Annotated in this window: 36 protein-coding genes and 1 pseudogene; 13 read left to right on the forward strand and 24 right to left on the reverse strand. The window is 71.0% G+C overall.

What is annotated here, in order from left to right; genetic code table 11:
- Positions 1 to 23 precede the first annotated feature (23 nt).
- Together purH and purN are read right to left on the reverse strand one after the other, a co-directional pair.
- Complete coding sequence (purH, locus tag IF22_RS0130640; protein ID WP_030337826.1) at positions 24 to 1,595, reverse strand: bifunctional phosphoribosylaminoimidazolecarboxamide formyltransferase/IMP cyclohydrolase; 1,572 nt, start codon at positions 1,593 to 1,595, stop codon at positions 24 to 26.
- Positions 1,592 to 2,212 (reverse strand): phosphoribosylglycinamide formyltransferase, encoded by a 621-nt coding sequence (gene purN, locus IF22_RS0130645; protein ID WP_030337827.1) that lies wholly within the window; start codon positions 2,210 to 2,212, stop codon positions 1,592 to 1,594. Before purN ends, purH begins: the two co-directional genes overlap by 4 nt.
- A gap of 290 nt (positions 2,213 to 2,502) precedes the next feature.
- Between purN and IF22_RS0130650 the strand changes: the two genes are divergently transcribed.
- Entirely contained in the window at positions 2,503 to 3,057 is a 555-nt protein-coding gene (locus tag IF22_RS0130650; protein WP_030337828.1) for a DUF4190 domain-containing protein, read from the forward strand.
- Between the two features lie 54 nt (positions 3,058 to 3,111).
- Here the strand turns inward: IF22_RS0130650 and IF22_RS0130655 are convergent, their stop codons facing one another.
- Positions 3,112 to 4,401 carry a cell division protein PerM gene (locus IF22_RS0130655; protein WP_030337829.1) on the reverse strand — a complete coding sequence of 430 codons (1,290 nt, stop codon included), beginning with the start codon at positions 4,399 to 4,401 and terminating at the stop codon, positions 3,112 to 3,114.
- 200 nt (positions 4,402 to 4,601) lie between these two features.
- On the opposite strand from IF22_RS0130655, the gene IF22_RS0130660 reads away from it, so the two are divergent.
- Positions 4,602 to 4,868: a hypothetical protein gene (locus IF22_RS0130660; protein WP_030337830.1), complete on the forward strand. Its 267-nt coding sequence runs from the start codon at positions 4,602 to 4,604 to the stop codon at positions 4,866 to 4,868.
- Between the two features lie 73 nt (positions 4,869 to 4,941).
- Here the strand turns inward: IF22_RS0130660 and sucD are convergent, their stop codons facing one another.
- From sucD to icmB, 3 genes are all read right to left on the reverse strand, one after another.
- Complete coding sequence (gene sucD, locus IF22_RS0130665; RefSeq protein ID WP_030337831.1) at positions 4,942 to 5,829, reverse strand: succinate--CoA ligase subunit alpha; 888 nt, start codon at positions 5,827 to 5,829, stop codon at positions 4,942 to 4,944.
- A gap of 2 nt (positions 5,830 to 5,831) precedes the next feature.
- Complete coding sequence (gene sucC / locus IF22_RS0130670; protein WP_030337832.1) at positions 5,832 to 7,010, reverse strand: ADP-forming succinate--CoA ligase subunit beta; 1,179 nt, start codon at positions 7,008 to 7,010, stop codon at positions 5,832 to 5,834.
- 425 nt (positions 7,011 to 7,435) lie between these two features.
- Positions 7,436 to 7,840: a coenzyme B12-dependent isobutyryl CoA mutase small subunit gene (gene icmB / locus IF22_RS0130675; RefSeq protein ID WP_030337833.1), complete on the reverse strand. Its 405-nt coding sequence runs from the start codon at positions 7,838 to 7,840 to the stop codon at positions 7,436 to 7,438.
- A gap of 472 nt (positions 7,841 to 8,312) precedes the next feature.
- Between icmB and IF22_RS0130680 the strand changes: the two genes are divergently transcribed.
- Both IF22_RS0130680 and IF22_RS0130685 read left to right on the forward strand, forming a co-directional pair.
- Complete coding sequence (locus IF22_RS0130680) at positions 8,313 to 9,020, forward strand: M23 family metallopeptidase (protein ID WP_030337834.1); 708 nt, start codon at positions 8,313 to 8,315, stop codon at positions 9,018 to 9,020.
- A 273-nt stretch (positions 9,021 to 9,293) separates the two neighbouring features.
- Complete coding sequence (locus tag IF22_RS0130685) at positions 9,294 to 10,064, forward strand: M23 family metallopeptidase (protein WP_030337835.1); 771 nt, start codon at positions 9,294 to 9,296, stop codon at positions 10,062 to 10,064.
- 98 nt (positions 10,065 to 10,162) lie between these two features.
- On the opposite strand, the gene pcrA is transcribed toward IF22_RS0130685, so the two are convergent.
- The gene (pcrA, locus tag IF22_RS0130690; RefSeq protein WP_030337836.1) at positions 10,163 to 12,568 is read right to left on the reverse strand and encodes a DNA helicase PcrA; all 2,406 of its coding nucleotides are present in this window, start codon (positions 12,566 to 12,568) and stop codon (positions 10,163 to 10,165) included.
- Between the two features lie 326 nt (positions 12,569 to 12,894).
- Here pcrA and IF22_RS0130695 point away from each other — a divergent pair, with 326 nt between their 5' ends.
- On the forward strand, positions 12,895 to 13,284 hold the full coding sequence (locus IF22_RS0130695) for a chorismate mutase (protein WP_030337837.1): 390 nt from the start codon (positions 12,895 to 12,897) through the stop codon (positions 13,282 to 13,284).
- Between the two features lie 126 nt (positions 13,285 to 13,410).
- Here the strand turns inward: IF22_RS0130695 and IF22_RS0130700 are convergent, their stop codons facing one another.
- From IF22_RS0130700 to IF22_RS0130730, 7 genes are all read right to left on the reverse strand, one after another.
- Positions 13,411 to 14,424, reverse strand: coding sequence for an ABC transporter ATP-binding protein (locus IF22_RS0130700; protein WP_030337838.1), 1,014 nt, complete (start codon positions 14,422 to 14,424; stop codon positions 13,411 to 13,413).
- Positions 14,417 to 15,445: an ABC transporter ATP-binding protein gene (locus tag IF22_RS0130705; protein ID WP_030337839.1), complete on the reverse strand. Its 1,029-nt coding sequence runs from the start codon at positions 15,443 to 15,445 to the stop codon at positions 14,417 to 14,419. The genes IF22_RS0130700 and IF22_RS0130705 overlap by 8 nt, the downstream gene beginning before the upstream one ends.
- A gap of 26 nt (positions 15,446 to 15,471) precedes the next feature.
- The gene (locus IF22_RS0130710) at positions 15,472 to 16,440 is read right to left on the reverse strand and encodes an ABC transporter permease (protein WP_030337840.1); all 969 of its coding nucleotides are present in this window, start codon (positions 16,438 to 16,440) and stop codon (positions 15,472 to 15,474) included.
- The gene (locus IF22_RS0130715) at positions 16,433 to 17,359 is read right to left on the reverse strand and encodes an ABC transporter permease (RefSeq protein ID WP_030337841.1); all 927 of its coding nucleotides are present in this window, start codon (positions 17,357 to 17,359) and stop codon (positions 16,433 to 16,435) included. Before IF22_RS0130715 ends, IF22_RS0130710 begins: the two co-directional genes overlap by 8 nt.
- Before the next feature lie 148 nt (positions 17,360 to 17,507).
- Complete coding sequence (locus IF22_RS0130720) at positions 17,508 to 19,145, reverse strand: peptide ABC transporter substrate-binding protein (protein ID WP_030337842.1); 1,638 nt, start codon at positions 19,143 to 19,145, stop codon at positions 17,508 to 17,510.
- 578 nt (positions 19,146 to 19,723) lie between these two features.
- Entirely contained in the window at positions 19,724 to 20,410 is a 687-nt protein-coding gene (locus tag IF22_RS0130725) for a response regulator (RefSeq protein ID WP_030337843.1), read from the reverse strand.
- Positions 20,411 to 20,412: 2 nt separating this feature from the next.
- On the reverse strand, positions 20,413 to 21,681 hold the full coding sequence (locus IF22_RS0130730; RefSeq protein WP_030337844.1) for an ATP-binding protein: 1,269 nt from the start codon (positions 21,679 to 21,681) through the stop codon (positions 20,413 to 20,415).
- Between the two features lie 155 nt (positions 21,682 to 21,836).
- Here IF22_RS0130730 and IF22_RS0130735 point away from each other — a divergent pair, with 155 nt between their 5' ends.
- From IF22_RS0130735 to IF22_RS0130745, 3 genes and pseudogenes are all read left to right on the forward strand, one after another.
- Entirely contained in the window at positions 21,837 to 23,633 is a 1,797-nt protein-coding gene (locus tag IF22_RS0130735; RefSeq protein WP_030337845.1) for a PspC domain-containing protein, read from the forward strand.
- A pseudogene (locus IF22_RS33475) lies at positions 23,630 to 23,813 on the forward strand (hypothetical protein); the annotation flags it as partial. The gene IF22_RS0130735 and the pseudogene IF22_RS33475, both read left to right, overlap by 4 nt.
- Positions 23,814 to 24,525: 712 nt before the next feature.
- Positions 24,526 to 25,779, forward strand: coding sequence for a phosphatidylserine decarboxylase (locus IF22_RS0130745; RefSeq protein WP_030337847.1), 1,254 nt, complete (start codon positions 24,526 to 24,528; stop codon positions 25,777 to 25,779).
- Between the two features lie 64 nt (positions 25,780 to 25,843).
- Here IF22_RS0130745 and IF22_RS0130750 read toward each other — a convergent pair whose 3' ends face one another.
- From IF22_RS0130750 to IF22_RS0130760, 3 genes are all read right to left on the reverse strand, one after another.
- Entirely contained in the window at positions 25,844 to 26,794 is a 951-nt protein-coding gene (locus tag IF22_RS0130750; protein WP_030337848.1) for a CDP-alcohol phosphatidyltransferase family protein, read from the reverse strand.
- 344 nt (positions 26,795 to 27,138) lie between these two features.
- Positions 27,139 to 28,104: an NUDIX hydrolase gene (locus IF22_RS0130755; RefSeq protein ID WP_156058008.1), complete on the reverse strand. Its 966-nt coding sequence runs from the start codon at positions 28,102 to 28,104 to the stop codon at positions 27,139 to 27,141.
- A gap of 364 nt (positions 28,105 to 28,468) precedes the next feature.
- Complete coding sequence (locus IF22_RS0130760) at positions 28,469 to 29,419, reverse strand: NUDIX hydrolase (RefSeq protein ID WP_030337850.1); 951 nt, start codon at positions 29,417 to 29,419, stop codon at positions 28,469 to 28,471.
- Positions 29,420 to 29,562: 143 nt separating this feature from the next.
- Between IF22_RS0130760 and IF22_RS0130765 the strand changes: the two genes are divergently transcribed.
- The gene (locus IF22_RS0130765; RefSeq protein WP_030337851.1) at positions 29,563 to 29,931 is read left to right on the forward strand and encodes a PspC domain-containing protein; all 369 of its coding nucleotides are present in this window, start codon (positions 29,563 to 29,565) and stop codon (positions 29,929 to 29,931) included.
- Positions 29,932 to 29,938: 7 nt separating this feature from the next.
- Here IF22_RS0130765 and guaA read toward each other — a convergent pair whose 3' ends face one another.
- Both guaA and IF22_RS0130775 read right to left on the reverse strand, forming a co-directional pair.
- The gene (gene guaA, locus IF22_RS0130770; protein ID WP_030337852.1) at positions 29,939 to 31,495 is read right to left on the reverse strand and encodes a glutamine-hydrolyzing GMP synthase; all 1,557 of its coding nucleotides are present in this window, start codon (positions 31,493 to 31,495) and stop codon (positions 29,939 to 29,941) included.
- 154 nt (positions 31,496 to 31,649) lie between these two features.
- Complete coding sequence (locus IF22_RS0130775) at positions 31,650 to 33,344, reverse strand: FAD-dependent oxidoreductase (protein WP_030337853.1); 1,695 nt, start codon at positions 33,342 to 33,344, stop codon at positions 31,650 to 31,652.
- A 143-nt stretch (positions 33,345 to 33,487) separates the two neighbouring features.
- Here IF22_RS0130775 and IF22_RS0130780 point away from each other — a divergent pair, with 143 nt between their 5' ends.
- The gene (locus IF22_RS0130780) at positions 33,488 to 34,606 is read left to right on the forward strand and encodes an LCP family protein (RefSeq protein WP_030337854.1); all 1,119 of its coding nucleotides are present in this window, start codon (positions 33,488 to 33,490) and stop codon (positions 34,604 to 34,606) included.
- A gap of 7 nt (positions 34,607 to 34,613) precedes the next feature.
- Here the strand turns inward: IF22_RS0130780 and IF22_RS0130785 are convergent, their stop codons facing one another.
- A complete protein-coding gene (locus tag IF22_RS0130785; protein WP_030337855.1) occupies positions 34,614 to 36,071 on the reverse strand; it encodes a M1 family metallopeptidase in 1,458 nt (485 codons plus the stop codon).
- Positions 36,072 to 36,181: 110 nt separating this feature from the next.
- Entirely contained in the window at positions 36,182 to 37,588 is a 1,407-nt protein-coding gene (locus IF22_RS0130790; RefSeq protein ID WP_030337856.1) for a M1 family metallopeptidase, read from the reverse strand.
- Between the two features lie 185 nt (positions 37,589 to 37,773).
- On the opposite strand from IF22_RS0130790, the gene IF22_RS0130795 reads away from it, so the two are divergent.
- Positions 37,774 to 38,883, forward strand: a complete 1,110-nt coding sequence (locus IF22_RS0130795) for a sugar phosphate isomerase/epimerase family protein (RefSeq protein WP_030337857.1) — start codon at positions 37,774 to 37,776, stop codon at positions 38,881 to 38,883.
- A 61-nt stretch (positions 38,884 to 38,944) separates the two neighbouring features.
- Here IF22_RS0130795 and IF22_RS0130800 read toward each other — a convergent pair whose 3' ends face one another.
- Together IF22_RS0130800 and guaB are read right to left on the reverse strand one after the other, a co-directional pair.
- The gene (locus IF22_RS0130800) at positions 38,945 to 40,063 is read right to left on the reverse strand and encodes a GuaB3 family IMP dehydrogenase-related protein (RefSeq protein ID WP_030337858.1); all 1,119 of its coding nucleotides are present in this window, start codon (positions 40,061 to 40,063) and stop codon (positions 38,945 to 38,947) included.
- Positions 40,064 to 40,093: 30 nt separating this feature from the next.
- Positions 40,094 to 41,656, reverse strand: coding sequence for an IMP dehydrogenase (gene guaB / locus IF22_RS0130805; protein ID WP_030337859.1), 1,563 nt, complete (start codon positions 41,654 to 41,656; stop codon positions 40,094 to 40,096).
- 186 nt (positions 41,657 to 41,842) lie between these two features.
- On the opposite strand from guaB, the gene IF22_RS0130810 reads away from it, so the two are divergent.
- A complete protein-coding gene (locus IF22_RS0130810) occupies positions 41,843 to 42,262 on the forward strand; it encodes a DUF5319 domain-containing protein (RefSeq protein ID WP_030337860.1) in 420 nt (139 codons plus the stop codon).
- A gap of 93 nt (positions 42,263 to 42,355) precedes the next feature.
- Here IF22_RS0130810 and IF22_RS0130815 read toward each other — a convergent pair whose 3' ends face one another.
- On the reverse strand, positions 42,356 to 43,171 hold the full coding sequence (locus tag IF22_RS0130815; RefSeq protein WP_030337861.1) for a helix-turn-helix transcriptional regulator: 816 nt from the start codon (positions 43,169 to 43,171) through the stop codon (positions 42,356 to 42,358).
- A 253-nt stretch (positions 43,172 to 43,424) separates the two neighbouring features.
- On the opposite strand from IF22_RS0130815, the gene IF22_RS0130820 reads away from it, so the two are divergent.
- Positions 43,425 to 43,808 carry a WhiB family transcriptional regulator gene (locus IF22_RS0130820; protein WP_030337862.1) on the forward strand — a complete coding sequence of 128 codons (384 nt, stop codon included), beginning with the start codon at positions 43,425 to 43,427 and terminating at the stop codon, positions 43,806 to 43,808.
- The last annotated feature ends 849 nt before the right edge of the window (positions 43,809 to 44,657 follow it).

The following is a 44,657-nucleotide window of genomic DNA, read 5'->3' on the forward strand; positions in this document are numbered from 1 at the left end:
GGCGGGGGGCAGGGGGCGGGGGGTTAGTGGAAGAAGTGGCGGGTTCCCGTTAGGTACATGGTTACGTTGGCCTTCTTGGCCGCCTCGATGACCTCTTCGTCGCGGATCGAGCCGCCCGGCTGGACGATGGCACGGACGCCGGCGTCGATGAGGATCTGCGGCCCGTCGGCGAACGGGAAGAACGCGTCCGAGGCGGCGACCGAGCCGCGGGCCCGGTCGGCACCGGCACGGGTGACCGCCAGCTGCGCCGAGTCGACCCGGTTGACCTGACCCATGCCGACCCCGACGGTGGCGCCGTCCTTGGCGAGCAGGATCGCGTTGCTCTTCACCGCGCGGACCGCCCGCCAGGCGAACGCGAGGTCCCGCAGCAACTCCTCGTCGGCGGCCTCACCGGTCACCAACCGCCAGTTGGCCGGATCGTCACCGGGGGCGTCCACCCGGTCGGCGACCTGGGCCAGCACGCCACCGGTCACCTGCCGCACCTCCACCCGGGCCGGCGTCCAGGCCGGCGCCCGCAGCAGCCGAATGTTCTTCTTGCCCTGCAACACCTCGACCGCGCCCTCGTCGAAACCGGGGGCGACCACCACCTCGGTGAAGATCTCGGCGACCTGCCGGGCCAGCTCGACCGAGACCGGCCGGTTGACAGCGATGACGCCACCGAACGCCGACACCGGGTCGCAGGCGTGCGCCAGGCGGTGCGCCTCGGCGACGTCAGCGCCGATGGCGATGCCGCACGGGTTGGCGTGCTTGATGATCGCCACCGCCGGCTGGTCGGCGAAGTCGTTCGCGGCCCGCCAGGCGGCGTCCGCGTCGACGTAGTTGTTGTACGACATCTCCTTGCCGTGCAGCTGCTCCGCCTGGGCCAGCCCCGCCGGGGCGTCCGGGTCGACGTAGAGCGCTGCCGGCTGGTGCGGGTTCTCGCCGTAGCGCAGCACCGCCGACTTACGCAGCGCCGAACCGGTGAACGTCGGCCAGGAGTCGTCGGCCGGCGCCAACTCCCGGGCGCACCACTGCGCGACGGCCACGTCGTACTCGGCGATGTCGGCGAACGCCCGCGCCGCCAGCGCACGACGCTGGGCCAGTGTGAAGCCACCCTCGCTGAGCGCGTCGACCAGCGCCGGGTAACCGGCCGGGTCGGTGAGCACGGCGACCGAGGCGTGGTTCTTGGCGGCGGCCCGCACCATCGCGGGGCCACCGATGTCGATCTGCTCCACGCACTCCTCGACGCCGGCGCCGGAGGCGACTGTCGCCTGGAACGGGTAGAGGTTGGAGACCAGCAGGTCGAACGCCGCCACGCCCAACTCGTCGAGCTGCGTGACGTGCGTGTCCTTGCGCAGGTCCGCGAGGAGACCCGCGTGCACCTTCGGGTGCAGGGTCTTCACCCGGCCGTCGAGCACCTCGGGAAACCCGGTCACCGTCTCCACCGGCGTCACCGGCACCCCGGCGGCGGCGATGGTGCCCGCGGTGCTGCCGGTGGAGACGATCTCCACGCCGGCCGCGTGCAGGGCCTGAGCCAGCTCGACCAGCCCGGTCTTGTCGTAGACGCTGACCAGCGCCCGCCTGATCGGGCGGCGCCCGTCCTGAGTGGGACTCACGGAACCGTGACCTTCCTTCCGGTGATGGTCCAGCCTTCGCGGACCAGGCGACCGACCTGCTCGACGAGCTGGCGCCGCTCGGCTTCCTTGATGCGCTCGGTGAGCGTGTCCACGTCGTCGTCGTCCAGCACCGGCACCGCGACCTGCGCGACGATCGGCCCGGTGTCCATGCCGGCGTCGACGAAGAAGAGGGTGGCCCCGGTGAGCTTCACGCCGTAGGCGAGGGCGTCACGCGGGCCGTGGATGCCGGGAAACGCCGGCAGCAGCGTGTTGTGGGTGTTCAGGTAGCGGTCGCCGAAGGCGGCGAGAAAGTGCGGCCCGACCAACTTCAGGAAACCGGCCGAGATGACCAGGTCGGGTTGGTGCTTCGCGACGTGCGCGGTGAGCGCACGGTCCCAGGCCTCCCGGGTGTCGTGGTCGCGGACCCGCTCCACGAACGTCGGCACCCCCGCCGCCTCGGCCCGGTCCAGGCCCGCGATGCCGTCGCGGTCCGCGCCGACCGCGACGACCTGCGCGCCGTACGCGGGGTCGGCGGCGGCATCCAGCAGCGACTGAAGGTTGCTCCCGGAGCCGGAGATGAGGACGACGATGCGGGCGACAGACGCGGGCTCGGTCACCGGGTCACCCTATCGGCAGGTCAGGGATGCCCATCGGCTGGGCGGCGCGCCGTCATCACCAGCGACCACGTGCCTCGACCCGGTACGCTGCCGCTCGCTCGGGCTGAACGCCGCACCGGCCCACACACCGCCCCTGATCCGGCACAACGAAGCGGCCGACAAGGGCTGTTCACGTGCTTTGGGAAAGAATGTCCTCCGGCCGCATCACTGGGCATTGGGAGGACTGACCGCGATCATGGATGGAAACAAAGAGCACCAACTGACGGAACCCAGTTCAAGGAGCTTCTCGAATGCAGCCCGGTAACCCCGGTCAGGACCCGTACGGCCAGCAGCCCAACCAGGACCCGACCGCTCCCCAGCCGCCGGCCGCCCCGTACGGCCAGCAGCCCACCTCGGGACAGCCGTACGGCCAGCAGCCCAACCAGGACCCGTACGCCGCACCGCAGGCACCGTACGGTCAGCAGCCCACCTCGGGGCAGCCGTACGGCCAGCAGCCGCCGTACCAGGACCCGTACGCCCAGCAGCAGCCCCCGTACGGCGCCCCGACGTACCCGAACGCCGGGTACCCGCAGGCGCAGGGGCAGAACAACACCCTCGGCCTGGTGTCGATGATCCTCGGTATCGCGTCGATCCCGCTGGTCTGCTGCCTGTACCTGGGCATCCCGGTCGGCATCGCGGGCATCGTGACCGGTTATCTCGCCAAGCAGAAGGTGGCGCAGGGCCAGGCCAACAACGCCGGCCAGGCGAAGGCCGGTCTGATCTGCGGCGCGGTCGGCGTCGGGCTGGGCATCCTGCTGCTCATCCTGAGCGTCGTGGCGCAGGTCAACCTGCCCACCCAGCCCTGACGGGCTCGGATTCGACGGGGCGTTCCGGGTTCGCCCGGGGCGCCCCGCGCTCGTCTACTGTGCCGGCCTGCGGGTCAGCACGCGGGTGGCGGCGGCGCCCAGGAGCGCGCCGGCCGCGATGACACCGGCCGCCACCGCCCCGACCTGCCAACCCACCGGCCCGACCTGGGCCAGCCGACCGGCGCCGAGCGGCCCACCGGAGACCGCGGCGGCCGCACCGAGCACCACCCCGGCCACCGGCCCGGCCAACGCCGCCGGCGCCAGCAACTGGGCCCAGCGTCCGGCGGCCCGCTCCGGCCCGGCGAGTCGAGCCACCCGACGGGCGAGCAGCCAGCCGGCGACCATCCCGGCCAGCACCGGCACCGCGAGCAGCAGCGCGCCGAAGCCGTCCACCGGGCCGCGCGGCAGGCCAGCGAGCAGCGGCACGGCCGGCAGCGCGCCGACCGACACCTCGCTGGTGCGCACCGCGGTGTCGGTCCCGACCGCGAAGCCCGGCCCCAGCAGGTAACTGGTCGACCAGACCGCCGCGTTGGGCGCGTAGGCGACGCTGACCAGTGTGATGCCGGCCTGCCCGGCGACCCCGGTCCGGTACGCCCCGATCATGTCGGCCGCGTCGCCGCCGCCGGTGGCCACCGCCAGGCCGGCCGCGCCAGCGCCCGCGCCGAGCAGCAGCAGCCCGGCCACCAGACCGGTGCGCACACCGTCGCGCACCGGGCCGGGCAGCCCTGCGACGAGCAGCCGGGTCACGGCGGTGATCCGGACCGCGCCGACCAGCGCGGCGAGTGTGCCGACCACCGCGAACGTGGCGCCCGCCCGGATCAGCGACACCTCCGGCCCGCCGGTGCCGACCAGCACCGCCGCGAGCGCGCCGAGCAGCGCGTACGCGATGCCGACCGCAGCCGCGGCGAGCAGTGCCCGACGGGGCGAGCGGGTGTCGCGGGCGCCGATCGCCCGACTGACGTGCACGCCGGCACGGGTCAGCCGCCAGAGCGCGAGCACTGTCAGCGCGAGCGGGGCGAGCCCGAGCGGGCCGGACTCGGTGCGCAGGGGCACACCGTGCCCGAGCAGCCAGCCGGCCAGCGCGGTGCGCAGGGTGCCGGTCAGCGTGGTGGAGTCCGTGCCGAGCTGCACCAGGCCGAGCACGATGGCGACCGGCAGGTAGGACGTGAGCGCGGCCCAACAGGCGGCCACCCCGGCGGCGACGGGCAACGGCGCACGCCCGCGCGGCGACCCACCCGCGCGGGGCGCGGGCACCCGCCGGGCCGACGCGGCACGGTCGACCGGCCGGTCGTCGGCGCTCACACCGCCGGGACGGCTGGGACGATCAGGGGTGACGGGGGACATCAGCTCTACTCTGGCACGTCGCGCGGGCGGTGGCAGTCCGTTAACCCCTCCTAAGGACCGCGAGTTCACCGAACCGGCGTCCTGCCCACCCGGGCCGGTCTAGCCTCGGCCCAGAGGGGGCGCGAGTCGCCGCCACCCGGGACGGGTCCGCCGGCCGGCGTCCGGGCCGGCACGTCGCCCATGAGCGTTCGGAGGAAGTTGTGACGACGCCATACCCGCCTCCCCCGCCACCACCGGCGCAGGGACGCGACCGGACCACCCTCTGGGGCGTGCTGGGCATCGTGCTGGGGCTGATCTGCTGCGGCATCCTCGGCATCATCTTCGGCTACCTGTCCATCCGCGACGCCCGGCGGTACGGGCAGTCGCCGTTGCTCGGTTACCTCGCCATCGCGTTCGGCGTGATCAACATCATCGGCGGCGCGATCCTGCGGGCGACCGGCAACTACCCGTTCTGGAACAACGACTGACCGGCGGCGAGCACAGGTACGCCGAAGGGGGCCGACCGCGACCGGTCGACCCCCTTCGTGTTGCCTGACCGGCTCAGCTGCCGGACATGATCTCCCGCATCAGCTTCGCCGTCTCGGTCGGCGTCTTGCCGACCTTGACGCCGACCGCCTCCAGCGCCGCCTGCTTCGCCTCGGCGGTGCCGGCCGAGCCGGAGATGATCGCCCCGGCGTGACCCATGGTCTTGCCGGGAGGCGCGGTGAAGCCGGCGATGTAGCCGACCACCGGCTTGGTGACGTTCGCCTTGATGAACTCGGCGGCCCGCTCCTCGGCGTCGCCACCGATCTCACCGATCATGACGATGGCGTCCGTCTCCGGGTCGGCCTCGAACGCCGCGAGGGCGTCGATGTGGGTGGTCCCGATGATCGGGTCGCCGCCGATGCCGACGCAGGTGGAGAAGCCGATGTCGCGCAGCTCGTACATCATCTGGTAGGTCAGCGTGCCGCTCTTGCTGACCAGACCGATCCGGCCGGAGCCGGTGATGTCGGCCGGGATGATGCCGGCGTTGGACGCGCCCGGCGAGGCGATGCCCGGGCAGTTCGGCCCGATGATCCGGGTCCGCTCGCCCTGCGCCACGTTGTACGCCCAGAACGACGCGGTGTCGTGCACCGGGACGCCCTCGGTGATCACGACCGCCAACGGGATCGCGGCGTCGATCGCCTCGACCACGGCGGCCTTGGTGAACTGCGGCGGCACGAAGATGACGGTGACGTCGGCCCCGGTCTCGGCCATCGCGTCCGCCACGGACGCGAAGACCGGCAGCTCGGTGCCGTCGAAGTCGACAGTCTGGCCCGCCTTGCGCGGGTTGACGCCGCCCACCACGTTGGTGCCGGCGGCCAGCATCCGCCGGGTGTGCTTGGAACCCTCGGAACCGGTCATCCCCTGGACGATGACCTTCGAGTCCTTGGTCAGCCAGATAGCCATGATCAGACCCCCGCAGCTGCCAGCTCGGCGGCCCGCTCGGCCGCACCATCCATGGTGTCCACCCGCTGCACGAGCGGGTTGTTCGCGCTGTCCAGGATCGCCCGGCCAGCCTCGGCGTTGTTGCCGTCGAGCCGGACGACGAGCGGCTTGGTGACCCGCTCGCCGCGCTGCTCCAGCAGGGCCAGCGCCTGGATGATGCCGTTGGCGACCTCGTCGCAGGCGGTGATGCCGCCGAAGACGTTGACGAAGACGCTCTTCACGGCCGGGTCGGAGAGCACGATCTCCAGCCCGTTCGCCATCACCGCGGCGCTCGCGCCGCCGCCGATGTCGAGGAAGTTGGCCGGCTTGACGTTGCCGTGCCGCTCACCGGCGTACGCGACCACGTCGAGGGTCGACATGACCAGACCCGCACCGTTGCCGATGATGCCGACCTCGCCGTCGAGCTTGACGTAGTTGAGGTCCTTGGCCTTGGCGGCCTGCTCCAGCGGGTCCACAGCGGCCTGGTCGACCAGGGCCTCGTGGTCCGGGTGCCGGAACGCCGCGTTCTCGTCCAGGCTGATCTTGGCGTCGAGCAGCAGCATCCGACCGTCGCCGTTCTTGGCGAGCGGGTTGACCTCGACCAGGGTGGCGTCCTCGGCGACGAACGCCTGCCACAGGCCGACGGCGATCTCGACCACCTGGTCGGCGACAGCGGTCGGGAAGCCGGCAGCGGTCACGATCTCGCGGGCCTTGGCCTCGTCCACGCCCTTCACGGCGTCGATCGGGGCCTTCACGACCTTGTCGGGGGTGTCGGCGGCGACCTGCTCGATGTCCATGCCGCCGGCGACGCTGGCGATGCAGAGGAAGGTGCGGTTCGCCCGGTCGAGCAGGTACGAGAAGTAGTACTCCTCGGCCACGTCCGCGGTCACGGTGATCATGACCTTGTGGACGGTGTGACCCTTGATGTCCATGCCGAGGATGTCGGTGGCCCGAGCCACCGCCTCATCCGGGCCCTCGGCCAGCTTGACGCCGCCGGCCTTACCTCGGCCGCCGACCTTTACCTGCGCCTTGACGACCACACGGCCGCCGAGGCGTTCGGCGATCGCGCGGGCCTCTTCCGGGGTAGTGGCGACGCCGCCGGCCAGCACGGGCAAGCCGTGCCGCTCGAACAGGTCCCGCCCCTGGTACTCGTACAGGTCCACGATTGCGCGTCCCGTCCCGTCTCCGCGGCGCGCCGTCGCGCCGCCACCAGCGTTCAGAAAACAGTTTGACGCCTGTCATCAGTTGAAACAGGCCATTGGCCGCAGCCTAGCGAGGTCGGCACCGCCGGCAACCGAGCGGGTGCACGGTGTGCGGTAATGCACAACCGGACATCAGGTGTGGCCGGTTTCCGGTCATCACCCGGGTGACATCCACCGTCCGAGCGATGTTGTCCGGCTTGCGTAACCCTGCCGTGGGGGCGTCGTTGAGTCAGATGTCGGAGCGCTGAACAGCGCAATGACGGGAGACGGCCGATGCCCTGTCGGTCGAGGGGTGGCGGCGGGGCATCGTGCATAGAGGGGCCGGACGTGTGAGGGGTGCGTCCGGCCCCTCCCCCGTGCCCAGATCCGGTCGCCTGGCGTGTTTCTCAGGAAACCGGCTGGGCCACGTTCTGCCGGACCCAGTCGACAATCGCCTGAGTGGTGGCGCCCGGCGTGAAGATCTTCGCCACGCCCAGCTTCTCCAACTCGGGAATGTCGCCGTTCGGAATGATGCCGCCGCCGAACACGACGATGTCGCGGGCGTCCCGCTCAGCGAGCAGTTCCAGCACCCGCCGGAAGAGCGTCATGTGCGCGCCGGAGAGCACGGACAGGCCGACCGCGTCGGCGTCCTCCTGGATGGCGGTTTCCACGATCTGCTCGGGAGTCTGGTGCAGGCCGGTGTAGACGACCTCCATCCCGGCGTCCCGCAGGGCGCGCGCGACGACCTTCGCGCCTCGGTCGTGGCCGTCCAGGCCAGGCTTCGCGACGACGACCCGGATACGAGAGCTCATCAGCGCACACCTTTCACCGGCTTGACCGCCTTCACCTTAACGAACGGTAACCCGGCGGGCCCGGCCCGGGAAATCCGGGCTCCGTCACCGGCCGTTACCCGGCGCAGCCGCCCGGCAACCCCGGGTGCTCAGGCCGCGAACCTCCCGCCACCTCCTGGACAGTGCCGTCGACACGATCCCGGCGCGGTGCGGAGTCAAGCCGGACGAGTCCGCCGGAACGGTCACGCTCGGCGACGAACGGGCAGCGACGGGGGCACCGTTCGGCGTCGCGATGCATGACAATCATGGACGCAAACGGACAGATCGACACGCCAATTTCTCGCTCTAGCTTGTGACTCGCCTGGCGAATGGCTAACGTGTCCACGGTTGTCATCAGGTCCATGGACGGGTGACGACGCGGTCAGCGGACGTTCACTGGAACTTCAGAGGACGCCCACCGGCCGCTTCGGAACCCCGACAACGGAGGGTGTGCGTGCGCCAGCGCCTGTCGTCTGAGCCCGATCGATATCGCGGTCGCCGCCGCGTACCCACCCCACCCCGCAGCCGTTACGCCGCTGTCGTCACCACCGCGTTCGTCGGTGCCGGCATCGTGGCCCTCGGCGCAAGCGCCCTGCCGGACGCCAAGGACGTCAGCCCGTCGGTCCTCGACGAGCTCAAGCAGGCGTCGGTCACCAGCCAGGATGCCGCTGCCCGTTCGGAGAACGCCGACCGCGCCTCCCGGGACAGCCGCAAGGAGGACAGCGCCGAGCCCGAGGTCTGGCTGCTGCCGCTGCAGGGCTACGACTTCAACTCCCCGTACGGGATGCGCTGGGGCAAGCTGCACACCGGCGTCGACCTGGTCGCCGCCGAGGGCACTCCCTATGTGGCGATCCACGATGGCCTGGTCACCAAGGCCGGCTGGTTCGGCGGGTACGGCAACGCGGTGATCGTCCAGCACGCCGACGGCAGCGAGGCCATCTACGGCCACTCCTCCGCGGTCAGCGTGAAGGAAGGCCAGCAGGTCAAGGCGGGCGACCAGCTCGGCCTGGTGGGTCAGACCGGCCACGCGTACGGCACCCACCTGCACCTGGAGATCCATGTCAAGGGGCAGCCGAAGGACCCGGTGCCGTTCCTCCAGGAGCGTGGAGTGGACATCAAGCTGCAAGTCGAGGCAATTTACAGCGAGGTAGCCGCCTCCTGACGCTTCGTCACGACCGTTGACCGCCCGGATCTGTCGATCCGGGCGGTTTTTCGTGCGGCGGCTCTGGCTGATGTATCCCGGGTCACAGCGGCGATTGTGACCGACAACACGGGCAAACATGATCACTTTTCCGGAAGTAGCGCACCAGAGCGGGTCATATCCGGGCAGCCGGCCGTCCGTTGGTGCTCCGACCGTTCGGTCCCCGCGCCTGCCGCAACTCGGCCCGACACCAGTATTTCGAGGTCAAGTGCCCCTCGACTGTGAAGGTCCGCCGTGCAGGAAGACAGCCCCGTCCAGAACGAGAACACCCCCGACACCAGCCAGACCGCGCAGCCGCGGCGCACCGGCCGACGGAACCGCCTCATCGTGCTCGGGGCCGCCGCCCTGGTAGCCCTCGGCCTCGGTGGGGTCGCCGTCGCCACCAGCGGCACCGACCACCCGGCACCCGCCGCCGTCTCCCTCGACACCCAGTCCCGGGCCGAGGCCGCGGGCCGGGCCGACCGCTCGGTACGCGAGTCGAGCGCGCCGGCCACCCCCTCGATCAGCCCGACGCCGAGCCCGTCCGCGGTCAGCGCCAGCCCGACCCCCACCAGGACGGCCGTCGCGAAGGCCAAGCCGAAGCCGAAGAAGACCACCAAGCCCGCGCCTGCCTGGGTCAACCCGATGCCGGGAGCAGCCGTCACCTCCTGCTACGGGCAGCGCTGGGGCACCCTGCACGCCGGTATCGACCTGGCGCTGCCCTCCGGTACGCCGATCCGCGCCGCCGCCGCGGGCACCGTGACCCAGGCCGGCGACGCCTCCGACGGGTACGGCAACTCCGTCTTCGTCGACCACGGCAACGGCTACCTGACCCACTACGCCCACCAGAGCCGCATCGCGGTCACGGTCGGGCAGGCGGTCAAGGCCGGCCAGGTCATCGGCTACGAGGGCGCCACCGGCGACGCCACCGGCCCGCACCTGCACTTCGAGGTGCACCAGGGCATGTGGAACCAGATCGATCCGGCCCCGTTCATGCGGGCGCGCGGCGTCGACCTGGGCTGCTGACGCCTGCACGTCTCCGGAACAACATCAGGGAAAGAGTGGCCTCAGACAGCGCTGAGACCACTCTTTCCCTGATCTGGTGCGATCTCCGGCGTGCCGGGTCAGAGCTTGTCGACCGGGGCGTGCCGAAGCACCAGCCACATGGTCTGGTCGCCGAAGTCGATCTGCGCGCGGGCACCCGGGCCGTGGCCCTCGACGGCGAGCACCCGGCCCAGCCCGTACCGCTGGTGATTGACCCGGTCGCCCGCTGACACCTTCGGCCCCTGCGGCAGCTCGCTGGCCGTGGTCAGCCGGCTGGCGTCCACGCCGAGCCGCTGGGCCAGCTGCGCCGCCTTCGGCGTGCCACCGGTGAAGGTGCCACGGCCGCCGGGCGCGCGGTCCGCACGGCCGCCGACGCCGCCGCCCCCGCCGGCCCACGAGGTGTACGACCCCTCGGTGCGCTCCCAGTGCACCAACTCGGTCGGCAACTCCTCCAGGAAGCGCGACGGCGGGTTGTAGGACGGCTGCCCCCAGGCCGAGCGGGTCACCGCCCGGGAGAGGTAGAGCCGCTGCCGAGCGCGGGTGATGCCGACGTACGCCAGCCGGCGCTCCTCCTCCAGCTCGCGGGTGTCGCCGAGCGAGCGCAGGTGCGGGAAGACGCCGTCCTCCAACCCGGTCAGGAAGACCACCGGGAACTCGAGCCCCTTGGCGGTGTGCAACGTCATCAGGGTGACCACGCCCTGGTGGTCGGGGTCGTCGGAGGGGATCTGGTCGGCGTCGGCGACCAGCGCCACCTGCTCCAGGAAGCCGGCCAGGGTGGCCCGCTCCCCGTCGGCGCCGAGCGCCTCGATCCGCTCGGTGTACTCGCGGGCGACGCTGACCAGTTCCTGGAGGTTGTCCACCCGACCGGCGTCCTGCGGGTCCAGGCTCTCCTCCAGCTCGGTGAGGTAACCGGAGCGGGTCAGCAGCGCCTCCAGCACCTCCTCGGGGGTGCCGGTCTCGGCCAGCTCACGGGCGCCGTCGAGCAGCGCCACGAAGTCGGCGATGCCGTTCGCCGCCCGGCTGGAGATGCCCGGCGCCTCCCGGGCCCGGCGCAGGGCCGCGCCGAAGGAGATCCGATCACGGCTGGAGAGCGCCTCGACACACGCCTCGGCCCGGTCGCCGATCCCCCGGCGCGGGGTGTTGAGCACCCGCCGCAGGCTCACCGTGTCGTCGTCGTTGACCACCGAACGCAGGTACGCCAGGGCGTCGCGGACCTCCTTGCGCTCGTAGAAGCGCACCCCGCCGACCACCTTGTAGGGCAGGCCGACGCGGATGAACACCTCCTCGAAGACGCGGGACTGGGCGTTGGTGCGGTAGAAGACCGCCACGTCGCCGGGGCGGGTCTCGTCGGCGTCGACCAACCGGTCGATCTCGCGGGCCACCCAGTCGGCCTCGGCGTGCTCGGTGTCGGCCACGTACCCGACGATCTGCTCGCCGGCGCCGGCCTCGCTCCACAGCCGTTTGGGTTTGCGGGAGGTGTTGCGGTCGATCACCGCGTTGGCCGCGTTGAGAATCGTCTGGGTGGAGCGGTAGTTCTGCTCCAGCAGGATCGTCCGGGCGTCGGTGAAGTCCCGTTCGAACTCCAGGATGTTGCGGATCGTCGCACCCCGGAACGCGTAGATCGACTGGTCGGCGTCGCCGACCACGCACAGCTCGGCGGGCGCCAACCCGTCGGTGCCGGAGACCAGCTCCTTGATCAGGACGTACTGGGCGTGGTTGGTGTCCTGGTACTCGTCCACCAGCACGTGCCGGAACCGCCGCCGGTAGCTCTCCGCGACGTGCGGGTGGGACTGGAGCAGGTGCACCGTGGTCATGATCAGGTCGTCGAAGTCCAGGGCGTGCGCCTCACGCAACCGGCGCTGGTAGAGCGTGTACGCCTCGGCCAGTGCCCGCTCGTTGGGGCCGGTGGCCCGCGCCGCGAACTGCTCCGGGTCGACCAGCTCGTTCTTGAGGTTGGAGACCTGGGCGGCGAGCCCTCGCGCCGGGTAGCGCTTCGGGTCGAGATCCAGCTCGCGGGTCACCAACTGCATCAGCCGGCGGGAGTCGTCCGCGTCGTAGATCGAGAACGTCGACTTGAGGCCGGCGTGCTCGTGCTCGGCGCGCAGGATCCGCACGCAGGCCGAGTGGAACGTCGACACCCACATCAGGCGGGCCCGGGGGCCCACCAGCGCGGCGACGCGCTCCTTCATCTCGCCGGCGGCCTTGTTGGTGAAGGTGATCGCGATGATCTCACCGGGGTGCACGTCCCGAGCGGCGAGCAGGTAGGCGATCCGGTGCGTGAGCACCCGGGTCTTGCCGGACCCGGCGCCGGCCACGATCAGCAGCGGCGAGCCGGCATGACTGACGGCGTCGCGCTGCGGCCCGTTCAGCCCGTCGAGGAGCTGCTGCGGATCGAGACGCGCGGCGGCCGCCCCGGGTCGGTGCGGGCGGGCCGGCGCGGACTCCGGCGCAGGCGGGGACGCGGGGATGTCGAAGAGAGGATGCATCGCCCGACAAGTCTATGCCGCCGGCCCGACACTGTGCCTTCGGCGCTCAGCGGCTCGTGCCCGACACCGCGCACCACCACCGGGTGCGCCCACCGTCGGGAAAGCTGCCCTTCTCGACCCGGATTGCTTGCGCACCGGGCAACGACGTGGGCATACTCGACGGCGTGATCGCTGCGCGCTACTACTTTTACTATGGCACCGGGAGTCCGGCTGTCGTAGGTCGCGCCTGATCGATTCAGACCTGTTAAAGCCCCGGGCTCCTGGAGTCCGGGGCTTTTTCCGTCCCAGGTTCCGGGCACCGGGCACCACACTGCGAGAGGTACCCGATGATGACAGACGTGATGGAGCAGAGCGGCGGCCCGACCCGACCGGGGCAGCCCGCAGCGCAGGGCGCTGGGCCGGTGGCGGCCACACCGCCGACGGGTGGGCACACCGAGCCGGCCGAGCAGCAGACCGGCACCGAGGAGCCGTCCGCCTCCGCGCGGATCGTGCAGATCAGGGAACGGATCGACGAGATCGACAACGCGTTGATCACGCTCTGGCAGGAGCGGGCCGCGTTGTCCCAGGAGGTCGGGGCGACCCGGATGGCGTCCGGCGGGACCCGCCTGGTGCTCTCCCGGGAACGGGAGATCCTGGAGCGGTTCCGGGTCGCGCTCGGTGCCGACGGCACCCAGCTGGCTCTGCTGCTGCTCCGCGCCGGCCGCGGCCCGCTGTGAGCCGCACCGGCCGGCGGTCGGGTCAGCCGACGCACTGACGGCCGCGTGCAGCACTCGTCCAGGGGTCACTGACAGACGAAACCGCCTGCCGTCGTCGCGGTGACGGCGGCAGGCGGTTTCGGTGACTCACACCTCGTGGGTGGCGACGATCTCGCGCTTCTCGGCGAAGTGGCAGGCGCTCGGGTGGTCCGAGCCCGACCGGGTCTCCAGCAGCGGGACCTGCTCGGCGCAGACGTCCTGCGCCTTCCAGCAGCGGGTCCGGAACCGGCAGCCCGAGGGCGGGCTGATCGGCGACGGCACGTCACCCGTGAGCCGGATGATCGTCTTGTTGTGCCGCTGCGTCGGGTCCGGCACCGGCACCGCGGAGAGCAGAGCCTGGGTGTACGGGTGGGTCGGCCGCTCGTAGATCTCGTCCTCGGTGCCGATCTCCACGATCTTGCCGAGGTACATCACCGCGACCCGGTCCGAGAGGTGGCGGACCACCGACAGGTCGTGCGCGATGAAGACGTACGACAGCCCGAACTCGCCCTGCAGCTGCTCCAGCAGGTTCATGACCTGGGCCTGGATGGAGACGTCGAGCGCCGACACCGGCTCGTCGCAGACGATGATCTCGGGCCGCAGCGCGAGCGCACGGGCGATGCCGATGCGCTGACGCTGACCGCCGGAGAACTGGTGCGGGTACCGGTTGATGTGCTCGGGGTTGAGCCCGACCAGGTCGAGCAGCTCCCTGACCTTGGCCCGGCGGCTGCCCTTCGGCGCCACCTCCGGGTGGATCTCGAACGGCTCACCGAGCAGGTCACCGACGGTCATCCGCGGGTTCAGCGAGGTGTACGGGTCCTGCATGACCAGCTGGATCTGCCGGCGCAGGCGCCGCAGCGCACCACCGGAGAGCTTGGAGATGTCCTGACCCTTGTAGAGGACGCTGCCTTCGGTCGGCTTCTCCAGGTTCATCAGCACCCGGGCGAGCGTCGACTTGCCGCAGCCGGACTCGCCGACCACGCCGAGCGTCTCGCCGGCGCGCAGATCGAAGGAGACCCCGTCGACCGCCTTGACCTGACCGACGGTCTTCTTGAACACCACACCCTGCGTCACGGGGTAGTGCTTGACCAGGTCACGGACCTCGAGGATGTTCTCAGACACGGTTCACCAGCTCCTCGGCGAAGTGGCAGGCGCTGGCCCGGGCATTGCCCACCTGCAGCAGCGGCGGGACCTTTTCCCGACACACCGGCTGAGCCATGGGGCAGCGCGGGTTGAACGGGCAGCCCGGCGGGATGTTCATCAGGTTCGGCGGGAGGCCCTTGATCGTCCGGAGCTGCTGCCCCTTCTCGTCCATCCGCGGGATCGAGTCGATCAGACCCATCGTGTACGGGTGCGCCGGCTTGGCGTACAGGTCGTACACGTCCGCTTCCTCGACGATCCGGCCCGCGTACATGACCGCGATCCGGTCCGCGACGTCGGCGACCACGCCGAGGTCGTGGGTGATCAGGATCATGCCCATCTGCCGCTCACGCTGGAGCTCGGCCAGCAGGTCCATGATCTGGGCCTGCACGGTCACGTCGAGAGCGGTGGTCGGCTCGTCCGCGATCAGCACCTCCGGGTCGAGCGCCAGCGACATCGCGATCATCGCGCGCTGCCGCATACCGCCGGAGAACTGGTGCGGGTAGTTGTTGAACCGACCCTTGGCGTTCGGGATCTTGACCTGGTCGAGCATGTCGATCGCGCGCTTCTTGGCCTCCGCGCGACCCATGCCCCGCCGGACCCGGAACTGCTCGGCGATCTGGAACCCGACGGTGAAGACGGGGTTCAGCGCGGAGAGCGCGTCCTGGAAGATCATCGCGATGCCCTCGCCGCGGATGCGGCGGCGCTCCTCGTCGGACATGCGCAGCATGTCCTTGCCGTGGAAGCGGACCTGCCCACCGGTCACGAAGCCCGGCGGCGTGTCGAGGATGCCCATGATGGTCTGCGCCGTGACGCTCTTACCGGAGCCGGACTCGCCGAGCACGGCGAGGGTCTCCCCCGCGTCGACGTGGTACGTGACCCCGTTGATGACCTTTGCGACGCCGTCCCGGGTACGGAACTCCACCCGCAGGTCGTCGACCTCGAGCAGCCGGCCGGAGGGACGCCCGGAGCCGCCGGATCCCGGCGCTGACTGCTCGGACACGAGAATGTCGGACAACTGGATCTCCCCTAGCGGAGTTTCGGATCGAGGGCCTCGCGGACCGACTCACCGAGCATCACGAAGCTCAGCACTGCGGTGACGAGGAACGCGGCGGGGAAGAACACCAGCCCCGGCGCGACCCGGACGAACTGCTGCCCATCACTGATCATGATGCCCCAGGACACCACCGGCGACTTCAGACCGACGCCCAGGAACGACAGCGTGGCCTCGGCGCCGATGAACGAGCCGACCATGATCGTGCCGTAGACCAGCAGCGGGGCCAGGCAGTTCGGCAGCAGGTGCTTGAGGATGATCCGGCCGGTGCCGGCACCCAGTGCGCGGGCCGCCACGATGTAGTCGGCCTCCTTGGTGGCGAGCACCGAGGAGCGCATCAGCCGCATCACGACCGGCCAGCTCAGCACGATCAGCGACGCGATCACCAGGCCCATGATCTGGGCCTTGCTGTTGCCGGAGCCCGACCCGTTGAACGTGGTCAGGATGACGATCGCGCCGAGCACGAAGGGCAGACCGAAGAAGACGTCGGCGATCCGGCTCAGCAGCGCGTCCACCCAACCACCGCGGTAGCCGGAGATGATGCCCATCGTTCCGCCGATGAGCAGGGTGCCCAGCACGGAGAGCACGGCGACCACGACGGAAGCCCGTGCGCCGTAGATGACCCGGGCGTAGACGTCACGGCCCTGCACGTCGTAGCCGAACCAGCCATTGGCGGACGGCTTGTCGAGGCTGCGGGACAGCGAACCGTTGACCGCGTCGCCCGGGGCGAAGAGCGCCGGGAAGGCCGCCATCAGCAGGAAGATCAGGATCAGCGTGGCCGAGATCCAGAACAGCGGCTTGCGCCGCAGGTCACGCCAGGCGTCGGCGAGCAGGCCGCGCGGCTTCTCGTTGCTCTGCGGCTGACCCGCGGTGGCGGGGGCGGCGGAGTCGGTCGGGTGTGCGCCAGGGGTGCTGACGATCGATGCGGTACTCGGGTCACTCATAACGGATCCTCGGGTCCAGGGCGGCGTAGAGCAGGTCAACCAGCAGGTTCATCACGAGATAGACCAGCACCAGGACGACCACGATTCCTACCACCGTGGCGCTTTCCTTGGTGATGATCGCCCGGAAGACCTGGCGGCCGATTCCGTTGATGCCGAAGATTCCCTCGGTGACGATCGCGCCACCCATCAGGGCACCGAGGTCGGTGCCGAGCAGGGTCACCACCGGGATGAGCGAGTTGCGCAGCAGGTGCACGCCCACCACTCGGCGCATCGGAAGGCCCTTGGCGATCGCGGTACGCACGTAGTCCGCGCGACGGTTCTCCGCGATGCTCGTTCGAGCCACCCGGGCGATGTACGCCACCGACGCGCTACCGAGCACGAAGCCCGGCACGATCAGCTCGGACCACCGCATCTCCGAGGAGACGGTCGGCTTGATGATGCCCCACTGCACACCCAGCAGCCACTGCAGCACGAAGCCGACCACGAAGACCGGCAGCGCGATCAGGAAGAGGGTGGAGACCAGGACCAGGTTGTCCAGGAAGCCGTTACGCCGCAGGCCGCTCAGCACGCCGGCACCGAGGCCGATGATCGCCTCGATGGCGAGCGCCACGAGCGCCAGCTTCAGCGTGTTCGGGTACGAGGTCATGATGATGTCGCTGATCTCGCGCTGCGAGAAGGTCTGACCGAAATCGCCCTGGAGCAGGTTCTTCATGTAGCTGCCGTACTGCACGAAGACGTTCTGGTCGAGGTGGTACTTCTCGGTCATGAAGGCGATGTACTGGTCCGGGCAGCGGCGCTCACCGCACTTGCCGGCGAACGGGTCACCGGGGACGGCCCAGACGAGCCAGTAGATCAGGAACGTCGTACCGATGAAGACCGGCACGAGTTGGAGCAGCCGTCTCAACAGATAACGGCCCATGGGGTGGTCCTCCAGACAGGGGGCGCGTCGGACGGCCGACACGGTGGTGACAACGTGCGAGTGGAGCGTTGTAACACCCACTCGCGGAACGGCCCCGGGTCGGGCTCACCGGATGTGGCGAGCCCGACCCGGGGTCAGACCGTTCGGATCAGAGCTCGACCGAGGTGATGTCGATCTCGCCGACGTTGTTCAGCTCGAGCTTCTTGATCTTCTCCGAGTGGCCGGACTGCTGGCCGTAGAAGTAGACCGGGATGCTCGGGACGTCCTGGTCGACCTTCTCGACGGCCTTGGCGAACGCCTCGTGCGAGGCCTCCAGGCTCGGCGCGCCGCTGGCCTGCTTGGCCAGCGCGTCGACCTCGGGGTTGCTGTACAGACCGTCGTTGGAGGAGCCGTTGGTGACGAACAGGGGGTTCACCCAGTTCTCCACGTCCGGGTAGTCCTGCTGCCAGGCAGCGCGGTACGGGCCCTTCATGGTGTGGGCGTTGATGTTCTGGCGGAAGACCGCGAAGGTCGGCACGCCCTCAGCCCGAGCGTTGATGTTGAGGTTGGTCTTGATCTGCTGCGCGACGGCGTCCATCCAGTCCTTGTGGGCGGAGTCCGCGTTGTAGTAGAAGACCATCTCACCGGTGAAGCCACCGGCCTCGGCGAGCAGCGTCTTGGCCGTCTCCGGGTCGAACTTGCAGGCGGTGCAGTTGCCCGGCTTGGCGCCCGGGGTCAGCGGGTTCGCCCAGCTGTCGGCCGGCTTGCGGGTGCCGAAGAAGATCTTGTCCGAGATCTCCTGCCGGTTGACCGCCAGCGACACGGCACGACGCAGCTTCGGGTTCTGGAAGCGCTTGTCGTAGATCGGGAACGCGATGAACGCGGTCGACGGCGTGACGGTCGAGCGGCCCCGGTCACCGAGGTCGGTCTTCCACTTGTCACCGGCGAGCGCCGAGGTGGGGACAACCTCCATGAAGTCGAGGTTGTTCGCCAGCAGGTCGGCGTAGGCGGCGTTGTCGTCCTGGTACAGCTTGACGTCGACGTCCTTGATCTTCATCTTGTCGCGAAGATTGTAGTCGTCGAAGCGCGTCAGCTTGATGAGGGAGTTGTCCTCCCACGACACGAACTTCACCGGGCCGTTGGCGATCGGCTTGCGGCCGAACTCCTCGGGCTTCATGGTGAAGAACACGTCCGGCAGCGGCATGAAGGCGCTGTAGCCGAGCTTGGTCGGGAAGACCGCGGTCGGCGCCGACAGCGTGACCTCGAAGGTCTGCTCGTCGATGACCTTCAGGCCGGACATCTTGTCGGTCGACGGCGTCGGAGCCTTCTTCGGGCCGTCCGGGCCGTCCGGGTCCGTGGTGTAGGTCTGGTCGAAGCCCGCGATGTCGGCGAAGAAGGTGCCGTTCTGCGCGCCGTTCGGCGAGTAGGCGGCCCAGTTCCAGGCGTCGACGAAGTTCTTCGCCTTGACCTCGGTACCGTCGTGGAACTTGGTACCGGCCTTGATCTTGATCGTGAAGACCTTGGAGTCCGTGGTGTTGATGGACTCCGCCAGCGCGTTACGCGGGGCCCCACCGTCGTTCGGGTACTCGACCAGGCCGGTCCACAGCCAGTCGACGATCTTCCCGCCGCCGGTCTCCGTGGTGTTCGACGGGACCAGCGGGTTCTCCGGCTGGACGCCGTGCACAACGATCGAGCCGTCCGCGCTGGCGGCAGTATCGCCGTCGCCGCCGCTCGAGCAACCGCTCGCGACAAGCGCGGCAGCCGCGCTGAGCGCGATGGCGCTCGTCGCCCGCTTCGAGACTCTCATTCCGAGGGGCCTCCTCTTTCTAACCAGGTTCCGTCGTGGGTTTCACGCACGTTTGGGGGTGACACCGCCCGACCACCCCGGGGCGCGGGTCGCCGGGACCACAGGGAAGTTGGGGACACCCCTGATGTTCCGATCCGCCGGGCTCCCTCACCAACGAGGCGCGACACGACGCAACCGACACAGCCACGGGCCGCCGTGATCGGCAGATTCGTGGTCGTGGGGCGTACGGAGTGCCACACACCGATGGTGAGGTGCTGCCACTGTGACACCCACTGGCCGCTTCCGTGAAGGTGCCGTTATCAAGCCGTTAGTTGCCCGCCACGTTGCCGATACTTGAAAAATGATCATAAAACGGTCGCCGCAGGCAGCGTTGAGCAGGAAATACGTTGCGCCGCCCGAACACGAGGCCTCAGCCCGTGCGCGTCCCCGAGGTCACCCGGGCCCGGTGGGACGTCCGTCACCACTCACGTTTCGAGCCATCCGGATGAGGGTGCCCAGGACTACCCGGCCACGATCACCGGCTGGGTGGACGAGGGTGCGCCGGACGTTTCTCTGATCCTCGCCGCTGGCGACCCACGTCAGACGAGCCGGCGATCCGCCGCCCACCGGGAGAGCTCGTAACGGTTGGACATCTGGAGCTTGCGCAGCACGTTGGACACGTGCGTCTCCACCGTCTTGATGGAGATGAACAGCTCCTTGGCGATCTCCTTGTACGCGTACCCCCGGGCCAGCAGCCGCAGCACCTCCCGCTCACGGTTGGTGAGCTGGTCCAGCTCCGGGTCGGCCACCGGGGCGTCCGGCCGGGCCGCGAAGGCATCCAGCACGAACCCGGCCAGCCGTGGGCTGAACACCGCGTCGCCGTCGGCCACCCGACGGATCGCGGCAGCCAACTCGTCCGGGGAGATGGTCTTGGTGACGTACCCCCGGGCACCGGCACGGATCAGCCCGATCACGTCCTCCGCCGCGTCGGAGACGCTCAACGCCAGGAACTTGACCTGCGGATGGGTACGCCGCATCGCCTCCAGCACCGCGCGACCGCCACCGTCGGGCATGTGCACGTCGAGCAGGACCACGTCCGGGCCGACGGCGGCGATCCGGGTGACCGCCTCGGCCACCGTGCTCGCCTCGCCCACCACCTCGACGTGGGCGCCCAACTCCGCGCGCACCCCGGCCCGGAACATGGCGTGATCGTCCACCAGGAACACCCGCAGCCGCTCGGGGCGGGCATCCGCCGGGTCGAGGTGCTCGGTCGACTGCTCGGCCATGGTCATCTGTTCCTTTCCGCTGCGGACGAGTCCCGGGAGATCGGCAGGATCAACCGGACCTCGGTCCCCTCCCCCGGGCCGGACCGGATTTCGGCCCGTCCGCCGTGCCGCTTCATCCGCCCGATGATCGAGCCGCGTACGCCGTGCCGGTGGTCCTCCACGGTATCCGGATCGAAGCCCTTCCCCCGGTCCCGAACGAAGACGCTGACCTGATCCGGCTCCACCTCGGCGTAGAGCGACACGGTCTGCACGCCGGCGTGCCGGGCCGCGTTCACCAGAGCCTCGCGGGCGGCAGCCACCAGTGCCCCGACCTTCTCGTCGGTCTCCCGATCGCCGACCACCACCGTCTCCACGCTGATCGCGAAGGTGTCCTCGACCTCGGCCGCGGCCTGCTCCAGGGCGGCGGCGAAGCGCTCGCTCGGCGAGGCGGTGGGCTTGTAGAGCCAGTTGCGCAGCGAACGCTCCTGCCCTCGGGCCAGCCGCTGCACGGTCTTCACGTCACCGGCGTTGCGCTGGATCAGGGCCAACGTGTGCAGCACCTGGTCGTGCACCATGGCGGCCAACTCGGCCCGCTCCTGCTCGCGGATGCGCCCCTCGCGCTCCGAGCGGAGCTGGCTGTACGTCCGCCAGAGCACCGGCGCGGCGACCACGCCGACGCCCGCCAACCCGACCAGCGCGAAGATCACGCCGTTGATCACCGCGTCGAAGTTCTGTGCCGGCGAGTAGACGGCCGCGACACCGATGATGCCGACCGCGACCAGCACTCCACCGCCGATGAACCGGAGCACGAAGGCCCGGCGGTCGCTCTCCTCGACGACCGCGCCGAGCCAGGGCACCGGCATCGCGTCGCCCCACTGCCGCCGCCGCTCGGGCGCGGACTGGTGCCAGATGACGCCGGCGCCGACCGCGATGATCGCCACCAACCAGCCGGCGGTGCCCGCCGCGCCCACCGAGTCGAAGACCATCACCTGGATCAGCAGGACACCGAGCCCGATCCCCACGAACGGCAGGAGTTGGGCGACATCCCGCCGGGGCGGCACCGCTGTGTCACCGGGACGCAGCGGCACCACCGCCCAGAAGGCCGCGTAGAGCAGCAGACCGAGCCCGCTCAGCCCGAGCAGGACCATGAACGCGACGCGCACCCGCAACACCGAGATGCCGAGGTGGTCGGCGATACCGGCGGCGACGCCGGCGGCCATCCGGTGCTCGGGGGCGCGGTAGAGCCGCGGGGGTGGGGTCACGGTGCTGCTGATCGGAGGCTCCCTGGTCACGGTGGCGGACAGGTCGAGGTCGGTGACTCGATCGTCACACGCTGCGGCGTCGGTGACCACGGGGACGCCCCCGACATTCCGGCCGCCGGATCTCAGGGTGGGGTCAGGGTCGGGTCCTGAGGTCGTTCGGGTGCGCCGGGCAGCAGGATCGAAGCATGACCGAGGAAGCTGCCCCGCCGCCCCGATCGGGGTCGGCACAGTCGGGCGGTTCAGCACCGCCCCCGCCCGCCACCACGCCCACCGAATGGACCGAGCCCCGCACGTTCGGTCCGCACGCTGGCACCGACGCGCCCGCCGACACCGCACCCGGCGATCCGGCCGACGGCTACGCGCCGCCCGCTGCGGGCTACGGCCCAGGCCCGGGGTTCGCGGCGGGCACCGGCTACGGTCCGGGCGGCACGCCACCCGGTGGTCCCGGACCGTCCGCACCGCCACCGCCGCTGGGCGGCACCAGCTTCACCTCACGGTACGGGCTGGTCCGACCGCGCGACGGGCGGTATCTGGCCGGGGTCTGCGCGGCCATCGGGCGCGCCACCAACACCGATCCGGTGCTCTGGCGGGTGCTGCTCGCGGTGCTCGGCTTCTTCGGGGGCATCGGCATTCTGGTGTACGTCGCCGCCTGGCTGATCATCCCGAACGAGGGCGACACCGCGTCCCCTGTCGAATCCATGCTCGGCCGCGGTCGCTCCAGCATGTCGCCGGTGACCGTGATCGTCCTGGGCATCCTGGTCGCGGCCAGCTTCGCGTACATCGTCACCGACGCCTTCCGCGCGGTGCTGCTCGGCGCGGCCATCCTGGTCGCCGGCGCGCTCCTGCTCAACCGGGACGGCCGCAACCCACGGCCCGGCACCCCGGGCGGTCCGCCACCGGCCGGCAACCCGGCCGGCCCGGTCGTCCCACCGGTGGCCTGGCCCGCACCGTCGTACGGCGCGGCGTCGTCGACCGGCCCGGCGGTGACGCCGCCGATGTTCGGCACCGGTCCGGGGTACGCCACCGCGACCACGGGGGCGACGCCCACCGCCACCATCCCGGGGTACGACACGCCGCCGACCAGCGGCCCGCAGCCGGCCACCGCGACGCAGCAGGTGTCCGGGATGGGTCCGGTGTCCGGGCAACCGGCCGGCACGACGGCTGCCCAGCCCGGCTGGCCGAGCACCGCCATGCCCAGCTCCGGTTGGCCGTCGCCACCGGTGAGCAGCGCACCCGCTGCCCCGGCCGGCTACCCGACCGCCCCGCCGCCCTCCGGTTACCGCCCGCCGTTCGCCCCGCACGGTCCGTACGCTTCGCCGACCCCGGCCGCGCCGCCTCCGCCCAAGCCACCGAAGCCGCCGAAGCGCCCGAAGGAGCGGTCACCACTCGGCGCGGTGACCTTCTCGCTGATCTTCCTGGTGCTCGGTCTGGTCGCCCTGCTCGACCTGCTGGACGTCTTCGCCATCAGCGCCTCGGCGTACTTCGCCGCCGCGTTGGCCACCATCGCGCTGGGTCTGCTGGTCGGCACCTGGTTCGGGCGGGCCCGCTGGCTCATCGCGCTCGGCCTGGTGACCGCCGCGGCGCTGGGCACGGCCACCGTCGCCGAGTCCTACGACCGGATCCGAGGGGTCGACGGCGCGGTGACCTGGGCGCCCACCGACTACCGCGACCTGGCGGACCGGTACGAGAACAGCTTCGGTGACGCCGTGCTCGACCTGCGCGGGATCGACTTCGCGAAACGGGAGAGCCAGGTGACGGTGGCCGTCAACTTCGGCCAGGCGACAGTGGTCGTGCCGCCGAACGTCGACGTCACGACGGTGGCCGACGTCAACGCGGGTGACGCCACCGTCTTCGGCAACCGCTCCGGCGGCCTGGACGGCCGTCTGCGGGAATCCACCGACCTCGGCGCGGACGGGCCCGGTGGCGGGACCCTGCGCCTCTACATCCACGTCAACGCGGGCAACCTGGAGGTGACCCGGTGAAGGCTCACCGCACGGATCTGGTGTCGTTCGCCTTCGGGCTCGTGTTCCTGGCGCTGTCCGCCTGGTGGCTGCTCGCCCAACTGCTCGGGCTGGCGCTGCCGCCGGTCGGCTGGTTCCTGGCCGGCGCACTCATCCTGATCGGGGTCTTCGGGCTGGTCGGCGCGCTGCGCTCGGGTCGACCGAGCCAGCCGGAGCCGACCGCCGGGGTCGCCGAGGCCGTCGTGCCCGTTTCCGGCACGTCGGTCTCCGGTGCGCCCAGCTCCGGTGCGCCCGCGCCGGTCTCCGGTGCCGCCACGTCGACATCCGGTGCGGCCCTGCCGGTCTGGGAGGCCGAACGCTCCACCTGGGACACCCCCTCCCCGGACCCGACGCGCATCTCGGACCCGACGTTCGCCTCGGACCGGTCGCTGGAGACGCCGACCGCCGAGGTGCGGGCGGAGGATGCGCCGATCACCGATGTGATCCACCCGGCCTGGCTGGCACATCCGCCGTCGGAGCCGCCGACCGAGCCGATCCCCGGCCGGTCCGGCGGCGCGGACGAGGAGCCGACTCTCGGGGTCCTCGCCCGCCCGGGGACGTCCGACGGGGACGAGCCGACCCGGTCCGACCAACCGGTCGCGGCCGGCGGTGACCACCCGGGCACGGCCGCCGCCGACGATACGGCAGCCAGCGGCGGCGACCAGACCCGCGACGAGCGGGAGGGTCCGCGCCGGGAAGTCTGACCCCGGGCGCCTGACCCGCGTCGGTCCACCACAGCCGCACGGCGGTGGGACCGGCGCGGACGGGCGCATATGCTGGCCGGTGGAGATCTCGCCTCCGCCGGCCGGCCCGTCCCGCCCATGGCGGTCCCGCCGCGATTCCCGTCTCTACCCCCGTCAGGAGCCCGCCCGACATGACCCAGTCCCCCGCCGTGCGTACCACCGGCCGGTCCGGTCCGGTCCGCATCGGCGAGCGAGCCGCCCGTACCCTCGTCGCCGAGCTGGCCCGGATCAACGACGCCAAGGCCGCCCTGCTGGTCGGGGTGCACCCGGCCTCCGCGGTGCTGGCCGCGGCGATCGAGGCGCTGCTCCCCGGTGACCGGCTCACCGTGGTGCCCACCGAGCCGTTCGGCGCCGCCGCGCTGCGCGAGCACGTCACCGCCCAGGGCCGCTGGGTCGCCGACCGGGTGAACGTCGTCGACTCGCTGGCCGAAGCCGAGCCCGCCGCGGTCGTCATCGCCGGTGAGGTGTTCACCGGCACCGCCGAGGCGACCCGCGGCGGCGTCGAAGGGCTGGCCAAGTACCTGACCGACGGGGCGGTGCTGAGCGTGGCGACAGTCGCCACGCCCGGCCGGACCGAGGGCGCCGCCGCCGAGCTGGCCCGACAGGACGCCCTCTATGGCGTCGGCGCCGACCTGGTGCTGCGCAACACGCCACCGGTACGGGTCTACCGACTGCGGTTCACCCCGGCCAGCCCGGCCACCGCCGACAGCCTGGCCCCCGCGTACCGGCCGTCGAGTGTGCCGGTGACCCGGAGCATGCACATCGACTCCAACGGTGTGGCGGCGGCGGGCATCGCGCTGGGCCTCGCCGCGCTCACCCGGGTGGCGCGTCCGTCGTCCAAGCTGTGGCTGCTGCCGGCCCTGGCCGCCGGGCCGGTCGCCGCGTTCTTCCGGGACCCCGAGCGGGACGTGCCGGAGGACCCGAGCGCCGTGGTCGCCAGCGCGGACGGAAAGGTCCTGTCGGTTCAGCGGCTGCACGACGAGCGCTTCGGCGACGGCGAGTGGCTGCGAATCGCGGTGTTCCTGTCGGTGCTGGACGTGCACGTCAACCGCGCACCGGTCGCCGGCAAGGTGGTGGACTACTTCGTCGCCGACGGCGGCTTCGTCAACGCGATGAAGCCGGACGCCGAGCACAACGTCGCCGCGTACACCGTGCTGGACACCGCGCGCGGCACTGTGGTGGTCGCGCAGCGGACCGGGCTGATCGCTCGCCGGATCGTGCAGCGCGCGCCGATCGGCGCACTGCTGGCCAAGGGCGAGCGCTTCGGGCTGATCCGGTTCGGCTCCCGGACCGACGTCTACCTGCCCGCCGAGACCGCGGACCCGCTGGTCGGGCCGGGCGACAAGGTGGTCGGTGGGTCCACGGTCATCGCCCGCTGGCGCTGACCCGCTGACCCGCTGACGACGAACGGGGCGCCGCGGTCCGCGGCGCCCCGTTCTGTCTGCTCAATCAGGCGGTACGACGCTGCCGCAGCCAGAGAACCGGCCCGCTGACCAGGTAACCCACCACGATCAGCGCGAACGTCAGCCGGATGTCGACCAGTGCGCCGATCACCGGAGCCAACCAGAGCCACGGCGGCAGCTTCACCAGGCGGGCGAGCTTGGCGTACGGGAAGCTCGACACCATCGCGAACGCCAGCAACGCCACCCCGGCGACCAGCACGGCACCGGGCACCGGCAGGCCGATCGCCACCGTCACGGCGAGCACCGCGGCGGCCATGGTGGTGGGCACACCGCAGAAGAAGCGGCCGTCCTTCGGCGAGACGTTGAACCGGGCCAGGCGGATCGCGGCACACGCGGCGACCAGGGCGCAGGCCACCGCCGCCGCGGCCGTGGAGACCGAGCCGGCGAGCGACGCGTAGACCACGACCGGCGCGGCCAGGCCGAACGAGCACATGTCGGCCAGTGAGTCCATCTGAGCGCCGAACGGGCTGGCCACGCCGAGGCGTCGGGCCAGCGCGCCGTCCAGACCGTCGAAGCCGACGCAGGCGATCAGGCAGAGCGCGGCCATGCGCACCTCACCCTGCATGGCCAGGAAGATGGCCAGCATGCCGAGCATCAGGCTGGCCAGCGTGCAGGCGTTGACCAGGCCGAACTTCATCCGGCGCGCGATGGTGCGCTCGCCGGGAAGCAGCGGGATCGAGCGGGCCTCGTCGACCTGCGCCATCGGCGGCATCGCCGGGCTGACCGGTACGACCGCGTCGATGTCCGCCCGGTCCAGGCCCAGTGTCGGGTCCACACCCAGCGTCGGTCGGCTGAGCCGGTCCAGGCCGTAACGACGGCGCTGCCGGTCGGCGTACCGGTGCTCGGTCGGGGTCAGGTCGGTCGGGTGCAGGTCGCCGTCGCGGCGACCGACCCGGACCAACAGCACCTGGCGGGCGAACGTGCTGCTGCGGCGCAACCGGCCCGCCCAGCGACGCCCTGCGGGGCGCGGACTGTCAGTAGTACGACGCCGGCGCCATGGGGCTCTCGGCACGTTTCCTCCATCACCGGATCTGCTGGCCGCCGTGGGGCGGTGTCCGGCTGTCTCGTGCCGGACCTTGCATGGCCCGGCAGCCGTTTTGCGGAGTACACCATCGCATAGGGGAACATGGCTTGGCGATAGCTGCCGGCGGTACTTATAACTGGCTTAAACCGCTCGAACCGCTCGCTTGTTCCCATCCCGGGCCTCATCGCCCGTTTCCTCCATCATTCCCGCCTTTGACTGTACCGGAGGGTCACCAACTCGGCTCAGTGAGCCGAGTGCTATCGGCCACTCTGTCCGATTGCCACGGCAGCGATGTCGCTCAACGGCAGGTCAACCGCCTCGGCCCGGGTGAACCACCCCGCCCGGGCCGTCGACCCTCCGGCGGCTTCGGTGACCGTCGCGTCAGTAGGTACGTCCACCAACACCCGATAGATCACCCGTACGCCATGCCAGTCCAGCGGACGGCCCTCCGGGCCGTACGCGGCCGGATTGTGCAGGTTGTTGACGCCGAGGAGCTCCACCACCCGGCCCACCTGCCCACCCTCCTCGACCAGCTCCCGGAGCAACCCGGTGGCTGGCTGCTCACCGTGATCGGTGCCACCGCCGGGCAGATGCCAGAGACCGGCCCCCGGATAGCCCTGCGCGATCTGCGTCAGCAGAATCCGCCCAGCAGGGTCGGTGACCAGCCCGTACGCCCCGAAGCGCAGCCGACGATCGGGGTGTGGCGGCGCAGTCGGATGCCGCAGCCGGTGCGTCCCGGGCGGCAGTGGGGTGACCGGCACACCGAGCGCCTCGGCGGTGAACGGGGTCAGCGGCACCTGCGCCACCTCCGCCGGGGAGAGCCAGCGAGACTGATCAACCAGACCAGCCCCGGCCTCGGGCTGCGCGCCTTGGGGCTGCGCATCCTGCGGCTGAGCCGCCTGGGGTCGCGGGGCATCGGACAGAGCGCCGTGGGGCGTGCTGAGTTCAAACAACAGCCGGTCGGTGTGCAGCGAGATCCTGCCCTCCGAAGAAGTGGCCACATCGGCGACCACCGCGAGCAGTCGAGACACCGTCACCGTCAACCCGACCTGTTCGGCGACCTCGCGGACCACTGCACGCTCCGGGTCCTCGGCATGCCCGACGGCACCGCCCGGCAACCGCCAGAGACCCGGGAATTCGCCTTCAACCCCGTCCCGAACCACCAGGACACGGCCCGAATCCCTGATGAGCCCGTAGACCCCGACCCGCCGCATCAATTGCACCTTTGCTCGCCCCCGCTTCGCACCCCATGCCGTTGATCATGAAGTTATCGCCATCCATCTCGCACTCTGACAATAACTTCATGATCAACGCGAGGTGGCGCATGGGAACCCACGGAGCTGGCGAACCGGCGTCACTCAGGACGAAGCGTGATCCACTCGGGTTCACGGAAGGCGCGGTGTCCCGCGCGCCGGGATACCGCGCCTTCAAGGAACCCGAGTTGATCAAGGGGGTGAGGCCAGTCGATCACAGGGCGAGGCCACTGCGCAGCGGCGGGGCGCGACCACGGGCAGCCGGCGGCAAGCCGGCAGGTCGTGCCGGACGGGGGCGCGACCGTTGGGCCGTCTCCTCGTAGACCGGCCGGGGTCAGGTTAGCTGGGCCGCCTGCACCGCCTCGGCGGTCACCTCGGTGAGGCGGTCGGTGGGGAGGGCGCCCAACTCCTCGCGGCCGAACCAGCGGGCCTCGCAGGTGGAGCCGCCCACGTCAGCCACGGTCAGCGGGTTGGGCTGGTCGACGACGACCCGGTAGAAGGCGCGTACGCCGTGCCAGTCGATCGGGTAGCCCTCCGGGCCGAGCGAGGCGGCGTCGCGGTGGCTGGCCACCCCGAGCAGTTCGACGAGGCGGCCGGTCTGCCCGGTCTCCTCGACCAACTCCCGGATGAGAGCCGCGCCGGGCTGCTCACCGTAGTCGGTGCCGCCGCCGGGCAGGTGCCAGCAGCCGGCACCGGGGTAGCCGTCGGAGACCCGGGTGAGCAGGACGCGACCGGCCGGGTCGGTGCAGACCGCGTACGCGGCGAAGCGCTGGGCCCGGTGCAGCCCGTCGGGGCCGGGCACGGCGTAGAAGGAGGGGAACTCGGGTGCCTCGTCGGGCACCACGTCGGCCGAGGAGGCGGGCAGCCCGAGGGCGCGTGCGGTGAACGAGCGCAGCGGCAGCTCGCGCGCCTCGTCGAGGGTGTACCACCGGGCGAGGTCGGTGGGGCGTTCGCCGGCCCGGTCCGCGAGGGTGCCGCCGCGCACGGCCACCCGGTAGATCAGCCGGTCGGTGTGGATGGTGATGCCGCGATCCGGGAGTGCCCGCATGTCGGCGAGCACGTCGGCCAGGCCGGAGACGGCGACCGAGAGGCCGGTTTCGGCGGCGGTCTCGCGGACGACGGTGTGGTTCGGGTCCTCGCCGTGGTCGACGGCCCCGCCGGGCAGCGACCACGCTCCGGGGGTCCCGGAGTGCTCCGATGCGCGGACCAGCAGGACGCGGCCGCTTGAATCAGCACAAACTGCGTATGCCGCGATCCTGCGGAGCGGCTTGAGCAAGGTGGTCACGGAAGCAAATTCTCCCCGGGCCGGGTTACCGGAACGGAAAAGAGTCGGATTCCTGACTGTCCGGCCCCGATCAGGGATTGGTCAGGGTAATGATCCGGGCGGTCACCGAGGGCGGGGCGGACGCCAGCGCGGACCGTGGGGGTATGACATCGACCACCGCACCCCACGCCCCGTACAAGCAGCTTCGGCGACCCACCACCGACCGCATGGTCGCGGGGGTCGCCAGCGGCATCGGCCGCTACTTCGACATCGACCCCACACTGGTCCGGGTGATCTTCGCGGTCACCGGCCTGCTCACCGGCGGGCTCGCGCTGTTCGCGTACCCGATCATGTGGTTCCTGATGCCGGAGGAGCCCGCCGGCGCGCCGGCCTGGCCGCACGCCGCGGGCGTCGCGCCGCAGAACGGCCCGCCGCCCACCGCCGGGCCCGCGCCCGGCGGCCCACCGCAGGGGTACGCCCCGACGCCGCCCTACCCGCCGACGACCCCGTCCAGCCCGCCGCCGGCCGCCTGAGCGGCGCTCACTCCCACTCGATGGTGCCCGGCGGCTTGCTGGTGACGTCCAGGACCACCCGGTTGACCTCGGCGACCTCGTTGGTGATCCGGGTGGAGATCCGGGCCACCACGTCGTAGGGCAGCCGGGACCAGTCGGCGGTCATCGCGTCCTCGCTGGAGACCGGGCGCAGCACCACGGGGTGCCCGTAGCTGCGCCCGTCTCCCTGCACACCGACGCTGCGCACGTCGGCGAGCAGCACCACCGGGAACTGCCACACGCCCCGGTCGAGGCCGGCGGCGGTCAACTCCTCGCGGGCGATCAGGTCGGCCTGGCGAAGCAGGTCGAGGCGCTCCTGGTCGACGGCGCCGATGATCCGGATGGCGAGGCCGGGGCCGGGGAACGGGTGCCGCCAGACCATCGCCTCGGGCAGACCCAACTGGAGGCCGAGCGCTCGGACCTCGTCCTTGAACAGGGTGCGCAGCGGCTCGACCAGCGCGAACTTCAGGTCCTCCGGGAGGCCGCCGACGTTGTGGTGGCTCTTGATGTTGGCGGTGCCGGTGCCGCCGCCGGACTCCACCACGTCGGGGTAGAGGGTGCCCTGGACGAGGAACTCCACGTCGCCGTGCGCGGCGATCTCGCGGGCCGCCGCCTCGAAGACCCGGATGAACTCCCGGCCAATGATCTTGCGCTTCTGCTCCGGGTCGGTCACCCCGGCGAGCGCGCCGAGGAACCGGTCGGCGGCGTCGACCACCTTCAGCTTGATGCCGGTGGCGGCGACGTAGTCCTTCTCCACCTGCTCGGCCTCGCCGGCGCGCAGCAGGCCGTGGTCGACGAAGACGCAGGTGAGCTGGTCACCGACCGCCTTGTGCACCAGCGCCGCGGCGACCGCCGAGTCCACCCCGCCGGAGAGGCCGCAGATGACCTCCTTGTCGCCGATCTGGGCGCGGATCCGGGCGACCTGCTCGTCGATGATGTTCTCGGGCGTCCAGGTCGGCTCGATGCCGGCGATGTCGTAGAGGAAACGGGTCAGCATCTCCTGGCCGTGCGCGGTGTGCCCGACCTCCGGGTGGAACTGCACGCCGGCGCGCCGGCCGGCCAGGTCCTCGAATGCCGCGACGGGGGCGCCCGCCGACTCGGCGGTCACCGTGAAGCCCTCGGGCGCCTCGGTGACGCAGTCGCCGTGGCTCATCCACACCGGCAGGTCGGCCGGCAGGTCCCGCAGCAGCACACCGGGGTCGAGCAGGCGAGGGCGCAGCGGGGTGCCGCCGTACTCACGGTTGCCGGTCCTGGTGACCGTGCCGCCGAGCGCCTGGGCCATCGCCTGGAAGCCGTAGCAGATGCCGAAGACCGGCACGTCGGCGTTGAACACCCCCGCGTCGATCTGCGGTGCGTCCGGGGCGTAGACGCTGGCCGGGCCGCCGGACAGGATGATCGCGGCGGGGTTCTTCGCCAGCATCTCGGCGATCGGCATCGAGTGCGGCACGATCTCGGAGTAGACCTTCGCCTCACGGACCCGACGGGCGATGAGCTGGGCGTACTGGGCTCCGAAGTCCACCACGAGGACAGGGCGAGGCAGGCTCATGTGCACAAAGCCTACCGACAGTCACGACCGTTCCCGCCACCGGCACGCCCACCCCGCCCCTCCCCCGCGATCTTGCACTTTCTGTCGCGACAAATGGCACGAATGCCGCGCAACGACGACCGAAAGTGCAAGATCGCGGGGGTTGCGGGGGGGGTCAAGGACGCAGCGCGCCCGGGGCGTTCGGCGGGACTGCCGGGTTTCGCGGGGGTACGGGGGCCAGCCGGCGGTACGGGCCGCCGAGCGGCGGGCGGGGATCTTCCTCGCCCTTGTTCGGCCAGAAGGACATGGCCCGTTCCGCCTGGGCGGTGATCGTCAGGGAGGGGTTCACGCCCAGGTTGGCCGAGACCGCCGCGCCGTCGACCACGTGCAGCCCGGCGTGCCCGTACACCCGGTGCCAGGGATCGATCACTCCGTCGGCCGCTGTCGCGCCGATGACCGCCCCGCCCAGGATGTGCGCGGTCACCGGGATGTCGAACGGCTCGGTGAGCGAGCCGCCGGCGGTGCCGCCGATCTCGTCGGCGAGCAGCCGGGCCGCTGTGTTGCCGGCCGGGATCCAGGTCGGGCTCGGGGTGCCGTGACCCGGGCCGGTGACCAGCCTGCGGCCCAGCGGGCCACGCCGCCACCGGGTGGTCAGCGAGTTGTCCACCGACTGCATGACCAGGGCGATCACCGTCCGTTCCGACCAGCCCCGGACCGACACCATCCGCGCGGCCAACCCGGGCTGCCGCACGATGCTGCCCAGCCAGCGGCGTACCCGGTGCGGGCCGCCGTCGACCAGCAGCGACTGGAGCAGCCCCATCGCGTTGGAGCCGCGCCCGTAGCGGACCGGCTCGATGTGCGTCTGCGGGTCGGGGTGGAACGAGCTGGTGATAGCCACCCCCTCGGTGTAGTCCAACCGCTCGGAGCGGGCCCGCTGTCGTGGCACCGAGGCGCCGAGGATCGCCTCCGAGTTGGTTCGGGTCAGCTCGCCGAGGCGGGGCGAGAGCCCGGGTAGCGCTGCGTCGGCGCGCATCGCGTGCAGCAGCCGCTGGGTGCCGAGCGCCCCGGCGGCGAAGACCACCTGGTCGGCGTGGATGACCTGCCGGCCCCGGCGCAGCCAGGCGCCGGTGCGTTCGGTGTGCACCTGGTAGCCGCCGCCGGCGGGCCGGACGGCGGTCACGGTGGTCAACGGGCGGACCGTGACCCCGAGCCGCTCGGCGAGCCAGAGGTAGTTCTTCACAAGCGTGTTCTTCGCCCCGTGCCGGCAACCGGTCATGCACGAGCCGCAGTGCGTGCAGCCGGTGCGCTCCGGGCCGGCGCCGCCGAAGTACGGGTCCGCGACCCGCTGGCCGGGCCGGCCGATGTGCACGCCCACCGGGGTGGCGTGGAAGGTGTGCCCCACCCCCATCCGCTCGGCCACCGCCCGCATGGCCCGGTCCGCACCGGTGTGCACGGGGTACGTGGTGACACCGAGCATCCGTTTCGCCTGGTCGTAGTGGTGGGCCAACTCATCGCGCCAGTCGGTGATGTCCCGCCACTGCGGGTCGTCGTAGAAGGCCGGCAGCGGTTCGTAGAGGGTGTTCGCGTAGACCAGCGAACCGCCGCCCACCCCCGCGCCGGAGAGCACCAGCACCCCACCGCCGGACCCTCGGTCGGCCGGGCGGAGCAGGGTGAGTCGTTGGATGCCGTAGCAACCCAGCTTCGGAGCCCAGAGGAACCGGCGGACCCGCCAGGACGTCTGTGGGAACTCGTCGTCGGTGAAGCGGCGGCCGGCTTCCAGCACCGCCACCGAGTAACCCTTCTCGGCGAGTCGGAGCGCGGTGACGCTGCCACCGAAGCCGGACCCGATGACGACCACGTCGTACCGCATGAAGGCATCATTACTCGTGAGTAGCGCTCGCGCCAGCGCCCGTTTTCGCGCGATCATGCTCCGGCCGACCGACCCGGCGTCTCCCGGCCGCAACCGGGAGCACCTGTCGGAGCGTTGTTCACCAGAGGGTGAGAGGAATCCACATGGTTCTCGGGTCGATGGCGCCACGCCGACGCTGGCTGCTGCTGGGGCTGACGGCCCTCGCCGCGGTCGCGCTGATCGCCGCCGGCGCGGTGGTGATCACCCGGCTGACCGGTGACAACACGCCGGGCGGCGCTCCGGTGGCCGGCTCACCGACCCCGTCGCCGGTCGGCACGCCCACCCCGAGCCCCAGCGGTCCACCGCCGGGCGCGGACATCACCGGCCCGCTCAACCTGCTGCTGGTCGGTGTGGACACCCGGGTCAGCGTGCCCGGATGGGAGCCGCACTCGGACGCCGTGCTGGTGCTGCACGTACCCAAGGGACTGAACCGGGCGTACCTCTTCTCACTCCCCCGCGACCTGCTCGTGGACATCCCGGCGTTCCCGAAGGCCGGCTACAAGGGCGGCAAGACCAAGCTCACCCACGCGATGAGCTTCGGCAGCCGGGTGCCGGGCAAACCCAAACAACCCAGCACCGCCCAGGGGTACGAGCTGCTGCGCAGCACGGTCAGCGGTTACACCGGGCTGCGCATCGACGCTGGCGCGGTGCTCACGTTCAACGGGTTCGACCGGCTGGTCGACGAACTGGGCGGGGTGGACATCTACGTCGACCAGCGGGTCGAGTCGCTGCACCGCCGACCGGACGGCAAGTACCGGGAGCCCGCGCCGGGCGGGTACAAGGGGCCGCAGCAGGTCTACGAGAAGGGCGAGCGGCACCTCAACGGCTGGCAGGCGCTGGACTACGCACGGCAGCGCTACATCACGGGCGGCGACTACGCCCGGCAGCGTCACCAGCAGCAGCTGATCCGGGCGATGACCCGCAAGATCCTGGACGAGGGCCTGGCCAAGCAACCGGAGCGCGTCGACAAGGTGGTCTCCGCGCTGGGCGACACGTTGGTCTACGTCGGCGGACGCCGGATCGTCGACATCGCGTACGCCCTCAGTGGCCTGCCGGAGAACCGTTTCACGCTGGTCGGGCTGCCCGGTTCCGGTGTCGGCAAAGGCAGCGCCTACCGGGGTGAGCAGCTGACCGCCGAGGGCCGCACGTTCCTCACCGAACTGCGCGCCGGTCGCGCCGACGCGTACCTGGACGCCCACCCCAAGCTGGTCGTCAAGAACTGACCGGCGCTCAGAGCCGCTTGGGCGGGGCGGGCTTCTTGGTGCCGTACAGCCAGGCGTCGAAGAGCGCGTCGAGCTTCTTGCCGGAGACCCGCTCGGCGAGGGCCACGAACTCGGCGGTGGTGGCGGTGCCGTCGCGCTTCTCCGCCGCCCAGGTCTTGACGATCTCGAAGAACGCCTCGTCGCCCACGGCCACCCGCAGGGCGTGCACCGTCATCCCGCCGCGCTGGTAGACCGACTCGCTGAACAGCTTCTCCGCACCCGGCTTGCCCGGCGGTGTCTGCCACACCTGCGCGGACATCTCGACGTAGCGGGTGTCGAACGCCTCCTTGGCGGTGTACTCGTCGGTGTGCTCGGCCCAGAGCCACTCCGCGTACGTCGCGAAGCCCTCGTTGAGCCAGATGTCCTCCCACTTGGCCAACGCGACGCTGTCGCCGAACCACTGGTGGGCCAACTCGTGGGCGACGACCTCGGTGTTCTCGCCCTGCCGGAAGAAGCTCGCCGCGTACACCGGTCGGCTCTGCGTCTCCAGGGCGTAGGAGATCCGGCTGTCGGAGACCACCACACCGCCGTACGCGTCGAACGGGTACGGCCCGAACACGCTCTCCAGGTAGTCGGCCACTTCCACGGTCCGGGCGATCGACGCGTCCGCGCTCCCCTTGGCCAGGTTGGTGGTGACAGCGTTGTAGACCGGGCGGCCCTTGTGCTCACCGGTGGTGATCCGGAACTTGCCGATCACCAGCGTGCTCAGATAGCTGGCCATCGGCGACTTCTCCGACCACTTCCAGGTGGTCCAACCGCCCGAGCTGACCTTCCCGCCGGGAACGCCGTTGCTGATCGCGGTCAGCCCGTCCGGAACGGTGACCTCAAAGTCGTAGGCCGCCTTGTCCGACGGGTGGTCGTTGACCGGGAACCAGGTGCTGGCCGATTCGGGCTGACCCAGCGCGATGGCACCGTCGGCGGTGTGCAGGAAGCCGCCGTCACCGAGCGTCTCGTTCTTCAACGGCTTCGGCTTGCCGGCGTAGGTGATCTCGACGACGAACCCGTTGCCGTTGATCAGGCCGGACGCCGGCTTGATCACCAGCTCGTTGCGCTTGCGGCTGTGCGTCGCCGGTGCGCCGTCCACGGTGACCGCGCTGACGGTCAGGCCGGCCAGGTCGAGGTTGAACGTCGACAGGTCGGTGGTCGCGGTGGCCCGCACCGTGGTCGTACCCGTCAACTGGTCCTTGGCCGGGTCGTAGCGCACCTTCACCGTGTACCGGCCGACGTCGTAGCCGCCGTTGCCGTAGGTCGGGAAGTAGGGGTCGCCGACCCCGTCGGCACCCGCCGTGAACGTCCGCGCCGTGGTGGAGGACGTGCTCGGTGACGGTGCCGTCTCCGGGCCCGTCGAGTCGCATCCGGACAGTGCCAGCGCACCGGTCACCACCAGAGCGGCACCCGTCCGCAGTCTGTGCCGCGTCCCCCGCATCCCACACCCTCTCCGCACGGTGGCCGGTCACGGCCTCCGCCGCTCCGCACGAACGGGCGCCTACCCGCCGTTCACCGGCGGCAGCATATCGACCGGGCGGCCGGGCCGGGTCACGGCAGTGTGGGGGCCGACCCACCCACCAGCCAGGCGTCGAAGAGCGGGCGCAGTTGCCGCTGCGCGACCCGCTCGGCCAGCGAGACGAGGTCCGCGGTGGTCGCGTTGCCTCCCGCCCGCTCGGCGGTCCAGGTGCGCAGGATGCGGAAGAAGAGGTCGTCACCGACGGTGCGGCGCAACGCGTGCACGGCGAGCGCACCCCGCTTGTAGACGGCAGTGCCGAACATCTGCTCCCGGCCCGGCTCGACCGACGGCTGCCTCCAGTCGGTCGCCGCGTACTGCATTTCGAAGTTGCGCTGGGCGGTCCGGCCGCCGTCGTGCTCCTCCCACAGCCACTCGGCGTAGCTGGCGAAACCCTCGTTGAGCCAGATGTCGCCCCACCTGGTCAGTGACACGCTGTCGCCGAACCACTGGTGCGCCAGCTCGTGTGCGACGACGCTCGGGTTCGGCCGGTCGTCGGCGAAGAAGGCCGGCCCGTAGACCGGTCGGGACTGGGTCTCCAGGGCGTACCCGACCCGGTCGTCGGCGATCACGATCCCCCCGTACGAGTCGAACGGGTACGGGCCGAAGCGGCTGGCCAGGAAGTCGGCGATCGCGCCGGTGCGGGCCAGCGAGGTGGCCGCCCCACCGGTCGCCGGCAGGCTCGCGGCCACCGCCGTCACCATCGGCCGGCCGGCGTGCGTGCCGGTCACCACCCGGTAGTCACCGATCACGAGGGTGCTCAGGTAGCTGGCCATCGGGGTGCGCTCCGACCACCGCCAGGTGGTCCACCCGTCGGCGCTGCTCCTCGGCAGCGGCACGCCGTTGCTCAGCGCGGCCAGGCCGTCCGGGACGGTCACCGCCAGCTCGTAGGTGGCCTTGTCCGAAGGGTGGTCGTTGACCGGGAACCAGGTGGCGGCCGAGTGGGGTTGGCCGAGCGCCACCGCGCCGTCGCTGGTGTGCAGGAAACCGCCGCTGCCCAATGCCCCGTCGTCGACGGCAGTCGGTACGCCCGCGTAGTCGACGGTCACGGTGAACTGCCGCCCCCGCGGTACGCCGTCACGGGGCGTCACCACCAGTTCGCCGTCGCCGCGCCGGTACTCGGCCGCCGCGTCGCCCACGCTGACCGCGCCGACCTCCAGGCCGGCCAGGTCCAGGTTGAACCGGGACAGGTCCTGGGTGGCGGTGGCGGTGATGACGGCCTTCCCGGTCAGCCGGTCGGTCGACGGGTCGTAGCGGACGTCGAGACCGTAGTGCGCGACGTCGTAGCCGCCGTTGCCGCGCCCCGGCACGTACGGGTCGCCGACGTCGGCCGCGCCGGGCCGGAAGCCGTCGCGCTCATCGCCCGTACAGCCGGCCGCGACCAGCCCGAGGACGCAGGTCAGCGCGGCGGCGACCCGCAGTCTCCGTCCGGTCAGGACCATGCGCACTCCTCCTGCGGCACTCCGCTCAGGCCGAGCCTAGCCAGCATCGCGGGCCGCGCGGCCGGTATCGACGATCATCAGTAACTTTCGTTGAATCAAACAAAAGACGACGTCGATCGAACCTTTCTTTCGACTTAGACCGACGTTAGTGTCTGTTCCCGACCACCGTCGCGAAAGGTGGAACCATGCCCGACCACACCGCCCCCGACGCCACCCCCACCGGCCGACTCAGCCGTCGGTCCCTGCTCGCCGCGTCCGCCGGCGCCGCCGCCGCGATCGGCGCGGCCGGCCTGCCCGTCCTGGCCACCGGCACCCCCGCGCTCGCCAACCCCAAGAGCAAGCTGCGGGTCGAACCGCTGATCCCGGCGAAGAACCGCGGCATCATCCTCTACAGCGTCCGCGACCGGATCACCGCCGCGCCCGACGACAGCGGAGTCCCGTACGGCTTCGAGCGCGTCCTCGCCCGACTCGCCGAAATCGGTTACAAGGAGATCGAGTTCGCCGGCTACACCCAGAGCACCGAGATCCTGGGCCGGCAGATCACCCCCGCCGAGATCCGCAAGATCCTCGACGACAACGGCCTGGTGGCCAACGGCACCCACGCCACGATCCAGCCGGCCACCTTCCAGCAACAACTGGACATCGCCGAGGAACTCGGCATGAAGAACATCGGCACCGGCAGCGACCCGACCAACAGCGCGTACAAGGCCGAGTGGGACGCCGCCGCGGACATCTGGAACGAGCTGGGCCGGCAGGCCAGGGCCCGGGGCATGCGGCTCTACACGCACAACCACGACGCCGCGTACAGCTTCCTGATCGACCGGGGCCCGCGCGACGCGCAGGGCCGGCAGACCCGGTCCTCCGGCATCCGCCGCCTGGAGTACTTCTTCGAGATCACCGACCCGCGGTACGTCTTCTTCGAGCTGGATATCTACTGGGCCTACGTGGCCCGCTACAAGCACCAGAAGTACATCAACCCGGCCGGCCAGGAGGTGACCGACCTGTTCGACCCGATCCTCACCGTGGCCGACCGGACCACCCGGTTCCCGCTCTTCCACGCCAAGGACGGCGACCGGGACACCAGCGTCCCCAACGGGTACCAGATGACCCCGCTGGGCGACGGCGACCTCAACTTCCAGCAGTTCTTCCAGACCATCGGCGAGCGCAACTTCCACCACGCCAACTGGGAGATGGACACCGCTCCCGGCGGCGCTGACAACAAGGGCCAGTCGCTCGACTTCGCGGCGACCAGCTACCGCAACATGTCCGACCTGACCATCTACCTGGAGAAGTGACTCTCCGCTGAACGCGACGAAGGCCGGCCCGTGCGGGCCGGCCTTCGGACGTCAGGAGCGGTCAGCGGTCGAGGACCAGACCGACCTTCTGGAACTCCTTCAGGTCGCGGTAACCACACTTGGCCATCGCCCGACGAAGCCCGCCGAACAGGTTCAACTGACCGTCGGCCTCGTCGGCCGGCCCGAAGAGCAACTGCTCCATCGACCCGAGCGGCTCACCGGAAACCTCGAAGGCACCCCGGGGCAGCGACGGGTGGCTCGCCGCCGAGTGCCACCAGGCACCACCGGCGGGGGCCTCCTCGCACAGCGACAGCGGCTCACCGAGCATCACCGCGTCAGCGCCGCAGCCGAGCGCCTTGGCGATGTCACCCGAGGTCTGGATGTCACCGTCGGCGATCAGGTGCACGTACCGGCCGCCGGTCTCGTCCAGGTAGTCACGGCGGGCCGCCGCGGCGTCGGCGATCGCGGTGGCCATCGGCACCCGGATGCCCAGCACCGACTCGGTGGTCGACCACTCGTCACCACCGATGCCCACGATCACCCCGGCCGCGCCGGTGCGCATCAGGTGCAGCGCCGTCTTGTAGTCGGTGCAGCCACCGACGATCACCGGCAGGTCGAGGTCGGCGATGAACTCCTTGAGGTTCAGCGGCTCGTCGGTGGTCGACACGTGCTCGGCCGAGACGATGGTGCCCTGGATGACCAGGATGTCCACACCGGCGTCCAGGATCACCGGCGCCAGCGCCAGGGTGTGCTGCGGGGAGACCCGCACCGCCACCGTGCCGCCACCGGCGCGCAGCTCACGGACCCGCTCCGCGATCAGGTCCGGGCGGATCGGCTCCGCGTACACCTCTTGGAGCCGCTTGGTGGCGCGGGCGTCCTCGTCGAGGCCGGCCAGCTCGTCCAGCACCTTCGTCGGGTTCTCGTAGCGGGTCCAGAGCCCCTCCACGTTGAGCACGCCGAGGCCGCCGAGCTGACCGAGACGCACCGCCGAGGACGGGCTCATGGTGGCGTCGGAGGGGTGGCCGACGCACGGAATGCCGAACGGGTACGCGTCGAGCTGCCAGGACGTCGACACGTCGTCGACGTCCCGGGTGCGGCGGCTCGGCACGATGGCGATGTCGTCCAGGTGGTAGCCGCGCTGCGCGGTCTTGCCCAGCCCGATCTCGACCACGTCACGCATGGGGGACTCCAGGTGGTTGGGGGTGGTGGGTCAGCGGGTGTGGTAGTTGGGCGCCTCGACGGTCATCTGGATGTCGTGCGGGTGGCTCTCCTTCAGGCCGGCCGCGGTGATCCGGATGAGCTGGCCCCGGCGGTGCAGATCGGGGATGTTCTCCGCACCGGCGTACCCCATGGCCAGTCGCAGACCGCCGACCAGCTGGTGGGCCACCCGGGAGAGCGGCCCCCGGTAGGGCACCTGGCCCTCCACGCCCTCCGGGACCAGCTTGTCGTCGCTGAGCACGTCCTGCTGGAAGTAGCGGTCCTTGCTGTACGACTTGGCCTGACCCCGGGACTGCATCGCGCCGAGCGACCCCATCCCGCGGTACGTCTTGAACTGCTTGCCATTGACGAAGATCAGCTCGCCGGGGCTCTCCTCGCAGCCGGCCAGCAGGCTGCCGAGCATCACCGTGTCGGCGCCGGCGACCAGGGCCTTGGCGATGTCACCGGAATATTGAATGCCGCCGTCGCCGATCACCGGCACACCGGCCGGGCGGGCGGCCCGGGCCGCCTCCATGATCGCGGTCACCTGCGGCACGCCGACCCCGGCGACGATCCGGGTGGTGCAGATCGCGCCCGGCCCCACACCCACCTTGACGCCGTCGGCGCCGGCGTCGACGAGCGCCTTCGCGCCGGCGTACGTGGCCACGTTGCCGCCCATGACGTCGACCGCCACGTCGGCCTTGAGCCGGCGGACCATGTCCAGCACGGCCCGCTGGTGACCGTGCGCGGTGTCCACGATCAGCACGTCCACGCCCGCGTCGACCAGGGCACGGGCCCGCTTGTAGGCGTCCTCACCGACACCGATGGCGGCGGCGACCCGCAGACGACCGGCGTCGTCCTTGCTGGCGTCCGGATACTGCTCGCTCTTGGTGAAGTCCTTCACCGTGATCAGGCCGCGCAGTCGGCCCGAGTCGTCGACGATCGGCAGCTTCTCGACCTTGTGCTGACGCAGCAGGGCCAGAGCGTCGTCCTTGCTCACCCCGACCCGGGCCGTGATCAACGGAGTGCGGGTCATGATCTCGCGGACCGGGGTGTTCGGCTCGGAGACGAAACGCATGTCCCGGTTGGTGACGATGCCCACCAGCTGGCCGTCGCCGTCCACCACCGGAACGCCCGAGATGCGGTACCGCCCGCACAGCTCGTCGACCTCGCGCAGCGTGTCGTCCGGGCTGGCGGTCACCGGGTTGGTGATCATGCCGGACTCGGAGCGCTTGACCAGGTCGACCTGGAGGGCCTGGTCCTCCATGGAGAGGTTGCGGTGCAACACACCGATGCCGCCCTGGCGGGCCATGGCGATCGCCATCCGGGCCTCGGTCACCGTGTCCATGGCGCTGGACAGCAGCGGAATGGACAACTCGATGTTGCGGGTGAGCTTCGTCCGGGTGTTGACCCGGCTGGGCACCACGTCCGACTCGCCCGGCTGGAGCAGCACGTCGTCGAAGGTCAGACCGAGCGGAACCACCCGGGCGGAGCCGGCCGGCAGCTCAGGCAGGTGGCCGCCCAGGTCGGCGTGCTCGACGCCGGCCGGAAGATCGGTGCTGGGCGAATTTTCCACGATTGCTCCCCTGAGCTGCTCGGATGGGCTTCAGCGAGGTGGCGCGGGCGGGCACCGGAGCGCGCCACGGTGCCGGCACGTCGCTTCATCGTACCCAGTGAGCTGGGCGACCCGTCCGTGGCAGGCCGGCCCGGCGCGGAGGCCGGGGGGCGGACGTTCGCGCCGCGTTGGGTCTACGGTGAGGGGGTGCACGACGAGCCCATCGACCCGTTCAATGGCGACCCGGCCGATCCGACAGCGGGTCTGGATGACCCGGGCGATGACGCGACGCCGGATCCGCTGACCGACGTCGAGCGGCAGGATGTGCTGGAGGACCTCGCCGACCTGGAGATCTACCAGGCGCTGCTGGCCCCGATCGGGGTCCGCGGGCTGGTGATCGAATGCGAGGACTGCCGGGAGCCGCACTACTTCGACTGGGACCTGCTCCGCGGCAACCTGCGGCACCTGCTCAACTCCGGCCGACCCCGGGTGCACGAGCCCGCGTACGACCCCGACCCGGATCACTATGTGACCTGGGACTACGCCCGGGGGTACGCCGACGGGGTGCACGACACCCTGTCCGAGGGCACCGAGGACGAGCCGGGCGCCCCGACCGCCACCAAGTGACGACACCGCCGCGCGGCGTACCCCTGTTCTCGGGTGCCGTGCGGGCGTGCCCCGCTTCCGCGCGGCGCGCCCTGCGGCGGCGCTGCGCGGACGTCAGGCCACCAGACCGGCGCGGAACCCCGCCGCCACCGCGTGCGCCCGGTCCCGGGCACCGAGCTTGCGGAACAACCGGCGGGCGTGCGTCTTGACGGTGTCCTCCGACACGAACAGCTCCCGGCCGATCTCCGCGTTGCTCTTGCCCTCGGCCATGCCCAGCAGCACCTGAAGCTCACGCTCGGTGAGGCCGATGGACGCCCGACTGGGTCGCGCGTTCGGGACGGGACGGCCCGGGTCGGTCTGCGCCGCCGGCTCGCCGGTCCCCGCCTCCGCCTCGTCGTCGCCCCGCTGCACCGGCACCGACGCCAGACCGGCCGACCCGTCAGCGGCCGTCGCCGTCCAACCGGGCTCACCGGAACCGCGCGGCGCCGGACCGGAGCGACCGGAACCACCCACCGCCGCCGCGTCGCGGGCCGGATCGGTGCTTCGCTGCCGGGAGGCTCGACCGGGCGCGGTGAGCAGCAGTAGGGCCTTCGCCACCGCGCTGGTCAGGTCGTGGTCGACATTCTGGATGAGCCCCCGGGCGCCGGCACTGATGGTGGCCGCCGCGGCCTCGGACTCCTCGGTGCCGAGCAGCAGCACCGCTGCCTGCGGGGCCCGCGCCAACACCCGGCGGACGAAGCCGGCGCTGTCCGGCCGGGTGAGGGCGGTGTCCGCCAACACCACGTCGGCCGGCCGCTCCGCCAGCCGCAGCATCACCTCGGGATCAGAGACGGCGGTACGAACGATCGCGGACAACCCCAGCCGCGCGGCAGCAGAAGTAAGGTGCTGGGCCGCGAGCGGTGTCCGAACGCACACAAGGACGGTACGCACTGTGGTCTCCTCTCCGCCAACGAGCAGACCATGACGCGGTCGGCTGGGGAGGTGGTTCCGGGCAATCGTTCGAACTTTTCCGACAGATAGGGCGAAAGCCGCAATTTCCCGGAGGTTTTCGATCACAGACGTGTGAGTTGACGAAAGCCCGGGTACCGGAGATCCAGGCCGGGAACGGTGCGCCTGCGCGGCCCGCCGCCCGGACGCCGGCCATCAAGGATTCTCGCGGAGCCGCGCGGGAGGAGGGGTGCTGATGTCGAACGTACGTAGACTGCCCGGACCCATCGTCGATCTCTGGGACTGGCAGCGACTCGGTGCCTGCCGAGGACGCGACAGCGCGCAGTTCTTCCACCCCGACGGTGAACGAGGCTCGTCCCGGCTGCGCCGCGAATCCTCCGCCAAGGCGGTCTGCCGCACCTGCCCCGTACGCGCCGAGTGCGCCGCCCACGCACTGTCAGTGCGCGAGCCGTACGGCGTGTGGGGCGGCTTCAGCGAGTCGGAGCGTCTCCGACTGCTCGCCGTCGGTTGGGAGGACCTCGCAGACCGCCGGCACGCCCGAGTCGACGTCGCGCGACTGGAAGCCCGCCTGGGCCGCCCGCACAAGTCGACGGTCCCGGCCCAGCGCAAGGTCGCCTGACCCGACCGTCCCCAACATCCGCGAACCGCGCCCCCGACCTGGGAGCGCGGTTCGCGCGGTTGTGCGCGGTCTCGCACCAACGCGCGGGTCCACCCGGCCTGCGCGGCGCGCCGCCTACGCAGCTCCGCAGGTCTGCGCGGCCTTGCCGGGCTTGCGTGGCTTCGCAGGGTCCGCGCCGCGTTGCGGGCTCGCGCGGCTTCGCGAGGTCCGCGCGGTCCTTGCGGACTTGGGTTGCTTTCCGAGTTCTGCGCGACCTTGCAGGCTTGGGTTGCTTCCCGGTCCGCGCGGTCTTGCGGGCTGTGGTTGCTTACCGGTCTGCGCGGCCTTGCGGGCCTGCCTGGCTTCGCGAGGTCTGCGTCGCGTTACGGGCGCGGGTGGCTTCGCGAGGGCTGCACGGCTTCAGGCCGGCTGACAAACCCGCGACCATCGCGCTCGATGCCGACCCCGTTACGGCCGTGATCAACACGAGGTCCTTGATATCGGGGCGTCCCGCTCGCCCGGACACCCCGATTTCACTGAAGACGAGTGGATCAAGCCCTGGTGCGCACGCGACCAGCCGGCGGGGGATGATCTCAGGGGAGATTTGTCCGGTCTGGGCAGTTGCAGGGTGACGTACCGTTAGGCTATGCACGGTTTGGGACTTTTGCCTGGTTACCGGTCTCACCGGTGGGCCGGAATCATGGCCGGGCCGGGGTCGTTACACACCCTGACGATCGCAGCAGGACCTCCCGCCGCCCGGTCTTCACGGGTGCGGGATCCGAGGTCCGGCAGGGTGGAATGCCCGCCGCCACCCGGTCGTTATGGTCCCCACGATCGACCGCAGGCACCGCCGTGATGGGGGTGCCGACA

It is taken from the genome of Micromonospora parva, from assembly GCF_000718515.1.
Taxonomy (GTDB): Bacteria; Actinomycetota; Actinomycetes; order Mycobacteriales; family Micromonosporaceae; genus Micromonospora; species Micromonospora parva.

Bases quoted from the DNA above. Each gene is read 5' to 3' on its own strand.
- IF22_RS0130650 (WP_030337828.1), top strand. From the start codon at position 2,503: ATGCAGCCCGGTAACCCCGGTCAGGACCCGTACGGCCAGCAGCCCAAC.
- IF22_RS0130655 (WP_030337829.1), bottom strand. From the start codon at position 4,401: ATGTCCCCCGTCACCCCTGATCGTCCCAGCCGTCCCGGCGGTGTGAGC.
- sucD (WP_030337831.1), bottom strand. From the start codon at position 5,829: ATGGCTATCTGGCTGACCAAGGACTCGAAGGTCATCGTCCAGGGGATG.
- icmB (WP_030337833.1), bottom strand. From the start codon at position 7,840: ATGAGCTCTCGTATCCGGGTCGTCGTCGCGAAGCCTGGCCTGGACGGC.
- pcrA (WP_030337836.1), bottom strand. From the start codon at position 12,568: ATGCATCCTCTCTTCGACATCCCCGCGTCCCCGCCTGCGCCGGAGTCC.
- IF22_RS0130695 (WP_030337837.1), top strand. From the start codon at position 12,895: ATGATGACAGACGTGATGGAGCAGAGCGGCGGCCCGACCCGACCGGGG.
- IF22_RS0130710 (WP_030337840.1), bottom strand. From the start codon at position 16,440: ATGAGTGACCCGAGTACCGCATCGATCGTCAGCACCCCTGGCGCACAC.
- IF22_RS0130715 (WP_030337841.1), bottom strand. From the start codon at position 17,359: ATGGGCCGTTATCTGTTGAGACGGCTGCTCCAACTCGTGCCGGTCTTC.
- IF22_RS0130720 (WP_030337842.1), bottom strand. From the start codon at position 19,145: ATGAGAGTCTCGAAGCGGGCGACGAGCGCCATCGCGCTCAGCGCGGCT.
- IF22_RS0130725 (WP_030337843.1), bottom strand. From the start codon at position 20,410: ATGGCCGAGCAGTCGACCGAGCACCTCGACCCGGCGGATGCCCGCCCC.
- IF22_RS0130735 (WP_030337845.1), top strand. From the start codon at position 21,837: ATGACCGAGGAAGCTGCCCCGCCGCCCCGATCGGGGTCGGCACAGTCG.
- IF22_RS0130745 (WP_030337847.1), top strand. From the start codon at position 24,526: ATGACCCAGTCCCCCGCCGTGCGTACCACCGGCCGGTCCGGTCCGGTC.
- IF22_RS0130765 (WP_030337851.1), top strand. From the start codon at position 29,563: ATGACATCGACCACCGCACCCCACGCCCCGTACAAGCAGCTTCGGCGA.
- guaA (WP_030337852.1), bottom strand. From the start codon at position 31,495: ATGAGCCTGCCTCGCCCTGTCCTCGTGGTGGACTTCGGAGCCCAGTAC.
- IF22_RS0130775 (WP_030337853.1), bottom strand. From the start codon at position 33,344: ATGCGGTACGACGTGGTCGTCATCGGGTCCGGCTTCGGTGGCAGCGTC.
- IF22_RS0130780 (WP_030337854.1), top strand. From the start codon at position 33,488: ATGGTTCTCGGGTCGATGGCGCCACGCCGACGCTGGCTGCTGCTGGGG.
- IF22_RS0130785 (WP_030337855.1), bottom strand. From the start codon at position 36,071: ATGCGGGGGACGCGGCACAGACTGCGGACGGGTGCCGCTCTGGTGGTG.
- IF22_RS0130790 (WP_030337856.1), bottom strand. From the start codon at position 37,588: ATGGTCCTGACCGGACGGAGACTGCGGGTCGCCGCCGCGCTGACCTGC.
- IF22_RS0130795 (WP_030337857.1), top strand. From the start codon at position 37,774: ATGCCCGACCACACCGCCCCCGACGCCACCCCCACCGGCCGACTCAGC.
- IF22_RS0130800 (WP_030337858.1), bottom strand. From the start codon at position 40,063: ATGCGTGACGTGGTCGAGATCGGGCTGGGCAAGACCGCGCAGCGCGGC.
- IF22_RS0130820 (WP_030337862.1), top strand. From the start codon at position 43,425: ATGTCGAACGTACGTAGACTGCCCGGACCCATCGTCGATCTCTGGGAC.